Source organism: Paraburkholderia fungorum (assembly GCF_046026025.1).
Lineage (GTDB): Bacteria > Pseudomonadota > Gammaproteobacteria > Burkholderiales > Burkholderiaceae > Paraburkholderia > Paraburkholderia fungorum_E.
In genome coordinates this window covers 1-57,671 of the sequence record NZ_JAQQFL010000019.1, presented here as the reverse complement: position 1 = coordinate 57,671, position 57,671 = coordinate 1, and the positions used below count along the sequence as shown (strand labels likewise).

Annotated in this window: 44 protein-coding genes; 15 read left to right on the top strand and 29 right to left on the bottom strand. The window is 60.9% G+C overall.

Translation table 11 applies throughout. The features are described from left to right. The first annotated feature begins 9 nt into the window (after positions 1-9). Positions 10-930, top strand: coding sequence for a helix-turn-helix domain-containing protein (locus tag PQR67_RS21085; RefSeq protein WP_408463418.1), 921 nt, complete (start codon positions 10-12; stop codon positions 928-930). A 13-nt stretch (positions 931-943) separates the two neighbouring features. On the opposite strand, the gene PQR67_RS21080 is transcribed toward PQR67_RS21085, so the two are convergent. The 4 genes from PQR67_RS21080 to PQR67_RS21065 form a co-directional block, all read right to left on the bottom strand. After that, positions 944-3,964 (bottom strand): FAD-binding and (Fe-S)-binding domain-containing protein, encoded by a 3,021-nt coding sequence (locus PQR67_RS21080; protein ID WP_408463415.1) that lies wholly within the window; start codon positions 3,962-3,964, stop codon positions 944-946. A 24-nt stretch (positions 3,965-3,988) separates the two neighbouring features. Then, complete coding sequence (locus tag PQR67_RS21075) at positions 3,989-4,738, bottom strand: 2-keto-4-pentenoate hydratase (protein ID WP_408463412.1); 750 nt, start codon at positions 4,736-4,738, stop codon at positions 3,989-3,991. 37 nt (positions 4,739-4,775) lie between these two features. Continuing rightward, positions 4,776-6,062, bottom strand: coding sequence for an MFS transporter (locus tag PQR67_RS21070; RefSeq protein WP_408463409.1), 1,287 nt, complete (start codon positions 6,060-6,062; stop codon positions 4,776-4,778). A gap of 207 nt (positions 6,063-6,269) precedes the next feature. Beyond that, on the bottom strand, positions 6,270-7,490 hold the full coding sequence (locus PQR67_RS21065) for a pyridoxal-phosphate-dependent aminotransferase family protein (RefSeq protein WP_408463406.1): 1,221 nt from the start codon (positions 7,488-7,490) through the stop codon (positions 6,270-6,272). Between the two features lie 161 nt (positions 7,491-7,651). On the opposite strand from PQR67_RS21065, the gene PQR67_RS21060 reads away from it, so the two are divergent. From PQR67_RS21060 to PQR67_RS21030, 7 genes are all read left to right on the top strand, one after another. Then, positions 7,652-8,377: a GntR family transcriptional regulator gene (locus tag PQR67_RS21060; protein WP_408463403.1), complete on the top strand. Its 726-nt coding sequence runs from the start codon at positions 7,652-7,654 to the stop codon at positions 8,375-8,377. Between the two features lie 724 nt (positions 8,378-9,101). Next, positions 9,102-9,791 (top strand): hypothetical protein, encoded by a 690-nt coding sequence (locus PQR67_RS21055; RefSeq protein WP_408463400.1) that lies wholly within the window; start codon positions 9,102-9,104, stop codon positions 9,789-9,791. A gap of 224 nt (positions 9,792-10,015) precedes the next feature. Continuing rightward, on the top strand, positions 10,016-13,480 hold the full coding sequence (locus PQR67_RS21050; protein ID WP_408463397.1) for an SPM autocatalytic domain-containing protein: 3,465 nt from the start codon (positions 10,016-10,018) through the stop codon (positions 13,478-13,480). A gap of 151 nt (positions 13,481-13,631) precedes the next feature. Next, positions 13,632-15,782 carry a type I secretion system permease/ATPase gene (locus PQR67_RS21045; RefSeq protein ID WP_408463655.1) on the top strand — a complete coding sequence of 717 codons (2,151 nt, stop codon included), beginning with the start codon at positions 13,632-13,634 and terminating at the stop codon, positions 15,780-15,782. Continuing rightward, positions 15,782-17,209: an HlyD family type I secretion periplasmic adaptor subunit gene (locus PQR67_RS21040; RefSeq protein ID WP_408463394.1), complete on the top strand. Its 1,428-nt coding sequence runs from the start codon at positions 15,782-15,784 to the stop codon at positions 17,207-17,209. Before PQR67_RS21045 ends, PQR67_RS21040 begins: the two co-directional genes overlap by 1 nt. Before the next feature lie 46 nt (positions 17,210-17,255). After that, positions 17,256-18,701, top strand: a complete 1,446-nt coding sequence (locus tag PQR67_RS21035; protein WP_408463653.1) for a TolC family protein — start codon at positions 17,256-17,258, stop codon at positions 18,699-18,701. Between the two features lie 181 nt (positions 18,702-18,882). Beyond that, complete coding sequence (locus PQR67_RS21030) at positions 18,883-20,469, top strand: Na+/H+ antiporter (protein WP_408463392.1); 1,587 nt, start codon at positions 18,883-18,885, stop codon at positions 20,467-20,469. Positions 20,470-20,523: 54 nt separating this feature from the next. Here PQR67_RS21030 and PQR67_RS21025 read toward each other — a convergent pair whose 3' ends face one another. Both PQR67_RS21025 and PQR67_RS21020 read right to left on the bottom strand, forming a co-directional pair. Further along, the gene (locus PQR67_RS21025; RefSeq protein ID WP_408463390.1) at positions 20,524-20,817 is read right to left on the bottom strand and encodes a hypothetical protein; all 294 of its coding nucleotides are present in this window, start codon (positions 20,815-20,817) and stop codon (positions 20,524-20,526) included. Positions 20,818-21,083: 266 nt separating this feature from the next. Next, complete coding sequence (locus PQR67_RS21020; protein WP_408463387.1) at positions 21,084-21,722, bottom strand: HD domain-containing protein; 639 nt, start codon at positions 21,720-21,722, stop codon at positions 21,084-21,086. A gap of 240 nt (positions 21,723-21,962) precedes the next feature. On the opposite strand from PQR67_RS21020, the gene PQR67_RS21015 reads away from it, so the two are divergent. Together PQR67_RS21015 and PQR67_RS21010 are read left to right on the top strand one after the other, a co-directional pair. Beyond that, positions 21,963-22,925 (top strand): GlxA family transcriptional regulator, encoded by a 963-nt coding sequence (locus tag PQR67_RS21015; RefSeq protein WP_408463384.1) that lies wholly within the window; start codon positions 21,963-21,965, stop codon positions 22,923-22,925. Positions 22,926-23,104: 179 nt separating this feature from the next. After that, positions 23,105-23,863 (top strand): SDR family oxidoreductase, encoded by a 759-nt coding sequence (locus PQR67_RS21010; protein WP_408463381.1) that lies wholly within the window; start codon positions 23,105-23,107, stop codon positions 23,861-23,863. Positions 23,864-23,950: 87 nt separating this feature from the next. Here the strand turns inward: PQR67_RS21010 and PQR67_RS21005 are convergent, their stop codons facing one another. The 6 genes from PQR67_RS21005 to PQR67_RS20980 all read right to left on the bottom strand — a co-directional run bounded on the left by PQR67_RS21005 (position 23,951) and on the right by PQR67_RS20980 (position 31,392). Continuing rightward, a complete protein-coding gene (locus PQR67_RS21005; RefSeq protein WP_408463378.1) occupies positions 23,951-24,697 on the bottom strand; it encodes a winged helix-turn-helix domain-containing protein in 747 nt (248 codons plus the stop codon). A 536-nt stretch (positions 24,698-25,233) separates the two neighbouring features. Continuing rightward, a complete protein-coding gene (locus tag PQR67_RS21000; protein ID WP_408463375.1) occupies positions 25,234-26,547 on the bottom strand; it encodes an MFS transporter in 1,314 nt (437 codons plus the stop codon). A gap of 13 nt (positions 26,548-26,560) precedes the next feature. Beyond that, positions 26,561-27,490: an NAD(P)-dependent oxidoreductase gene (locus tag PQR67_RS20995; RefSeq protein ID WP_408463373.1), complete on the bottom strand. Its 930-nt coding sequence runs from the start codon at positions 27,488-27,490 to the stop codon at positions 26,561-26,563. Then, positions 27,487-29,214 carry a dihydroxy-acid dehydratase gene (gene ilvD / locus PQR67_RS20990; RefSeq protein ID WP_408463370.1) on the bottom strand — a complete coding sequence of 576 codons (1,728 nt, stop codon included), beginning with the start codon at positions 29,212-29,214 and terminating at the stop codon, positions 27,487-27,489. Before ilvD ends, PQR67_RS20995 begins: the two co-directional genes overlap by 4 nt. Before the next feature lie 48 nt (positions 29,215-29,262). Beyond that, on the bottom strand, positions 29,263-30,042 hold the full coding sequence (locus tag PQR67_RS20985; RefSeq protein ID WP_408463367.1) for an SDR family NAD(P)-dependent oxidoreductase: 780 nt from the start codon (positions 30,040-30,042) through the stop codon (positions 29,263-29,265). A gap of 12 nt (positions 30,043-30,054) precedes the next feature. Further along, the gene (locus PQR67_RS20980) at positions 30,055-31,392 is read right to left on the bottom strand and encodes an MFS transporter (RefSeq protein WP_408463364.1); all 1,338 of its coding nucleotides are present in this window, start codon (positions 31,390-31,392) and stop codon (positions 30,055-30,057) included. A 237-nt stretch (positions 31,393-31,629) separates the two neighbouring features. Here PQR67_RS20980 and PQR67_RS20975 point away from each other — a divergent pair, with 237 nt between their 5' ends. Then, positions 31,630-32,595, top strand: a complete 966-nt coding sequence (locus PQR67_RS20975; RefSeq protein ID WP_408463361.1) for a LysR family transcriptional regulator — start codon at positions 31,630-31,632, stop codon at positions 32,593-32,595. A gap of 121 nt (positions 32,596-32,716) precedes the next feature. Here the strand turns inward: PQR67_RS20975 and PQR67_RS20970 are convergent, their stop codons facing one another. From PQR67_RS20970 to PQR67_RS20930, 9 genes are all read right to left on the bottom strand, one after another. Then, a complete protein-coding gene (locus PQR67_RS20970) occupies positions 32,717-33,883 on the bottom strand; it encodes a porin (RefSeq protein ID WP_408463358.1) in 1,167 nt (388 codons plus the stop codon). A gap of 183 nt (positions 33,884-34,066) precedes the next feature. Continuing rightward, positions 34,067-34,927, bottom strand: a complete 861-nt coding sequence (locus tag PQR67_RS20965; protein WP_408463355.1) for a class II glutamine amidotransferase — start codon at positions 34,925-34,927, stop codon at positions 34,067-34,069. Between the two features lie 117 nt (positions 34,928-35,044). Next, positions 35,045-35,410 (bottom strand): response regulator, encoded by a 366-nt coding sequence (locus PQR67_RS20960; RefSeq protein ID WP_028196001.1) that lies wholly within the window; start codon positions 35,408-35,410, stop codon positions 35,045-35,047. Positions 35,411-35,430: 20 nt separating this feature from the next. Next, positions 35,431-36,402: a chemotaxis protein CheX gene (locus tag PQR67_RS20955; RefSeq protein WP_408463353.1), complete on the bottom strand. Its 972-nt coding sequence runs from the start codon at positions 36,400-36,402 to the stop codon at positions 35,431-35,433. A gap of 44 nt (positions 36,403-36,446) precedes the next feature. Further along, positions 36,447-36,986: a hypothetical protein gene (locus tag PQR67_RS20950; protein WP_408463350.1), complete on the bottom strand. Its 540-nt coding sequence runs from the start codon at positions 36,984-36,986 to the stop codon at positions 36,447-36,449. Continuing rightward, entirely contained in the window at positions 36,983-37,717 is a 735-nt protein-coding gene (locus tag PQR67_RS20945; RefSeq protein ID WP_408463347.1) for a methyl-accepting chemotaxis protein, read from the bottom strand. The genes PQR67_RS20950 and PQR67_RS20945 overlap by 4 nt, the downstream gene beginning before the upstream one ends. A gap of 72 nt (positions 37,718-37,789) precedes the next feature. Continuing rightward, positions 37,790-40,180 carry a HAMP domain-containing protein gene (locus PQR67_RS20940; RefSeq protein WP_408463345.1) on the bottom strand — a complete coding sequence of 797 codons (2,391 nt, stop codon included), beginning with the start codon at positions 40,178-40,180 and terminating at the stop codon, positions 37,790-37,792. A 248-nt stretch (positions 40,181-40,428) separates the two neighbouring features. Next, positions 40,429-41,130, bottom strand: coding sequence for a DNA alkylation repair protein (locus tag PQR67_RS20935; RefSeq protein ID WP_408463343.1), 702 nt, complete (start codon positions 41,128-41,130; stop codon positions 40,429-40,431). 954 nt (positions 41,131-42,084) lie between these two features. Continuing rightward, positions 42,085-42,642 carry a restriction endonuclease gene (locus PQR67_RS20930; protein WP_408463341.1) on the bottom strand — a complete coding sequence of 186 codons (558 nt, stop codon included), beginning with the start codon at positions 42,640-42,642 and terminating at the stop codon, positions 42,085-42,087. Positions 42,643-43,145: 503 nt separating this feature from the next. On the opposite strand from PQR67_RS20930, the gene PQR67_RS20925 reads away from it, so the two are divergent. Next, entirely contained in the window at positions 43,146-43,580 is a 435-nt protein-coding gene (locus tag PQR67_RS20925; RefSeq protein WP_408463338.1) for a hypothetical protein, read from the top strand. A 170-nt stretch (positions 43,581-43,750) separates the two neighbouring features. Here the strand turns inward: PQR67_RS20925 and PQR67_RS20920 are convergent, their stop codons facing one another. The 5 genes from PQR67_RS20920 to PQR67_RS20900 form a co-directional block, all read right to left on the bottom strand. Beyond that, positions 43,751-44,956, bottom strand: coding sequence for a TnsD family Tn7-like transposition protein (locus PQR67_RS20920; protein WP_408463335.1), 1,206 nt, complete (start codon positions 44,954-44,956; stop codon positions 43,751-43,753). 114 nt (positions 44,957-45,070) lie between these two features. Beyond that, complete coding sequence (locus PQR67_RS20915; protein ID WP_408463332.1) at positions 45,071-46,492, bottom strand: TnsD family Tn7-like transposition protein; 1,422 nt, start codon at positions 46,490-46,492, stop codon at positions 45,071-45,073. A gap of 86 nt (positions 46,493-46,578) precedes the next feature. Then, the gene (locus tag PQR67_RS20910) at positions 46,579-48,153 is read right to left on the bottom strand and encodes an AAA family ATPase (RefSeq protein ID WP_408463329.1); all 1,575 of its coding nucleotides are present in this window, start codon (positions 48,151-48,153) and stop codon (positions 46,579-46,581) included. Then, positions 48,150-50,591 (bottom strand): integrase catalytic domain-containing protein, encoded by a 2,442-nt coding sequence (locus tag PQR67_RS20905; protein ID WP_408463328.1) that lies wholly within the window; start codon positions 50,589-50,591, stop codon positions 48,150-48,152. Before PQR67_RS20905 ends, PQR67_RS20910 begins: the two co-directional genes overlap by 4 nt. A gap of 19 nt (positions 50,592-50,610) precedes the next feature. After that, on the bottom strand, positions 50,611-51,567 hold the full coding sequence (locus PQR67_RS20900) for a TnsA endonuclease C-terminal domain-containing protein (protein WP_408463325.1): 957 nt from the start codon (positions 51,565-51,567) through the stop codon (positions 50,611-50,613). 1,577 nt (positions 51,568-53,144) lie between these two features. Between PQR67_RS20900 and PQR67_RS20895 the strand changes: the two genes are divergently transcribed. Then, positions 53,145-53,954 carry a DNA-binding protein gene (locus tag PQR67_RS20895; RefSeq protein ID WP_408463322.1) on the top strand — a complete coding sequence of 270 codons (810 nt, stop codon included), beginning with the start codon at positions 53,145-53,147 and terminating at the stop codon, positions 53,952-53,954. 30 nt (positions 53,955-53,984) lie between these two features. Beyond that, on the top strand, positions 53,985-55,496 hold the full coding sequence (locus PQR67_RS20890; protein ID WP_408463319.1) for a tyrosine-type recombinase/integrase: 1,512 nt from the start codon (positions 53,985-53,987) through the stop codon (positions 55,494-55,496). A gap of 82 nt (positions 55,497-55,578) precedes the next feature. On the opposite strand, the gene PQR67_RS20885 is transcribed toward PQR67_RS20890, so the two are convergent. Beyond that, positions 55,579-55,917 (bottom strand): helix-turn-helix domain-containing protein, encoded by a 339-nt coding sequence (locus PQR67_RS20885; protein ID WP_408463316.1) that lies wholly within the window; start codon positions 55,915-55,917, stop codon positions 55,579-55,581. Here PQR67_RS20885 and PQR67_RS20880 point away from each other — a divergent pair. Further along, complete coding sequence (locus PQR67_RS20880) at positions 55,903-56,349, top strand: hypothetical protein (protein ID WP_408463313.1); 447 nt, start codon at positions 55,903-55,905, stop codon at positions 56,347-56,349. The genes PQR67_RS20885 and PQR67_RS20880 overlap by 15 nt on opposite strands. 238 nt (positions 56,350-56,587) lie before the next feature. Here the strand turns inward: PQR67_RS20880 and PQR67_RS20875 are convergent, their stop codons facing one another. Next, positions 56,588-57,022, bottom strand: coding sequence for a hypothetical protein (locus PQR67_RS20875; RefSeq protein ID WP_408463310.1), 435 nt, complete (start codon positions 57,020-57,022; stop codon positions 56,588-56,590). 488 nt (positions 57,023-57,510) lie between these two features. Continuing rightward, positions 57,511-57,648 (bottom strand): type II toxin-antitoxin system ParD family antitoxin, encoded by a 138-nt coding sequence (locus tag PQR67_RS20870; protein WP_408463650.1) that lies wholly within the window; start codon positions 57,646-57,648, stop codon positions 57,511-57,513. Positions 57,649-57,671: the final 23 nt, after the last annotated feature.

The following is a 57,671-nucleotide window of genomic DNA, read 5'->3' as shown; positions in this document are numbered from 1 at the left end:
CTCGTTGCCGTGAACGCCAGTCCGCCCGCCCCTGTGATCGAATCCACCGAAACGCCGTTCGGCCTTCAGTCGGTCTGTCACACGCTGCAGAGCGCCAACGCGAATCTCGAGCGCTTCGCGTGGCTCGGCGACCGGCTCGCCATCGCCCTCTGGACCCGCGACACGGAGGAAGCCGAGACCATCTATGAACGGCCCGGCCATCACACGCTATCGTGCTATCTGGATGGCGGCTATCGCACCGAGCGTCAGAAGATGCCGGGGCGCTACGGCGCGCCGTCGCGGCTCTGCGCGTTGCCCGGCGAGCATGAATCGCGCTGGTGGGTGCGCGGCCACATGCATTTCATGCACCTTTATTTCCTGCCCGAACACTTCACACAGCGCGCCGTGCAGGAACTCGATCGCGAGCCGCGCGAACTGACGCTGGCCGATCGCACCTATTTCGAAGACGCCCGCATCGCGAGCCTGTGTCAATCGCTCGCCAACGAAGACTGGCAGGACCCCGATGGTCTGCTGCGGACCAATGAAACAGCGCATCAGGTATTGAGTCTGCTGCTGCGCGCCCAAGGCGTGCGCCGCACGGATGCGTCGCTCAAGGGCGGTCTCTCGGTCGCGACCCGGCGGCGTCTGCGTGACTACATCGAGAATCATCTCGCGCAAACGCTCACGCTCGGCGAGCTTGCCGGAGTCGCGGCGCTGTCGGAATTTCATCTGGCGCGCATGTTCCGCGCGTCGTTCGGACTACCGCCTGCGGCCTGGATCGCGCAGCAACGGCTCGAACGCGCCCGCACGCTGCTGCGCAGCACGAGATTGCCGCTCGCCCATGTCGCGGAACAATGCGGCTATGCGAACGCCAGCCATTTCAGCCATCGCTTTCGCGAAAGTGTCGGGGTGGCGCCGGCGGCGTATCGGCAGGCTGTCGGCGCCGCCTAGTGGCTGCGCGCCCTCACTGCAACGCCATCGCCAGCACCCGCGCCACGTGGATCGCGTCGACGCCCGCGCCGTCGTGGATCTGATGCCGGCAACTGGTGCCGTCCGCGACCATCACGGTGTTGGCGTCGATCTTGCGCACCGCCGGCAGTAGCGAGAGTTCCGCCATCGCCTGCGACGTGGCGTAATGCTCGGCTTCGTAGCCGAAGCTGCCCGCCATCCCACAGCACGACGACTCCACCGTCGACACCTTGAGATCGGGAATCCACTTCAGCACGGTTTGCACGGGCGTGAACGCGTCGAAGGCCTTTTGGTGGCAGTGGCCATGTACGAGCGCCTGTTCCTTTGCCAACGGCTTCAGTGCAAGCTGCAAGCGTCCGGCCTGTTCCTCGCGCACCAGAAACTCTTCGAACAGAAACGCCTGTTTCGAAAGCCGTTGTGCTTCTTCGCCGAAACCGTAGTGCAGAAACTCGTCGCGCAATGACAGCAAACACGACGGCTCCAATCCGACAATCGGCACACCGCGCTCGACAAACGGTTTGAACAGATCGAGCATGCGCCGCGCTTCCTGCTTCGCTTCATCCACCAGACCGGCCGCGAGGAACGTGCGGCCGCAACACACCGGTCGCTCGCCCTGGCGCGTATTGAAGTGCACCGTGTAGCCTGCCGCTTCCAACACCTGCTGCGCGGCGCGCGCGTTTTCAGGCTCCATGTTGTTGTTGAATGTATCGACGAACAACAGCACTTCTTTCAACGCGCCGCCTTGAGCTCTTTTTCCCGGCACCGCGTCGGATAGAAACGATTTCGTGAAACGCGGTAACGTGCGTTCGGGTGCGAAGCCCACCATTCGCTTGAACCACGCCGACAACACCGGCACGTTGTCAGCCAGCGCCATCAAGCCCGGCACGCGGCTCGCCGCTGCGGCATAGCGCGGCATGAAAGCCACCAGCCTGTCGCGCAGACGCAGCCCATGCCGTTTGACGCGCGCCGCCCGCGCCTCGATCTTGAACTTCGCCATGTCGACGCCCGTCGGGCAATCGCGTTTGCAGCCTTTGCATGACACGCACAGATCGAGCGTGTCCTTGACGTCGTCGCTGGCGAGTCCCGCTTCGCCGAGTTGCCCGGAGATGGCCAGACGCAGCGTGTTCGCGCGTCCTCGCGTCACATGTTGCTCATCCTTCGTGACGCGATAACTCGGACACATGGTGCCCGCGTCGAACTTGCGGCAATGGCCGTTGTTGTTGCACATCTCGACGGCCTTCGCGAGACCGCCCGCCAGATCGTTGCCGCTGCCCGGCGGCGTCTGCTGCCCCGTGAGCGGATCGCGTTCGACGTTCCATGCGGACCAGTCGAGCGCGGTCTCGATCGCACGCGCCGCGTAGCCCGGGGCAAAGCGGAAATTGCGCGCGTCGTCCATCTTCGGCGGACGCACGATCTTGTCCGGATTGAAGCGGTTGTCCGGATCGAACAGCGCCTTGATCTCAGTGAACGCCTGGTTCAGACGCGGTCCGTATTGCCACGCGACCCATTCGCCACGGCACAAGCCATCGCCGTGTTCGCCGGAATACGCGCCCTTGTATTCGCGCACCAGGGCAGCGGCTTCCTCGGCGATCGCGCGCATCTTGAGCGCGCCGTCGCGCCGCATATCCAGAATCGGCCGCACGTGCAGCGTACCGACGCTCGCGTGGGCATACCAGGTGCCTTCGGTGCCGTGCCGGTGGAACACTTCGGTCAGGCGGCTCGTGTATTCCGCCAGATGTTCGAGCGGCACCGCGCAATCTTCGATGAAGGAGACCGGCTTGCCGTCGCCCTTCATGCTCATCATGATGTTGAGCCCGGCTTTGCGGACTTCCCACAGCGCTTTCTGTTCGTTCGCGCCAGGCATCTCGACGACCGAATCGGGCAAGCCCAGATCGGCCATCAGTTCGGTAAGTTGTTTGAGCGATGCAAGCTGCTGGCCAGCGTTCTCGCCTGCGAATTCCACCAGCAGGATCGCTTGCGGCTCGCCGACCAGCGCCTTCTCGATCACCGGACGGAACGCGGGATTGCTCATGGCCAGATCGATCATGGTGCGGTCGACCAGTTCCACGGCCACCGGCTTCAGCTTGACGATGTGCTGCGTCAGATCCATCGCTTGCCAGAAGGTCGGGAAATTCACCACGCCCAGCGTTTTATGCGTGGGCAGCGGCGCGAGCTTCAGCGTCAATTGGCGGCTGAACGCAAGCGTGCCTTCCGAGCCGATCAGCAGATGCGCGAGATTGGCGATGCCGTCATCGGTATAGGCTCGCGGGTTCTGACAATCGAACAGGTCGATGTTGTAGCCCGCTACGCGCCGCAGCACCTTCGGTATGCGTTCGACGATTTCATCGTGCTCCCGCTCGGCAATCCGCTTCACGCCTTCCACGATCTGCTGCAGGCGCGCACCTTGCGGCGCATCGCGCAACGAGGCGAACCGTGCTTCGCTGCCGTCGGCGAGAATGGCGTCGATTGCCTCGACGTTATGCACCATGTTGCCGTATTCGATCGAGCGCGAGCCGCACGAGTTGTTGCCGGCCATGCCGCCGATCGTGCATTGCGCCGCTGTCGAGACGTCGACGGGAAACCATAGGCCATGCGGCTTCAGCCATGCGTTCAGATGGTCCAGCACAACGCCTGGCTCGACCGTCACTGTGCGCGCGTCGGCATCGAACGCGACGATGTTGTTCAACCATTTGCTGGTGTCGATAACCAGCGCTTCACCGACGGTCTGGCCGCATTGGCTGGTACCCGCGCCACGTGCGAGCAGCGGCACTTTCTCGCTACGCGCAATGTCCAGCGCGATGCGCAGATCATCCTGATCGCGCGGCACCACCACACCGATCGGCGTAATCTGATAGATCGACGCGTCGGTGGAATAACGGCCGCGGCTCGCCGCATCGAATAAAACATCGCCGCGCAAGGATTTACGCAAATGCTGCGCGAGCGGCGTGGTCAGGCCCGCGGCGGACGGCACCAGATGAATCGGCTTGACGAGTAAAGCGGAGGTGGGGTTCGTCATATCGTCGGTCTATGAGAAAACGGGCTAGTACAGCGTCAGGCTGATCGGCGCGAGCCCTTCAATACGCCCGTTAGCCGTGCCCGCGCTCTGCGGACAAAACATTCCGGTGTACGAACCGGTGGTGACGACCATCTCCGGCGTGATCGCGATGCCGCGCGATGTGGCGTGATTGACGAGCCACGTCAGCAGACGCCGCGGATCGCCGGCCGGATTGGCGGGCGTTGTCTCGACCACATCATGCCCTTCAAAGCTGAACCGCAACGACGGCGCCACAAACGGAAAGTCCTCTCGATACGGCGTGAATTCGCCGACGATCAACGCGCCGTGATTCTGCAAATCCGCGAGTTGGGCGAGTTTGTCGACATTGGGCCAGCCGGCATAACGGCTCGCCACGATCTCAATGGTCGCGCCGAACGAGCCAATGCCTGCGTGTACTTCGGCTTCGCTGTACGGTGTCGTGGAAGGCTCGAAACGGCGGCCGAAACGGAATGCGATCTCCAGTTCGAGTCCAAGCGGCGCGAAGGCTTCTCGTGGCAAGCGCGCGCCATCGGCATGCAGATCGTTCGCAGGCAACGGTGCGCCCTGGATCGGGCCGCTATCCGACTTCGCGCCGATCTTCCAGCCACCGATCGGCGCATCCAGCACACGCAGGATGTCGTGCTGGATCGCGTAGGCGGCAGCGCCGTCCGCGGGTGTTTGCTCGGGCGGCAACGCATCGAGCGTCAGGTGATGGCGGCGCGCGTCGGCGAGACGTTGACTCAGTGATGTTGTCATTGCTTTGAAGGCGAAGAAAGGGAACGGCGCGGTCTGCTTATGCACCCGCGCCCGTGGTGGCGTGTGCCTGGTCGGCCGCATTGAGCTCGAATTTGCTTTCCGGCTGCATGCGGAACGCGAGCACCACGCCGATCGCCATCAACAGCATGCTGCCGACGAACGGCAACTCCCAACTGCCGAAGTAGTCGATCAGAAACCCGCCGACCACCGGCGAAATGATCGCGGCCAATGCCGAGCCGGTGTTCATCATGCCGCTCGCGGTGCCGGAGTATTCCGGCGCAATGTCCATCGGAATCGCCCACATCGGGCCGATCGTCATTTCGGCGAAGAAGAAACCTGACGCGAGACACGCCATCGACAGATACAGGTCGTGCGTGAACATCAGCGGAATGAGCGAGAGCAGACAGAACAGCATGCACACCGACACCATCCAGCTCCGGGCACGCTTCAGGCTGCGGGTACGTGTGAAGATCCAGTCGGTCACAATGCCGCCGAGCGTATCGCCGAGCACGCCGGCAAAGAACACGACCGAGGCGAAGATCGCCGACTTTTGCAGTTGCAGGTGATAGCTGTGCAGGAAGTACTGTGGAATCCAGCTAAGGAACAGCCACAACGTCCAGCCATAACAGAAGTACACGATCGTGACCGGCCACATGCGGCGAAACAGTTTTCCCCACGGCACGCTGGCGGCCTTCGGCTTCGGCGCGGGCAAGATTTCGAGTTCCTCGTTCGTGATACGCGGATGATCTTTCGGATGTTCGGTGAACGTGAACGACCACACCGCTACCCACAGCAAGCTGAACACGCCGCAGATATAGAACGATTCGCGCCAGCCCCAGGTTGCCATCACCAGCACGATCAAACCGGGTGCCACGGCATTGCCGATACGCGACGCTGCGTGTGTGATGCCCTGCGCAAAGCCGCGTTTTTCTTTCGCGACCCAGCGCGCCATCGCGGAAGTCGCGGCGGGAAACGTGGCGCCTTCACCGAAACCGAGCAACACGCGTGCGGCCAGCAACGAGACTAGGCCACCGGCGAGGCCGGTCAGCAAAGTCGCAACGCCCCAGATCGCACCGCAGAAAATCAGCGTGCGTTTCGCGCCGAAGCGGTCGCTAACCCAGCCGCCGATGATCTGAAAAATCAGATACGGATAAGCGAAGGCCGAAAACACCAGGCCCACTTCCGTGTGCGAGAGTCCGAACTCTTTGCCGAAACCTGCAGCCGCGGTGCTGACGTTGACGCGGTCCAGGTAAGTGATGAAGTACATGATGCAGAGCATCACTAGAACGATACTGGTCGCACTGCTCACACGAAACCGCTTCATTGTCTCTCTCCATTGCAGTCTATCGACGGCGCGCCTGAATGGCGCGCCGCATCGCCGCCCGTCAGCGACCTGCGCCGCGGGAACATCGCTTGTTGTCCATGGGCCGCGTTCTATGCGCGGTTTCGTGGAGGAAGTGCTCCCCGCCTTCCTTTGCTGCGAGATGCGCCGAGGCGCTCAGGTGCTTGAAGTGTTCAAGCGCTAAAGTGCCTAAGCCGCCGCTTTCAGCCCCGAAGCCTGGGTCGGCTGGCTCAACCACTCCATAGCGGCAGGCAAGCCACTTTCCTTGAGCGGCACGCCCGCGAGCCGCAGGCCCATTTCGCAACCGGCCAGCGTTGCCAGCAGCATCAGGTCGTTGCAGTCGCCGAGGTGGCCGATGCGGAACATGCGGCCTTTCATCTTGCCGAGGCCGGTACCGAGCGACATGTCGAAGCGTTCGTAGATGACTTTGCGCACCGCGTCGGCGTCGATGCCTTCGGGCATCATCACGCCGGTCAGTACCGGGCTATAGACAGCGGGATCGGCGCACTGAATCTCCAGGCCCCATGCACGCACCGCACGACGGGTGGCTTCAGCGAGACGCTCGTGACGCGCGAACACGTTGTCGAGCCCTTCGCCGAGAATCATCTCCAGCGCCTCGTTGAGCCCGTACAGCAGGTTCGTATTCGGCGTGTACGGCCAATAGCCGGTCTTGTTCATTTCGACGATGTCGGTCCAGTCCCAGAAGCTGCGCGGCAGTTTGGCCTGCTTGCTGGCGGCGAACGCCTTCGGCGAGATCGCGTTGAAGCTGATGCCAGGGGGCAGCATCAAGCCCTTTTGCGAGCCCGACACGGTGACGTCGACGCCCCATTCGTCATGGCGATAGTCGGCGCAGGCGAGGCCCGAGATCGTGTCGACCAGCAGCAGTGCAGGGTGCCCGGCCGCGTCGATCGCGCGGCGCACGGCGGCGATATCCGACGTGACGCCCGTGGAGGTCTCGTTATGGACCACACACACCGCCTTGATCGCGTGCTGCGTGTCGGCGCGCAAACGCGTTTCGATCATGTCCGGCTGAACCCCGCGCCGCCAGCCTTCAATGCCCGGCAGGCCGAGAAACTCCGGCCTCAGTCCGAGGCTTTCCGCCATCTTTTTCCACAGCGTCGCGAAGTGGCCGGTTTCGAACATCAAGACGTTGTCGCCAGGGCTCAGCGTGTTCGACAGCGCCGCTTCCCACGCGCCAGTGCCGGAGGCCGGATAGATCACGACCGGTTGCTGTGTCTTGAAGATTTTCTTGATGCCTTCGAGCACCTTCAGGCCGAGTTCGCCGAACTCAGGGCCGCGGTGATCGATGGTCGGGTAGCTCATCGCCCGGAGAATGCGATCGGGCACCGGGCTCGGACCCGGAATCTGCAGGAAGTGACGGCCAGCGGGGTGAAAGTCTAGCTTGAGCATTGGGCTCCTCCGATTGAATTTTGCATGCAAAAAACTATATCAGACGATCCGCTGTGATCCCAAGATGAAAATTGCTTGCTGGGACCGGTGTTTACCCGTGCTCTTACCTAATCTTCGAGCTTCCGATAAAATCGCACTAATACGATGTTGAGGGTTTTTGTATGCAAAATTCGGATTTCGATGCAGGTGCGGCCGCTTCCCCGCTGATGCCGAAGGTTGAGCGTCAGCGCTTGCACGACACGGTGGTGGAGCACATTCGCCGCTTTATCGTCGAGGGGGTGCTTGAACCGGGCAAGAAACTGAACGAGCGCGAGTTGTGCGAGACGCTGGGGATTTCGCGCACGCCGTTGCGGGAGGCACTGAAGGTGCTGGCCGCCGAAGGGCTGATCGAGATTTGGCCGAACCGGGGCGCGTCGGTATCGAAGATGTCGGAAGCGGAGTTGCGCGAGACCTTCGAATTGATGAGCGGTCTTGAAGCGTTTTCTGGTGAGCTAGCGGCGGAGCGGATGACGGCTGCCGAGCTTGCCGAGATCAAGGCGCTGCATTACGCGATGCTGGCTTGTCGTACGCAGAACGATCTGGCCGGGTATTACAGCCGCAACCAGGCGATTCACGACAAGATCAATGAGGCGGCAAGGAATTCAGCACTCCGGCAGACTTATGTTGCTGTGAACCGGCGCCTGCAGGCGTTGCGGTTTCGGTCGAATTTTCAGATCCCCAAGTGGGATAGCGCGATTCATGATCACGATGAAATGTTGAAGGCGCTTGAGGCGAGGGATGGGAAGAAGTTGAGCACGATTTTGCGGCAGCATTTGCTGGACAAGCGGGATGCGGTTTTGCAAGTGCAGTCGCGGGAAGAGGTGGCGGGGTCGGTGTTGAAGGCTTGAGGGGTTCGTTGCCCAAACTTGTCCCCACAAAATGTTGGCAAGCCTGTGGACAACCTTCGCACATCCCGGCCAAGTCGTTGACGCAGCAGAAGTATCCGGTCGCGGGTGATGAGTAAGCATCACTCATCAAGCCGCTACCGGCCGCGCAGAAAAACCAGAATGGCGAACCTGTCGCCGTAGCTGCGACACCCCATCTCCTGGTTGTCCACATAATTTGTGGTCAACGCTGTGGATAACTTGCGCACAGGAGTGCCAAGGCATTGATGCAGATGCCTTTTGCTGGGTCGATGCATCCGTCAGCCTGCCTGGCAATTAGCTGAAGCCACCTTCTATCTGGCGTGAACCGGATGCTGCCGAACCAACGGCACGCCATCATCACGCACTGGCATTGCGTCGCGGTCCCCCATTCATCACCAACGACAGTCCGCGTGTCTGCCACGGGAAACACAAGTAATCAATCGACAACTGCTTCGCTAAATGCATCTGACCATTCCAGGCACCGCTGCAGAAGTTTCTGGCACACCGCTACGCAACTTTTCTTGAATATTGCGAAGCACGCTAAACAGCGTCCGAACGGTGGAAGCTTGCGCCGCCAGCGCTTTTTCGCTGTTCCGAAATGTGGTTAAGACAAGACTGGACGAAATAGATGAGTTATACAAGGTACCGGCGCGCTGCGACTTTAATTATTACTTTCTCGGTGGCATTCTCCCTCGGATGCCTTTTTATGAAAAACCAAGAAACGGGAAAAAGTGTAGCGAGAGCGATTAATCCCATGAATGGGGATATCGGCGATAGGGATACCAAGGCTGACAATACCAATTCAAAAGATCCTGCAGCCTCGTTCAATCCCTTTCCGGTTTCATCACCGATGCACCGCGAATTCGATGAGTATCGAACATGGGTGCTGGATAACAGGAAACTGGCGGCGCTCAGCGGCTCGGCAGGTCCAGGTCATCTGTTGAGGCTATCCGGCCAGCTGGCAGTAAAGGGATTGCCCCGACTACCCACCGATCTGCTTGAGCAGCGACTGTCCGCTGTCAGCAGGATATTGCCGTCGCTGGACACCCATATGTGCAGCATGTTTCTAAAAGGTGGAATCAACGCCACGGAGTTCATAGTCCAGGCTTCTCCAGTCATGGAATCGTTTAGCGACGACGAAGCGAAAGCATGGTTCGCTGTCAACAAAGCTGCCATTGAGGCACAACTGGATGGGTCGCCGCTCATCGTGCTGTCAACTGAAGACGCAACGCGGGGCGTTCTAAAAATCACAAGATCGATGTATGAGCCGGAATCCACGGCATTTATTTCCGGGTTGACTGGCTTGAAGACAGCGAACGATGAGGATGCGTGCGCGACAGTTCGAATTCTTTACTCCAAAGGGAATACTCTGTCTGAACCTTACGCGGATACATGACGAGGATGCTTCTCACAGGGCAAGAGGGCAACGAAAAATTTTAGCAGGGGTCGGATTTTTTTAATATAAATACGATCCAATAACAGCGCTTTGATCCTATTTGCAATAACCTTCAACGAGATCACCATATAATGATAACTTACTCATTACCTGATTATCTTGGTCCCTATTTCGATATCACTGCGTCGCTTGCTAGCATCGCTGAGACAGCGCTTGGGGGTGACATGACAGGGACAGCCGTGGGCATTGGCACCGCAATTGCCGGTGCCAAAGCAACTCTCACTGACAGCGCAACTCTAGGGACGCTTAGCTCGATAGTCGGCGCCGGTTATGGGATTGTGACGGCGATCGACAAACTCGGGAAGCAGATCGACACAATGTCCGGTTCGCTGACTACCTACAACGATGCAGTGGCATCTGGCAATCAGGGTTCAATAAGCGCTGCGGGACTCGACGTGACAAGTTCCGTCGCGACGGTAGTCAATACCATTGGGTCCGTGATCGCGGGTGTTGCTGGTGCGATAGCAGCGGCTGGAATGGCCGGCTCGGCAGCGATGGCCCCAATTGCCAGTCTCGGCCTGGCAATTTCGGCTGCGGCGGGCTTGTTGGCGTTGACCGCAACCAACGCGGTTACGGACGCAGTAAAAGCCGCCGCAGCCGAAATCGGTAATCTGCTCAACGACATCGAGTCCCAGTTAGGTACTGGCTCGCCAGATTCCGGTCAGCCGGGAGCGCCAGGCGCTGGCGGAAAAGGACCCGAATCCGGCGCCGGGGGCGCCGCGATGGGCAAATACCCAGGTGATGACGCACTTATCAGCCCGCTTGTCCTCGACCTGACCGGCTCGGGAATCAACCTGACACCGCTAAACACAAGTTCCCCCTACTTCGACCTGGCCAACGATGGCTTTGCCAGACAAACGGGCTGGGTCGGTGCCGGCATGGGATTGCTCTGTTTCGATCCGGACGACCGGAGCATCACGAATATTACCCAGCTATTCGGCAACGAAACGACCGACGGATTTGACATCCTGCGCAAGCTCGACGCCAATCACGACAACGTCATCGACGCATCTGATCCCGCATTCGCAAGCCTGCGGGTATGGGTCGATGCCAACGGGAACGGCGCCTCTGATTCAGGTGAACTTTACACACTCAGTCAGCTGGGCATTGTTTCAATCAACCTTAATGCCACTGCGGTAACTGAGACCATCGCAGGCAACAAGATAAGTTCGATTAGCAGCTATACGTTGGCGGACGGCACCACCCGCGAAATTGTTGATGCGTGGTTCGCCAACAGCACGATGAACACCAAACCGGTTACCCCGGTAGAAGTAACGGCGACTGCAGCGGCGCTCCCTCAATTGGCAGGCGCAGGGACATTGCGAGACCTGCGCTCGGCCATGTCGCTCGACCAGGGTTTGCAGAATCTGGTGCAGGCCTTTGTTGCCCAGCCGGCCGGTACAAGTCCCTCCAGTGTCGAATCGGCCGCCCAGGCAATTCTCTTCCAGTGGGCTGGTGTGACCTCCCTCGACCCCAGTTCGCATGGCCCCTCGATTGACGCACGGCAGCTCAGCTTCGTGGACCGGTACCTGGGCAAGACCTTCAATTCGACCGGTGACGGTGTCAACCCTGGAATCAGGGCGGCAGCCTACTTGCAACAAAGCTGGAATGATCTCTATGACGCAGCGTTGGCACGCCTTGTTTTGCAATCGCCGTTGGCTGCCAGCGTAGCGCCCGAATTCACGTACGACGCCGCCACCGATACGATCCAGGCGACGGCGACATTCGCACCAGCGCTAGCTGCAGCCTTCCAACGTCTCGGCACAATCACAGCCGCGAACCTTGCCTCCTGGGATCTGCTGTTACGCGTCGCGGACGCAGCGCGTTTTGACATGGGCATGTCGGACTCTCTGTTTGAGAAATACGTTGCCGCTGCGACGAACGACACCATCGCATCGGTTGCAAACGCCATCGCTTCGGGCCTTCAAATCAGCTTCGACGGATCGGGGCGTATTCAGGAAACCGGCAGCACGATCTATCACGATTTCTATGCTGGTCCGGGAGTCAGTGTGCTGATCGGTGAACGCGCTGGTAACGACCCAAGCGCGCAGTTGCCGGGCAACGACGTATTCCACTACTCTGCCGGTGATGGCGTCGTGGAGATTCGTGAAAGCGACCCAAACTCCAGCGCGCCTGCCAATACACTCAGCTTCGGCCTGGGGATCGACCCGTCATCGATCAAGGCCAAGGTCCTGAGCAACGGCGACATGGTGCTCACAGACGGCGTCACAGGCGACCAGATTACGCTGGTGGGGGAATTGCGCGACAGTGGCGGGGGCGTCCAGCTTGTGCAATTTGCCGATGGCACGACATGGACGAGGTATCAGTTGATCCAGGTTGCCGCACTCTGCGGAACAACGGGTAATGACTCGCTCTATGGGACCGCCAACGCGGAAGTATTTGACGGCAAGGGCGGCAACGACTATGTCCAGGGCGGCGGCGGTGGCGATACGTTCCTCTTCAATGCGGGCTACGGGAAACTGGAAATTTACGAGTCGGACAAGAGCAGCGCCCCCTACAACGTTCTCCAACTCGGCCCTGGAATCAGCAAATCGTCAGTCACGGTGCGCGGGACGGCCAGCGGAAATCTGGTGCTGACGGATGGCATCGCGGGGGATCAGATCACCCTGGACTCGGCAATGCTCTTTGGCTCGATGGGAGTGCAGGCGGTAAGGTTTTCTGACAACACAGTCTGGACGCGTCAGCAGCTGATTCAAATGGCCACGACGGGGACGACGGGTAATGACACGCTCTATGGGACTTCCAACGCGGAAGTGTTCGACGGCAAGGGTGGCAACGACTATATCCAAAGCCAGGGCGGCGGCGATACGTTCATTTTCAATGCGGGCTACGGAAAACTGGAAATTGCGGAAACGGACTCAGGCTCGACGCCGCATAACGTGCTGCAACTAGGCGAAGGGATTAATGCTTCGTCGTTCACGGTGCGGGGGACAAATGGCGGCAATCTGGTGTTAACAGACGGTATCGCGGGCGACCAGATCACGCTGGATTCGTTTTTAAGCGGCAGCTCCTGGGGAGTGCAAGAGGTGCACTTTGCCGATGGCACGACATGGAACAGGCAGCAACTGCTCCAGATGGCGACAACTGGCACCCCGGGCGACGACAAACTGTACGGGACCAGCGGCGCGGACGTATTCGATGGCAAAGGCGGCAACGATTATGTTCGGGGCGGTGGCGGCGGCGATACGTTCATCTTCAATGCGGGCTACGGGAAACTCGAGATTGATGAATACGATTCCGGTAGTGCGCCCCATAACGTGCTGCAACTGGGCGCGGGAATCAGCGCGTCATCAGTCTCGGTGAAGAGCTCAAGCAATTCCGGCATTGTGCTGACGGACGGTATCGCGGGCGACCAGATCACGCTGGATTCGTTTATGGCTGGCAGCGGCTTCGGCGTTCAGACAGTGCAGTTTGCCGATGGCACAACATGGAACAGGCAGCAACTGCTCCAGATGGCGACCACCCGCACTGCAAGTCTGGCCGATACGCAAGTCAACAACCTGATCGCGGGCATGGCATCTTACGGCGTGCAATCTGCAGCCACTTCACAGACGCCGCCCGCGGTTCAGCAGTCGCCGCAAGCGCTGCTCGCGGCCAATCTGTACTAACGCCCCTTTCATTCGCTGTCCAGGCATCCACGGCTTTTTTCGTCACGGATGCCCATGTATCAATCGGCGGTGTTTTCCGTGCTGTACCGGGCACACGGTCGCCGTACCCAAAAGTCGATAATCCTTGAACGCTCCCGAACTCAACCCGTCGGTGCCTCCCGCATCCGGCCCAGCTTCTGATACTGTTTCCCCCGATAACCCCGGTCACGATCCGGCGCTTGCATGCCTCGTCGTCATCGCGCGGTTCCATGGCATCGCCGCAGACGCCGCACAGTTACGTCATGCCGCCGCGCGTAACAATGAGCGCTTCGACAGTGACGTACTGATTTTGAGCGCTCGCTCGATCGGTCTGAAGGCGACGCAGGCACCGCTGCGAATCGACCGGCTTGATCGCACGCCTTTGCCCGCGCTTGCATTTGACAAGGACGGCAAACATTTCATTATCGCGCGCTGCGACGGCAAGACGGCCTTTGTTCTCGAAGCGGAGGCTGCCGCTCCGACCGTGATGCCGCTCGACGCGCTGGCGGTCCGTACTGCCGGCCGCATGCTGCTATTCACATCGCGTGCCTCGCTTGCCGGTGAGCTCGCGCGTTTCGATTTTTCGTGGTTCATCCCGGCGATCATCAAATACCGGCGGCTATTGCTGGAAGTGCTCGGCGTCTCGCTGATCCTGCAGATTTTCGGGCTCGTCTCGCCACTGATGTTTCAGGTGGTGATGGACAAGGTGCTCGTGAACCGCGCCTACAACACACTCGCCGTTGTCGGCATTGCACTCTTCGTCAGCTCCACCTTCGAGGTGCTGCTCTCGGGTCTGCGCAATTTCACTTTCTCCCACACCACCAACCGAATCGACGTGGAACTGGGCGCTCGCCTGTTCCGCCATCTGGTCGCCCTGCCATTGCCTTACTTTGCGGCCCGGCGCGTGGGCGATACCGTAGCGCGCGTGCGAGAACTGGAGAACATCCGCAATTTCTTGACGGGCCAGGCGCTGACCGCAGTCATCGACCTGGTTTTCTCGATCGTGTTCATCGGGGTAATGTGCCTCTACAGTGTGTGGCTAACGCTGATAGTTGTGGCTTCGCTGCCGCTCTATGCCGCCGTTTCCGCCATGCTCGTGCCCGCTCTGCGCCGGCGTCTGAATGAAAAATTCGCACGCGGCGCGGACAACCAGTCCTTTCTGGTCGAAACCATTTCCAGCATCGAAACGGTCAAGGCAATGGCCGTCGAGCCACAGTTCATCAAAAGATGGGAAACGCAACTCGCAGCCTACGTCGCATCGGGCTTCCGTGTGACGGCGCTGGGCAATGTGGGCCAGCAGCTTATTCAGTACATCGGCAAGCTGGTCACGCTCGCGACGCTGTTGCTGGGCGCGAAGCTTGTCATTGATGGCAGGCTGACGGTGGGCCAACTGGTGGCGTTCAACATGATGTCGCAGCACGTCGCATCGCCGGTCCTGCGTCTCGCGCAACTGTGGCAGGACTTCCAGCAGATCGGTATCTCGATGGGACGTCTCGGAGACATCCTCAACACGCGCAACGAATTGCCGCAAAGCCGCCAGGCGCTACCTGCAGTGAACGGCAACATCCGGTTCGAGAACATCCGCTTCCGGTACCGGGCCGATGGTCCACCTATCCTCAACGACATATCTCTCGACGTGCGCGCCGGCGAGGTAATCGGCATTGTCGGCCGCTCGGGTTCTGGCAAGAGCACACTCACGAAGCTGTTGCAGCGACTCTACCTGCCCGAGCAGGGCACCGTGCGCATCGACGGCATCGACCTCGCGCTCGCCGATCCGGCGTGGCTGCGCCGGCAGGTGGGTGTTGTACTGCAGGAGAACACCCTCTTTAACCGTTCGATCCGCGAGAACATTGCGCTGACCGATCCGGGCGCGCCACTTGAACTTGTGATGCAGGTCGCAAAACTGGCCGGCGCGCATGATTTCATCTGCGAACTGCCTCAGGCTTATGACACGCCGGTCGAGGAGCACGGCGGCAATCTGTCGGGTGGCCAACGCCAGCGGCTGGCAATTGCGCGGGCGCTGCTCACCAATCCGCGCATCCTGATTTTTGATGAAGCGACCAGCGCGCTCGACTTCGAAACCGAGCGCATTATCCAGAACAACATGCGCGCCATCTGCGCGGGACGAACTGTAGTCATCATCGCCCATCGCCTGAGTGCCGTGCGGCATGCGACGCAGATCATCGCGATGGACAAGGGGCGGATTGTAGAGCGCGGTACGCACGACGCACTGCTCGCGCATGGCGGCTATTACGCCCACCTCATTTCGCTGCAGAATAGTTGATGATGCGACTCCATCTTCAGGCTTTTGCCGATCTGATGCGTCGATACACGGCTGTGTGGCGAGCCGGGTGGTCGATCCGCGACCAGCTCGATGCACCAGAGAAACTCAGTTACGAGCTGGCTTTCCAGCCCGCCCAGCTTGAACTGGTCGAAACACCTCTTCACCCAGCACCCCGTTGGGCAATGCGCATTCTGGTGATCCTGTCAGTACTGATCCTGCTGATCGCCGTCATTGGTCGGCTTGATATCGTCGTCACAGCAAAGGGCAAGTTTGTTCCCAACGAGCGCGTAAAAGTTATCCAGCCTGCGATCACCGGTGTGGTGCGGCAGATTCTGGTCCATGATGGTCAACGCGTTAGTGCCGGACAGGCGTTGCTGGTTCTGGACGCAACACAGGCAGCAGCTGACGCGGACAAGGCACGCTCATCCAGGATCGACGCAGCACTCGCCTCCGTCAGGGCAACCGCATTGCTGGAAGCGATTAAAACCGGGCACGTCCCCGCACTGCTCGCCGTGGATGGCGCATCGTCAGAGCAACAGGCTCAGGCGCAGCATTTCGCCGAAGGGCTATACAGGGAATACGCGGACAAACTCGCCGCGTCGCAGGCCGAACTTTTCAAGCGCGAAGCCGAACTATCGACGACCCGAGAGGAAGTGGCCAAACTGCGTGCGACCGCGCCACTGGCGCGTAGCGCAGCGGAGGATTACCGGGCGTTGGCGCGTGACCAGTACGTTGCGCAGCACGACTATCTCGGCAAGGAGCAGACCGCGCTCGAACAGGAGCACGAACTTGCCGCACAGCAGAGCCACGCTCGTGAACTTGCCGCCTCCATAGTCGAACAGCAGGCGGTGATCCAGGCCACAACCTCGCAATTCTCCCGGGAACAGCTGGACGCTCTGGACAAGGCAAAGCAACAGTTTGCACAGAACAGCGCTGACGAAACCAAGGCCGTGACGCGCCAGGGACTGATGACACTTTACGCACCGGTTTCGGGAACGGTCGAGCAACTGGCCACACATACGCTCGGCGGAGTCGTCACGACGGCACAGTCGATCATGGAGATCGTGCCGGACGACGCAGTAGAAGTCGAAGCAAACATTGAGAACAAGGACGTGGGCTTCGTCAATGTCGGGCAGGACGCCATCGTCAAGATTGAAGCTTTCCCCTATACCCGATATGGCTACCTGACCGGCAAGGTCACGTCCGTATCGAACGATGCGGCTCAGAACAGGGACCAGAGGCTGGGCCTGACATTTACGGCGCACATTCGCCTGCCGACCAACCAGATGGAGATCAATCACAAACCGATCAATCTGACTCCGGGCATGCAGGTGACGGTTGAAATAAGGACCGGACGGCGCAGCGTTGCCGGATATTTTCTCGACCCGCTGATGCAGACAACCGGGGAGAGCCTGCGTGAACGTTGAACGGTTCAATAGCACAAGGCCCGGTCTCGTTAGTTATGTTTGCATGATGCTGGCAGTGTTAGGGCTATCGGTATTGGGTGGCACTCCAGGTATAGCGAGGGCAATCGATGTGTTCCACACTGACACCTCCGTCCCGTATACACCTGCAAACGCATTTGCGAATATCGACGCGGCGCATCCCTGCCAGTTCGGTACGCTGGAGGTGCCACTTCATCTGCCCGAGGCCGTGAATCGCGCCTTGTGCGAGAACCCCAAAACGCGAAAAGCCTGGGCGAATGTGAAGGTGCAGGCGGCTGCAGTTGGCGTGGCAAAGTCAGCATATCTGCCGACCCTGAGCGCCAATCTGCAGGACGTGCGCGATGACGCGGCAACAGACGTGACGGGCTATCCCCGCCTGAGTTCGGCCAACCGCTCGACGGTCTACTCTGGCTCTGTCTCGGCGAACTGGGTGCTGTACGACTTTGGCGGCAGGAAGGCGGCGCTCGCCAACGCACAGGCGCTGCTCGCCGCCGCGCGGGCCAACCAGGATGCAACCTTGCAGACGGTCTTTTTCACCGTGGCAACAGACTACTACGCAGCACAGGCAGTCGCGGGCAAGCTGGCCTCGGCGAAGGAAGCGGAAAGCATCGCGCACGACAGTTTTATCGCAGCGTCGGCACGCGTGACCCACGGCGTCGCTGCGATTTCCGATCAGTTGCAGGCCCAGACTTCATACGCGCAGGCTACGTTCAACCGGGCGAGGGCCGAAGGTGACCTGCAGGTCGCCCTCGGCACCCTCGCCGCCGATATGAGCCTACGCCCGGATCAGCCCGTTACGATGCCCGGTGTTGACGACGGCGTGGCGCCAGACCAGGATTTCGCGGCGTCGGTCGCCGCGATGATCGACGAAGCGCAAAGCGCCCACCCGGCGGTCGCCGCCGCCAGGGCGAAGCTCGACGCGGCAATCGCCAGTGAGCAGCAGACACGCGCCGAAGGATTGCCCAACTTGAGTCTGGTCGCGAAGTACAGCCAGAACAACCAGCCCGCAAGTCTTGGGCTAGGCGAGCCTCAATTCCCCGCGACCGGGCGCGACCGGTATGTTGGCGTGCAGGTGCAGATCCCGTTGTTTGAAGGGTTCGGCCGGGGTTACAGGGTACGCGGGGCACGCGCCCAAGCGGAAGTCCTGCAGGACACGCTCGACGAAGCCCGCCAGCAGGTTGGACTCGATGTTTGGAAAAGCTACCAGGCACTCCAGACGAACATACAGAATGTCGGGAACACAGATACGTTAGGGCAGATTGCGCAACGTTCTTTTGATGTTGCAAAGCATCGGTATGCAGCGGGCGTGGGAAACATTCTGGAACTGCTGGCCGCACAGAAGGCACTTTCGGAGGCCAAACAACAACGTATCCAGGCAATCACCGACTGGCGCACGGCGCGGCTTCAACTGGCCGCCAAGATGGGTCATCTGGATGCTGGGGACCTGCGTAGGGAACAGCTGCCGCAGCAATAGTCAAATTCGCATCGCCGTTGCAAGGTCCGGTACGAAATCATCGTCCATATAGATCAAAAAAGCCCCCACAAGCCAAGCACTTGATCCCACAGGCGTATCCCCCTCCGGCTCAACCACAGGCAGAAGCCCCGCCCTGTGATAAAAAGTAACTCCCACCCCTTGCCACTCGCCGAGACCCCGCATGTCCTCCGTCATGGCTTTCAAACTCGTCCTGCTGTCGCTCGCCGCGATGATCGGCCTCCAGCTCCTCGCCAAGCGACTGCAACTCCCGCCGGCCGCGGCGCTTCTGGTCGGCGGCGCCGCGATGGCCTTCGTGCCTGGGCTGCCGCCCATCAATCTCGATCCCGAACTGGTCCTGATCGTGTTCCTGCCGCCACTCCTCATGGACGGTGCGTACTTCTCGGTGTGGGACGAGTTCAAGCGCAATGTCGGCGGCATCCTGCTGCTCGCGATCGGCGCCGTCGCCTTTACCACCTTTGCGGTCGGCGTGGTCGCGCATTGGGTCGTGCCGGCCTTACCGTGGAGCGCGTGCTTCGCGCTGGGTGCGATCGTCTCGCCGCCCGACGCCATCGCCGCAAAAGCCGTGCTGGAACGCGTCGCGCTGCCGCGCCGGTTGATGGTGCTCCTCGAAGGCGAAAGTCTGCTCAACGATGCCGCCGGCATCGTCCTGGTTCGCTTCGCCGTCGCCGCCGCGCTGACCGGCACGTTCAGCGCCCAACATGCGCTCGGGCAGTTTGCGATGCTCGGTCTGGGCGGTGTGGCAGTGGGCATCGCGATTGGCTTCGTGGTCGTCAAACTGCTGCGCAGCCTCGACAACACCTACCTCATCATCACCGCATCCGCACTCTCCCCGTGGATCAGCTACATCGCAGGTGACATGCTGGACGTTTCAGGCGTCATCGCGACCGTCAGTTGCGGGATGGTGCTCGGCTGGCATCAGCATGAAGTCTTCTCAGCCTCGGTGCGCATGCGCGGCACGGCATTCTGGCAGGTCCTGATCTTCCTGATGGAAGCGCTGGTGTTCATTCTGATCGGGCTGTCGCTGCGCGGCGTGATCGTGCGGCTGGGCGGCGTCGGCGAGACGTTGAATGCGTTTGCACCCGCCGTCGGCGCAGTGATCGCAGCCGTCGTGCTGTCGCGCTTCGTGTGGGTGTTCGCCGTCGAATGGTTGAAGGGACTGGTGTGCAAGGTCATGCGGCGCGCAAACGTTGCGCTCGACTGGCGCTCGTCGACGGTGACGAGCTGGGCCGGCATGCGTGGCGTGGTGACGCTGGCGATCGCGCTCTCGTTACCCGAGGCGATGCCGGGCCGCGATCTGATTCTGGTCGCGTCATTCGCGGTGATTCTCGTGACCGTGCTTGGTCAGGGGACCACGATCGGCGCGCTGATTCGTTGGGTCAAACCGGATAGCGTAGAGGAGCGCAACGAGCGGCATTTGACCGAGCCTCAGGCGTGGGCGAGGGTCGAAGCGTCGCAGTTCGCCGCGATCCAGCCGCTCGTGCACGATGCACAGGGCCAGGTGATTCATCCGCGCTTGCTGGAACAATACAGCTATCGGGCGCGGATGACCGAAACCCACCAGGACCTGACGGAATATCCCACCGATGTTCGCACCGCGCATTACGACGTTGTGCTCGCCGCCATTGCGGCCGGTCGCGGCGAGTTGTTGCGAATGCACCGGTCAGGCTTGATTCATGATGAACTGCTAACCGAGTTGGAGCGGGATCTCGATTTGCAGGAAATCGCCGCGTTGCACGGGAAGGGATGACCCGGTCGCGTCTGACGCCAGTCGAGACGCGACCCGGTCGAGACGCGACGAGATTCAATGGCCTTTGAAAATGTCCAGCAGTTGATTTTGCATCTGCATCATTTCATGCGCGTGCTTCATCTCCATCTGCGCCATTGTGTCCTGATACTCCATGTCCATCTGCATCATTTTCTGCTGGATGCCGATGGCCTGAGTACGCTGTTCAGGTGTCAGCTTGTCCATCATCATGCTGTATTCAGCCGGCATCAGATAGGTGCCGGCGCGCCCTATTCCCTGGGCTTGCACAGAACCCGCTGCAAGCGCGAGCGGCAGCAGTCCGCACATCAGTACGGTTCGGATCGATTTCATTTCATCTCCAGTCTTACGTGAGCAGCCCGGTCTGAACAAGGGCTGCATAAGCGACATTCAGGTACTCAGACTGGCTTGCCGCGGTCGATCCGTTGCACATGCCGGGTCTGAGAATGCAACACCCGGGGCTGGCCGCCATGCACGATCGTCCGGGTGTTTCAGTGGCTTAGTCGTTAGCGCTTACTGGAAATGACACGTTAAATGAATTCGGTGCGGATAATATTTCTTCTGTGCGGCTGTCACTTTCGCCGCGGCAAGCCGACTAATTAATCCCTCCACGCCGACCCCAAGATCATCGTGCAAAAATTCTCACGATGGTAGTGCGGGTCTTTCAGCGCCAGCACGTCCGCCTTCACATTGCCAAAAGTGGTCTCCGGTTTGTGGATCGTGCCCTGCGCGAACGCATCGATGATGCCTTCCTTGAAATGGGCGCCGCGCGGATGGGCATGCGTCACCTCATGGCGCTGCTGTTCGCTGAACTCGTCGTAAGCGAGACCGAGCACGTCCATTTCAACGCCCGCCGTCACCAGCGCCACCACCGGCTTCATATATTGCGGAATCCCAGGCGTGGTATGCAGCGCAATCGAATTCCACACCTGCTCGATATCCGCTTCGCCGATGCCATGGCGCTGCAGAAAATCGCGCGCCGCGTTCGCGCCGTCCACCTCGAAACGATCATGCTCGCTGCTATACGGCGCGACGAGCCCCATGTCGTGAAACATCGCGCCGATGTACAGCAACTCAGCGTCGTACTTAAGCTGCTTGCGCGCGCCCGCCAGCGAGCCGAACAGGAACACGCGGCGGGAATGGTGATACAAAAGTTCGGTTTCGGTATCGCGCACGAGTTGCGTGGCTTCGCGCGCCATCATGCTGTCGGGGATCTGGATGCCTGCGATCGTGGTCATGTGAAGTGCTCCATGAAAGACTTGAATGAACCGGGCGCGCGGTCTTTGTGAGTGGATAGCGCGTTTGGTATGCTGGTTCGCGATGCTTTTTCTGACCGTTCAGGCAGCGCGTCCGATAGGCTTCAGTATTGGTCGGCGCGCTGCCGCGGACAATCGCCACAAACCGTTGAACCCTGCCAAACGCACCGCGTTGACTGCCGCGGGTTGCGGATTCCGTTCATCGTCAAAGGAAATCATTCGATGCCTACCGTTGCGATCGCAATCTTTCCTGGCGTGCAGGCGCTCGACGTCGCCGGTCCAGTCGATGTGTTCTCCGAAGCCAACCGGTTCATCGCGCCGCAGGATCGCTACGAGGTCACGCTGCTCAGCGCGCAGCCGGGTCCGCTGCGTGCGTCCAACGGCATGACGCTGATCGCCGATGCCACATTCGAGCAGGCACGTCGCCCGTTTGGTCTTGCGCTAGTCGCGGGCGGCCCCGCGCTGCCTGAAGATGCCGCGCCCGATACCCGTTTGCTGGAATGGTTGTCGCGAGTCGCCACGCAATGCGAGCGTTATGGCTCGATTTGCACCGGCGCGTTCGCGCTCGGCCATGCCGGACTGCTCGACGCGCGCAAGGTCACCACGCATTGGCAGCACGCGGCGCAACTCGCGGAGCAGTTTCCGCGCGCACATGTCGATTTCGACCGGATCTATCTGCGCGACGGCAACCTGGTCACGTCGGCCGGCGTGACGGCAGGCATCGATCTATCGCTTGCACTGGTCGCCGAGGACCACGGGCCGCATACGGCGCTCGCCGTCGCCAAACGGCTGGTGGTGTTTGCCCAGCGGCAAGGCGGCCAATCGCAGTTCAGCCCCTACCTGACCGCGCCCGCTGACAACACCTCGCCGGTCGCCAAAGTGCAGGCGCACGTGATGGAGCAGATCGGCGATAGTTTTACGGTCAAACAACTGGCGGACGTCGCCGGCATGAGCGCACGGAATTTCGCCCGTGTGTTCGTGCAGGAGACCAAGGTGACGCCGCACGAATTTGTCGAGCGCGCACGCGTGGACGCGGCGCGCAAGTTGCTCGAAAGCAGCGGCTCGGCGCTCAAGACAATCGCTTACGACTGCGGCTTCGGCACGGCGGACCGGATGCGCATTGTCTTCACGAAGCGGATCGGCGTCACGCCGATGCAGTATCGCGAGCGCTTTCGCTCTGCGTGAACGAGACGTGAAGAGGATATGCAGGAGGCGTGACGACGGTATAGGCGCAGGGCATGCCAGCGGCTCAAGGGCGGCCAGGACGCCGCCGGAATACGGCTCGAAGAACGGCGCCGCTGCAAGCCTGAAACGTTGCGTGCGAAAATAGCGGTCTTCCCAAGCCAACGATCACAAGGAACGACATGTCCACCTCTTCTCCCATCCGCGCGATCGTTACCGGCCACACTCGCGGCCTCGGCGCATCTCTTGCCGAACAACTGCTGGCGCGCGGCGTCGCGGTACTGGGTTTGTCCCGCTCGCGTCACGCCACGCTTAAGGAGCGTTTTCCGGCGCTGCTCGAAGAAATCGAACTCGAACTTGCCAACCCCACACACGTCGCGCAATGGGTCGCAACCGATGCACTGCGCAGTTTCGTCAGCGGCGCGCAGAGCGTCCTGCTGATCAACAACGCGGGCATGGTTCAGCCGATCGGTCCGATCGAAGGCCAGGACGCCGCGGATATCGCCACTGCCGTGAGCCTGAACGTGGCTACGCCGCTCATGCTGGCAAGCGCGCTCGCCGCAGCCAGCGTCGACGCAACCGATCGGCGCATCGTGCATATTTCCAGCGGCGCGGCACGCAATGCGTATCCGGGCTGGAGCATCTACTGCGCGACCAAAGCCGCGCTCGATCATCACGCGCGCGCCGTTGCACTCGACGCGAATCGTGCGCTGCGTATTTGCAGCCTGGCGCCGGGTGTCATCGATACGAATATGCAGGCGGAAATTCGCGGCAGCGGCACCGAGCAGTTCCCAATGCGCGAAAAATTCGAAGACCTCAAGCGCAACGGACAACTTTCGACGCCTGAGCAATGCGCGACCCAGTTGCTTGACTACGCCTTCAGCGACGCATTCGGACAAACGCCGGTAGCCGACATTCGTGAAGTTGCGAAGCAAGGCTGACACGCGCGCCACGCTCCCGTAAAACCTCACCTTTCGGCAGATACACCAATACGCCGACACCCACCGTGATCACCGTGATCACACCGATCACACGCCGGGCGCAACCATCGCGTCGCGCTCGGCCGCCCCAATCTCGCCGTGCGGCACGAACACATAGCCGCGCCCCCACACCGTCTGCACATAGCGCGGCTCGGAAGGATCGATCTCGATCAGCCGCCGCAACCGCCAGATCGATACATCGAGGCTGCGCCCTTGATGCAGCACGCTATTGCCGCGTAGTTTCTCGTTGAGTTGCATGCGTGTGAGTACGGTCATCGCGTGATTGACGAAGATTTTCAGCAACGCGAACTCGGAGCTGCGCAGCGCAAAATGCTCGTTATCGCGGCGCAATTCGCGCGCGGAAAAGTTCAGCTCGCAACGTCCGAAGCGATAGGGCGGCCGCGTTTCCGGCGCGCCTGGCGCGAGTGCGCCGCGCCGGCGCAGCAACACGCGAATGCGGGCGAGCAGTTCGGCAGGGTCGGCGGGCTTGCTCATGAAATCGTCGGCGCCGAGCTCAAGACCAATCACGCGATCAATCGCCTTGCTGCTCGCCGACAGCAAAATCACCGGCATATCGTTGCCGCTCATGCGCAAGTCGCGCAACACCGCAAGACCGTCGCCGTGCGGCGCCGAGATGTCGAGCACCAGCAACGCCGGCCGCTCTGTCTCGACCACGTGCTTCAGCCCGGCACAATGCGGACGAGCGGACACGCCGCAGCCCTGCCCGCGTAAAGATTCGCCCACCACGGCCGTTAAGCCGGCGTCGGCGCCAACAAAAAGAATGTGCTGACTCATCCAACTGATTCCAGGAGACGATCGGTTTTCAGAGACAGGCGATGGCTTGCGGGAATAGCAAATCCGCTGACCGCTTGTCGTCCGCGTCGCCATCTTCCCTGTAGGCAGGTCATCTCAAAACGCGGAACAGCCCCCAAGGTTGGCAATTTCTTCCCAACTCTTTCAACGCGGAACGTGGTATGGGATCGCTCGCAACGCCACCGCACGATGTGCGCGCTCGCTCCCGAAAAGTCTCACCTTTGGCACGGAGTGGTTGGGGCTCGACGCAAAGGGCACTTCCGGCTGCTCCCGAAAACGCTCACCTTTCGAGCAGAATGGTACGCCGCAAAGGCATGCTGGGCGGGGCACCGATAGGTTCGAACAGGCTACTCCCGCAAACCCTCACCTTTAGAGGAGGTCGGGTATTCTGCATACCCAGGTAAGAGGCGCGTTCCTGGCCGGCGTTGCTCACGGCAATGAGCGAGATGATTTCGGGCTTTGCCCGAATCGGCACATGAACGATGGTGCCGTTCAACGGCACCATCCGTTGAGCGGTATCAGCCGCCCGAGCGCGAATCGATTTTCCCGCTCACCGCTTTCAATCCAAAGCTCGCGACCAGCGAGAGCGCCGCGCACGCCGCCATGAAATACGCAGGCGCGGCGACATTCCCCGTCGACGAAATCAGCCACGTGGCAATCAACGGCGCCGTGCCGCTGAACACGGTAAAGCTGACATTGAACGTCAGCGCGACGCCGCTGAAACGCACCCGCGTCGGAAACATGTCGGCGATGATGCAGGCGAACGTGCCGTTGGCAAGACACGCGGCCACACCCGCGAGCGCGAGCAGCAGTACGACATCGGTCGTATGGCGGCTCGCCGCCAGGTAGAACGGATAGCTCAGCGCCATCAGGAGCAGCGAGCCGAAGCGCAGCACAAAGCGCCTCGGCAGCTTGTCGCCGAGCCAGCCGGACAGCAGAATGCCCGTCGACACCACCGCGAGACCGACGTTCTGCCCGATCGCCACGCGACGCGGATCGTAGTGCAACACGCGATCGAGATAAGCCGGCATGTGCGCGAACAGCAGGCCGTTAAATGCGGCGACCACCGCTGTCGTGCCGATGCCGAGCAACACGGGCCGCCAGTGCTCGCGCAACAGTTCTGCCAGCGGATGCCTGGCGGCGAGATGTTTCATCTCGGCAAATGCGGGCGTTTCCTCGAGCTTGCGACGCAGCCAGAAACTCAGCAAACCGATTGCGCCACCGAACAGAAATGCGATGCGCCAGCCGTAAGCGGCGACATCGTCGCCGCTCAGAAAGCTATGCACCGAGAGATTGACGGCCGCCGCCAGCAGCACGCCGGAGTTCACGCAGAAAAACACGATGCCGCACACGAGTCCCGCACGCCGCGGCACCGTTTCGACCACGTAGGTAATCGAACCAGGCAACTCGCCGCCGAGGCAGAAGCCTTGTACGAGACGCAGCAGGATCATCAACAGCGTCGCGCAGATGCCCCACGTCGCGTAGGTCGGCACGATACCCATGCCGATCGTGCACATCGACACGACGATCACCGACACGATGAACACGCGCCGGCGTCCGTACCTGTCGCCGAAATAGCTGAGCACGACACCGCCGACCGGCCGCGAGAGATAACCGACCGCAAACACGGCGAACGACAGCATCAGGCCGACAATCGGATCGTGCGTCGGAAAGAACGCGCGGCCGATGAACTGCGCGAAGATGCCGTAGACCACGAAATCGTAAAACTCGAGCGCGCCGCCCAGGCTCGCGAGAATGATCATGCGCCACTGCGAGCGCGTAAGCCGCGCCGGGGTTTCTTGCGTAAGACTGGCGGATTCAAGACTGGACATAGTGGTCTCCTGCTCAATCCTCGTTGTTGATTTCCGGCTCATGCGGCATACGCTGATCGCGCAGGACCCGGACGATCTGCGAGATGTCTTCGTCGCCGAGTCCTCGATCAACAGCATCCCGCAACAGCTCGCGCACCACGCCGACGGCACGCAGCGGCGCGCTGGCCCCGCGCGCCAACTCCGCCACCGCGTCGATATCCTTCAGCATCGTGCGGATCGTGCCCGATGGACTCGACGGCGGTGTCAGCATCCGCGGCATCAAGGTTTGCAACAGCACTGAATCGGCCCAGCCGCCTCGCAAGGCGGCCGGCATCGCGGCGACGTCGATGCCTGCGCGCTGCGCTAGAACGGAGGCTTCCGCAATGCCCGCGATGGTCGTCACGACAATCGCCTGGTTCGCGAGTTTGGTCGCTTGTCCCGCGCCGGTGGTGCCCATACGCGTGACACGCGAGGCATAGGCGCGCAACAGCGGTTCGACTGCGGCGATATCGCTCGTGTCGCCGCCGCACATGATCGCGAGCGTGCCAGTCACCGCGCCTGCCGTGCCACCGGACACGGGCGCGTCGATCCACACGCCGCCGGTCAGTTCTTGCCAACGCCGGGCGAGGCGTCGTGTCCCGGTGGGCGCGATGGTCGAATGGTCGATCAGAAAGCGCGGTGGAGTCGATGCGTGCGCGAGTCCTTGTGCGCCGAAGACGACCTCTTCAACCGCATGGGCATCGCCGAGACACAGCATCACGACATCGCTTGCCTCGGCCAACTGCCGGGGCGAGTCGCTGACGATGCAGCCCTCCGCGGCCAGCGCCGCCAGCTTCGCCGGCGATCGGTTCCACGCCCGCAACGCGTGCCCGGCCGCGAGCAGGCGCCAGGCCATCGGTTCGCCCATCTTGCCGATGCCGCAAAACCCGACGCGCAGCGCATCCGGTGCGACGGCGGCGCTCATGCCTCCTCCTCGCCGATCGACGCCTCATACGGCCACTCCACCGCGCCCGAATGCGTCACCGCGCCGAGATTCGCCGGCCGCACCAGCGCTTCATATTTCTCCAGTACGCCGCCGAGGCGACCTCGTGTGAACGGCACCAGCTCCTTGCTACGCCGCGCAAGTTCCTCGTCGCTCAATTCGACGTCGAGCGTGCCTTTGTGCGCGTCGATGTGAATCCGGTCACCGTCTCTGAGCAGACGAATCGGGCCGCCCGCCGCCGCTTCCGGTCCGACGTAGCCGATACACATGCCGCGCGTCGCACCGGAGAAACGCCCGTCGGTGAGCAGCGCGACTTTTTCGCCCATGCCCTGGCCGTAGATTGCCGCCGTCACGCTGAGCATCTCGCGCATGCCGGGGCCGCCTTTCGGCCCTTCGTTGCGGATCACCAGCACGTCCCCTTCCCGGTAGGTGCGCTTCGACACCACCGACATACACGCCTCTTCGGTTTCGAACACGCGCGCGGTGCCGCTAAAGGCCAGCGATTTCAGGCCCGCGGTTTTCAGACACGCACCGTCCGGTGCAAGATTGCCGCGCAACACCACCAGCCCGGCGTTCTCACTCAACGGCTCGTTATGCGGACGAACCACGCGGCCGTCCGGACCGGCAAAGGCCTTCAGCGCGGTTTCGAGCGTTTCGCCCGTTTGCGTCAACGTATCGCCATGCAGAAAGCCGCCCGCGAGCAACGCATTCAGCACCGCAGGCACGCCGCCGACGTGATACAGATCCAGCGCGAGATACTTGCCGCCCGGCTGCAGATCGCCGATCAACGGCGTACGGGCGAGTACCTCGGACACATCGTCCAACGTAAAGCGGATGCCCGCCTCGTGCGCGATCGCCGGGATGTGCAGCGCCGCGTTGGTCGAACCGCCCGTGGCGGCCACCGCGGCGCAGGCATTTTCCAGGCTCTTACGCGTGACCAGATCGCGCGGCAGCGGACCGCCGTTTTTCAGCGTGGTCATCACCGTTTCGCCCGCCCAGCGCGCAATTGCAATGCGCTCGCTGTACACCGCGGGCACCATCGCCGAACCGAGCGGCGCGAGACCGAGCGTTTCGGCGACCATCGCCATCGTGTTCGCGGTGAATTGGCCGGGGCACGATCCAGCACCCGGTGTGCAACGCTTCTCGATGCCACGCAAGGTTTCGCGCGACATGTCGCCGCGTTGCGCCGCGCCGACCGCTTCGATCGCGGTCAGAATCGTCGCCTGCGTGCCGTCCGGTGCGATGCCCGGCAACATCGCGCCGCCGAACAGAAACACTCCCGGCACGTTCACCCGCACCATGCCCATCAGAATGCCCGGCAGCGTCTTGTCGCAACCGGCCACGCCGACGAACGCGTCGTAGCAATGCGCGCGCACGAACACCTCGACGCTGTCCGCGATGATCTCGCGCGACACGAGACTGAAACGCATGCCCGAATGATTCATCGAGGTGCCGTCCGACACCGAGATCGCCGAGCCGCGAATCGGCACGCCGCCGCCCGCCGCGACGCCGAGGCGCACGTTGTCGGACACGGCTGCAAGCGACATCGAGCACGGCGTGTTCTCACCGAACGTATCGACAATCGCGACGAAGGGTTTTTCGATCGCGGCGTCGTCCATGCCGGTCGCTCGCAGGAAGGCGCGATGCGGCGTGCGCGTGATGCCTTCTGTGACGGTGCGCGAGCGGTGTTTGTGGAGATTGCTCATGATTTTTCCTGTCCGTGTGCTGTGTCCGTGTGCCGTGCGTTCAGCCGTTCAGCCGTTCAGCAACATGCCGTTCTCGGCGGCGATCACCTGGCCGGTCATCGAAGGCGCGTGCGCGACGATGAACCAGGCAAGGTCGGCGATCTCGCCGGGCTGCGATACGCGCTTGAGCGGTGCCACACTCGTCATGCTGTCGATGATCTTCGCGTAGGCCTCTTCACCCAGCACGCGACGCGGCAAACCGTCGTCCACCATGCCGGGCGCCAGCGCATTCACGCGGATACGCGGCGCGAGACTGCGGGCAAGCGAGAGCGTCAGCGTATTGACCGCGCCCTTCGACGCGGCATAGGCAATGGAAGAACCCGTGCCGTCGAGTGCGGCCAGCGACGAGATATTGATCACCGCCGTGCTATGCGTAGCGGTCGACGAATCGCGCAGCACGGGCACCGCCGCGCGCGTCATCTGAAACATGCCGATCAGGTTCACGCGATATACACGCTCGAACTCCATGTCGTCGACGGCGGCCAGATCGCCATGGGCAATGAAGCGCGTCGTGCCGGCGCAGTTGATCAGCGCGTCGATGCGCCGCCACTTCGAGGCCACCGCGTCGACCGCTTTCACACAGGCCGCGTCGGAACCCACGTCGACGTCGAACACCATCGTCTCGGCGCCGAGTCGCCTGCATTGCGCTTCGACGGCTAACGCCGCTTCGCGCGTGCTGTCGTCGAAGTTACCGATCGCCACTGCCCAACCGGCGCCCGCAAAGCGCAACGCGGTAGCCGCACCAATGCCGGTAGCCGCGCCGGTGACCATACAAACCTGCTGCGTCATGCCTCTTTCTCCTCATGCTGTTTTACGCGTGACCGGCATCGTCAGCACGATCACGGCGGCCAGCACCAGCGCGCAGGCAAGCACGATCATGCCGGGCAGCAAGGTGCCGGTCGTGTCCTTCAGAAAACCGATCACATACGGGCTCACGAAGCCCGCCAGATTGCCGGTGCAATTGATCACCGCAATGGCCGCCGCCGCGCCCACGCCGCCCATCAGCGCCGTCGGAATGCCCCAGAACACCGGTGCAATCGAATTGATGCCGATCGCCGCGACCACCAGCGCCGCCATCGAGAGCCACACGTGCTGGCCGAGCAGCACCGACGCCAGCATGCCGGCGGCACCCAGCACCGCGCACACGGCCACGTGCTTGCGGCGCTCGTCGTGCTTGTCGGCGTGACGGGCGATCAGGATCATCGCGACCGCACTGATCAGCGACGGCACCGCCGACAGCAAGCCGATATTCGCCACACTCACCACGCCGCTCGCGCGGATCATGGTTGGTAGCCAGAAGACGAGTCCGTAGTTGCCCATCGCGATGCAGAAATACAGCAGACCGAGCAGCCACACCTTTGGATTGGCAAACGCGCCCCGTACCGTTTGATGCGCACGAGTCAGCGCGTCGGTTTCGAGGTCGCGCGCAAGTAATGCTTTTTCTTCCTTGTTCAGCCAGCTCACCGACTCGATGCGGTCGTGCAGAACAAAGAACGCCACGATGCCCACCAGCAACGAGGCGAGCCCTTCGATCAGAAACAGCCACTTCCAGCCGGCGAGCCCATGCACGCCGGCCAGTTGCTGCATGATCCAGCCCGACACCGGACCGCCGATCGCACCGGACACCGGAATCGCCGCCATGAACAGTGCGATGATCTGCGAGCGCCGGTTCGACGGAAACCACGTCGACAGATACAGCACGATGCCGGGAAAGAAACCCGCCTCGGCAACACCGAGCAGAAAACGCAGCACGTAGAACGAGGTCGCGCCGCTCGCGAACATCGTCAGACACGAGACGATCGACCACGTGACCATGATCCGCGCGATCCAGATGCGTGCGCCGACGCGATGCAAGATGAGGTTGCTCGGCACCTCGAAGATGAAATAGCCGAGAAAGAAGATACCGGCGCCCGCGCCGTACACGGTCTCGCTCAACGAGAGATCGGTGAGCATCTGCAACTTGGCGAAGCTCACGTTCACGCGATCGATATACGCGACGATGAACGCGAGAAACAGAAACGGCACGATGCGCCAGGCGAGCTTGCGATACAGCGCCATGCGTTCTGGGGATTCCGCGGGTTCCGCGGGCTGATCAGGCACAGCGGGCTGCCCGGCGCCGCCATACAGTGGGGTGCTCATGCTTGTCTCCTTCCGCGCGCTTGGATGCGCGCTGTGGTCGCGGCGATGCGGCGCGTGGAGCGGCTCCGGTTATACCCTGAGTCATACGGCCGGTGCGTAGCTGCTATGCTCGACCCACCCGCTTCCCGCTCTACCGTCCTGCCGATGCAGAAGATTAGCCGGGTTGAGCGCCGCACCGCAAATCACTGTTTCGGCGCAGGTCATTACCATTCAGTTATGTTCACCGAGTCCGCACGAATGGCAACCACCGAAAACGACGCAATCGACCGCTTCTTCCGCAGTGGCTTGAAGCTGCCGCACCTGCGTATCCTGGTGAGCCTCGCGGAGCTCGGGCAGGTGACGCGGGTGGCGGCCGCCTTCCACGTCACGCAGCCGGCCATTTCGAAGCAGATTGGTGAAATTGAGGAAGCACTCGGCGTACCGGTCGCGCGACGGGTCGGCAACGCGGTCGAGTTGACCAGCATCGGCAAGGTGATGGCCGCACGTGGCCGGGAAATCCTGCGGCACATCGAACTGGCGCGCCGCGACGTCAGCGCGCTGACCACCGGCACGGCCGGTCACGTGCGCTTCGGCGCGGTCGTGACAATTCCGCAGCCGCTGATCGCGCATGCGGTCGAACTCTTCATGCGGCGTGCGCCGTCAGCCACGCTGTCGTTCGTGGAAGCGACGCTCGACAAGCTGATCAAGATGCTCGACGAGGGCGAGCTCGATCTCGCCCTGGGCCGCAATCGCATCGCCGACAACCAGGACTTGCTGCGCCAGCAGACCTTGCACCGCGAGCCGTTTGTGTTTGTCGTGGGCGCGAGCCATCCACTCGGCAAGGTAGACCTGCCGGTGAACTGGAACGATCTGCGCACGGCGCGCTGGATTACGCCGCTGCGCGGTTCACCCGCGTTCGCGACGCTGGCCGAGACACTCGCCGGACAAGGCATTCCGTTCGATCGCGGCGCGGTCGAATCGAGTTCGTTGACATTGAATCTGTCGCTGCTGATTGGCGGCGACTTCGTGTCGATCCTGCCGCTGTCGATCGCGCGGCATCATGTGAGCCGTGGACGCATGCGCGTACTGCCGCTCGCGCCGCTTGAACCGTTGGGTGAAGTGGTGCTGGTGTGGCGCGCCGATACCTCCGCGCCGGCGGCGGATCTGTTCAGCGAATGCTTGCGGGAGTCGTCGTCGGAATTGCTGGACGGTGAGACGGAATGAGTCGTGTGGGCTCACGTATCGCCGATTGCCGTCGACTCCCGAATGTTCTCACCTTTAGGCGTTTTGAAGGTATTCGGCGGACCGCCCGCCGTCAAGGCAGCCGGTCCGTTCAATCAGGCAATCAGAACTTGTGGCGGATGCCGACGATCGCCAATTCCTGGCTGTTCGTCCCTGAATTCACGCCGTAACTGCCGATCGAGGCTTGCGCGCTCACCACCTTGCCGCTCGCGTTCAACGTGTTGCCGCTCGCCTTCTGGTAGCCCGCCAGCGCGTACAGTTCGGTGCGTTTCGACAGCGCGTAATCCGCACCGAGGTTGACCTGGTTGTAGTGCGCCGAGCTCGGACCCGTCAACGACGTGTAGTTATAGCCCACGCCCGTGCGCAAGGCCGGGGTGATCTGATAGTTGAAGAACACCGAACCGGTGTTGAACTTGGCCGTGTCGTGGAATGCGGAGAACGCGTCGTTCGCGTACTGCGTGTTCGAGTAAGCCGCGCCGATGGTTGCCGCGCCGATTACGTACTGTCCGCCCACACGCACAATCTGAATCGACTTCGCACTCGCAAAGCCCGCGTTGATCACCGTGTTGAAAAGCGAATCGGAACTGCTGGTCCACGTGCGCACGTTCGCGGTGGTGGTGTTGCCGCCATTCGCGTAGAAGTAACCTGCGCCGAGCGACAGCGGTCCATTCGCATAGGCCGCACCGAAGCTGTACGTCTGACCGTTGCCGGTTGCACCGGCAACACCGCCCACGCCGTACAACGCTTCCACCTGGAAGCCGGCGAACAGCGGGCTCACATACTTGATCGAGTTGCTTACGCGCAGACTGTTGTCGTAGTTGTCGAGGTCGCCGGGCGTGGCGAACACGCCGCCGAAGTAGTTGTCTTCCGTGAGACCTTGAACCAGATCCACGACCGGATCGTATTGACGTCCCGCCGTGACCGTACCCCACGTACCGCTCGATAAACCGACCACCGCCTTGCGGCCGAATTCGCGGCCACCTTGGCCGAGCGCGCCCGTACCGAGGTTGAAGCCGTTCTCGATCTGGAACACCGCAGCGAGGCCGCCGCCCAGGTCTTCCGTACCCTTGAGGCCCCAGCGGCTGCCGGACAGATTGCCGCTGCTGAACTTCACGAGCGAGGATTGATTCTGGCCGTTCGCGCCTTGTGCGTTGTGCACGTAAGCGATACCGGCATCGACGATGCCATACAGCGTGACACTGCTTTGTGCCTGAGCGCCGGCGGCAAACAGAAGACCGGCAGGCACAGCGAGGAGAGAAAGTCGTTTCATTTTTCGAGTTCCCGTATCAATGTTGTATTTGTTTAAATCTGGCGCAACGATACGAGATGAGTTTGCGTCGGCAAACTAACTAATTCTTGGATGGATATGAAAACGACAGTCGCGTGACCGCTTCTAAGGCCACGCATCGATGTGACTATCGACGTGACTATTTGTGTGACAATCGGCGCGATGTCACGCCGGGACGGCGGACAATTCGGAGGGCGCGTATTTCGAGGTCGCGAGGACCTCGGCGGGAACGGGTACATGCGCGCGCCGCAACAATGCGCCGCGGCGGAACATCAGGAGGTCGCCGGGTTGGCAGGCGGTCCATATTTCATCGGTGAGCGGCGTGGTGGCAATCACCGCCGTACGATCCGCCGGCGTGCCACGCTCGGCGAAATCCACCGAGAGATCGCCGTCGACGAGACGCGCGCTCGAAAACGGCCAGTGACGTATCACGTACGACAGACGCGTCGAGCAATACGCGAATTGTGCCGTGCCGTTCGACAGCACGAAGTTGAAAATGCCATACGGGTTCAGTGTGCGGGTCGCCTGCTCGATAACGCCGAACACGGTGTCGGCGTCGTCCGCGTCCGCATCGGCATCCGCTTGAGCGGCGAAATGGGCGTAGAGGCGGTTCATGATGAAGCAGAACGCCGCTTCGCTATCGGTCGTGCCGACCGGCGTGTACGGCCCATGCTCTGCTTCATCGAGCGGTTGAAGATCGCCGTTATGCGCGAACACCCATTGCTGACCGCGCAATTCACGCATGAACGGGTGGCAATTCTCCACCCGTGCGCCGCCTTGCGTCGCCTTGCGAATATGCGCGACGACATTGCGCGACTTGATCGGATAACTCTTCAGAAACTCGGCCACCGGCGACCGATACGCCGGTTTTTCATCGACGAACACGCGACAGGCGCGATCCTCGTAGAACGCCACGCCCCATCCGTCGACATGATGGTCGGTGAGGCCGCCGCGAGCAGCAAAACCCGTCAGCGAGAAACTGACGTCAGTAGGTTCCGCGCAACTGAGGGCGAGCAATTGGCACATGCTCGCAGACTAACGTGTTTCAACCGCTACCGTTATAGCGAATCATGCTTTGTAAATCACCGGCGCACGGGCTCCCGAAAACCCTCACCTTTGCCGGGTTCCCGGCGCGTACAGCGCCTAGCTCGCCAGCTTGCGGAACGTTTCCAGCACCGCGTCGCCCTTGAACGGCTTGACGATCCAGCCTTTCACGCCCGCCGCCTTGCCGCGCTCTTTCATGGCCGGGCTGCTTTCGGTCGTCAGCATGATGACGTTGACAGTTGTGTTCGCGAGTTCACCGCGAATCTTCTCGACCATCGTCAGGCCGTCCATGTTCGGCATGTTGACGTCGCTGATCACCAGCTTGATGCCGGGGCTGGCCTTCAGTTTGGCGAGACCGTCCTTGCCGTCCACCGCCGTGTCGACATCCAGACCGTTCTTCTTCAGAAAGCCGGCCACTTCGTCGCGCACCGTGCTTGAGTCATCCACCACCAGAATTTTCGACATGTTTTTTCCTATGACAACATTCAGAACAGATCCAGTTCGCCCGCTTCGACCATCGCGCCGACGTCGTTCGTGACTTCCCTGAAGTCCTCGGGCGACCAGCTCAGGCTGAACACAAAACGTTGATGCAGCTTGACCGAGCGGCCCGAGCGCGGGTCCGTCAGCGAGTACATGAAACACAGTTGCGGATTGCCGGTGCCGAACGAGATGTACTTGTGCTTGTGATTCACCAGCAACGGCACCTGCACCTGGCTGCGCAGCCATGCGTCCGCGTCGCCGACATAGCGGTTCTTGAACGAACCCCAGATCAGATTCGTCACTTCGCCGAGCACGCCATTCAGATCGCGGAAATTGGCTTCGCCGTCTTCCGCGCTCTCGCTTGTCCGATAGCGATCGAGCAGTTCGAGAATCGGCGTCTCTTCCGCCTGCATCATCATGTAGCCGCGGCACCACGCGCTTTCCAGCGGGATCAGGCTGAACACCTCGCCGAAGATGATCCGGTCGCGCACGATATAGGGCGTATCGCACGCGATGCTCAGATCCTTGAACACGTCGCCGAGAATCGCCTGGGTCATGTCGGCGATGCCGCGCACCAGCGCATTCGGATAGTCCAGGCTGAAGATGTACTCGTCGATCACCTTGCGTAAAGGCGCCATATCGTGCGCGACATAGGCCGCGCAGACCACGCGGCGCAAGCTCTCCGGCAAACCCTCGAGGCTCGGATCGTCAGCGCGACGCACGATGATGGGCAACTCGGGGCGCACCGCGTTGATCCTGATCGCGATCTCGGCGCTCGCTTCGGCCGAGCCGCCGTAGCTTTCGGCGAACAGCACCGCGCCGAGATCGATGTTCGAGCGCAGCACCGATTGCAGGCGATTCTTGCCGACTTTCACGCCGACCAGATTGTGCTCGTCGCAGAAACGCTTCAGCGCCTCTTTGTGCACGGGGCAGTCGTCCAGCACCAACACCTTGCTGACCGGTTTGTTCATGTTCATTTCGGGCTCCTGCCCACCGCGGATATCGACATCATGGTCAACACTCAGAACAACTCCAGCTCACCGCTGGTTTCCTCGACCGAGCTCGTGTCCGCTACAAAGTCGATCGGCGCATGCGCGCACACACATACCGTCGCGGCAAGCTGCACGGAACCGTTCAGCGTGATCGAATACGACGACAGCAAACCCGGTTTCAACTCCTCGAGATGCCCCAGACAACGCGCGCTCAATACGTAAGGCGTCGACATGCCGAGATCCGGAAAGTAATTCAGCAATTCCTGATTCATCGCGCCGCAGCACAGATTGCAGATTTCCAGAAACACTTCCTGGAACGGGCGCTCGTCAGCCTCGTTCAGGTAGTAGTGACGGGTGCTGTCGTTCTCGTCGAAATGAAGGATCAGCAGCAATCTGAACATGATCGACGAAATGGTCAGCACGACCACCTGCGTGTCCTTCGTCGCGCCCGTGCCAGCCTCGGCGAGTGGCACGATCTCGCACGTATCGCCGGAGTCCCGCGGCAGGCGCGCCTGCGCCGCCTTGCGGAAAATGCGTTGAAAGCTGTCCTTGGCGTTGGCCGTAATCACATCGGCACCTGGTGCAGCTTCGAGCGGAACTGGTTGGCGAGCGATTCGACGCTGGAGAGCGACGCCGCGATCATCTTGCCGCCCGCCTGGATGTCCTGGAACGTCGAGGTCGTGGTCAGATCGTTGCGATGCAGGCTGTCGCGATAGCTCTTCGACAATTCCTCGGAACGCGCGGCCAGCGCCCGGACCTCGCTCGCCACCACGGCGAAGCCGCGTCCGGCCGGACCCGCGCGCGCAGCTTCGATCGACGCGTTCAGCGACACGATCACGACATGCCGGACAATCGACGACAGCTCCTGATTCTTCGCGTGCATGTCGTGGTTCTGCGTCATCAGCGAGATCATCTGCTCGTGCCAACGCTCGAAAGTCGCGCCGAGGCTCTTCAGACGCGCGGCTTCGCCGGCGATCTGTTGCGCCTGTTGCGCCCACTGGTCCTTGTCGTCGGCCGCGGCTTTCAGCGTTGCGCGCAGCTCGTCGACACTGGCTGATTGCTGCCGCAGTTCTTCGCTCAACTGGGCGGCCAGCGCTTCCATCTCCTGCGCGGCCTGCTCGCGTTCGCGGATCGCGTCACCGTGGTCCGCGTGTTGCGCCGCCAGCGCCTTGAGCCGGACATCGGCTTCGGCGGAGAGCCGGGCCGTCAGCTTCGCGCTATGCAATTTGTGCACGACAAATGCCAGCAGCGCGGTCACCGCGCTGCCTGCCACCGCCGCCAATACGTACTGTTGAATCACAACCTATCCTTCCGAAGTCCGTCGCGAACGCGCGTCAATCCATCGATCCGTCTATCCGCGTTCGCTCAACGTTCAATCCACCATCGCACCGACTTGCAGTTCACCGGCGTCGCCGCGCGCCTGCACACCCAGCGTATCGACGGCGACGCTATCCGGCAGACAGACGATGGTCTGGAACTGACGGAACGATGCGCCCTTGTGATCGTCGGTGAAGCGCAGTTCGATGCGCCCGTTCTCGCGCTTGAGGAAGTCGCGCACGGCGTCCATACCCACGCCGCGGCCCGACACTTCCGTGACCGTTGCGGCGGTCGAAAAGCCCGGCCGGAAAATGAATTCGGCGATGGCTTCGTCGCTCAGTTGTTCGTCGCGGCCGATCCAGCCGCGCTCCGCCGCAATGCCGCGAATCCGTTCGAGCGCGAGGCCGCGGCCGTCGTCGCTGAGCGTGATCTGCAGCGCGCCGCTATCCACGCCCACTTCGATATCGATCGTGCCGGCCGGTGTCTTGCCGTGTGCGCCGCGCGCCTCGGCCGTTTCGATACCGTGGTCCATCGAATTGCGCAGCAGATGCATGAATACGTTGCCCAGCGTGCCGCCCGCGTGGCCACGCAGACGGTAGCCGTTGTCGTCAATACGCACGGTCGGCGCCGGTTTGCCCAGTTCCCGCGCGAGCGAAGGCAGCGAGTCCAGCACGCCGGACAGCGCGTCGCGCACGCTTTCGCTGCCGAGCGCGCGCAAGGCCTGGCGCAGCGCATTGCGCATCGACTGCAATTCGTGGAGTTCGCCGGCGTTGGTCTTGTCCAGCATGCTCAGGGTCTGCTGAATCTGGTCCTTCTCGACCATCACGTAGCGGCCCGCATTGCCGGCGTTGTTCACGCCGGCTTTGGCCTTGCGGCCGAGACTCTGTTCGTTGATGTGGGCGTAGCTCTCGATCGCCTCGCGCACACGCGTCAACTCCTGCATCAGGAGGTCCTGGTCCCAGGAGCGGTCCGCGTCGGGCTGGCGCAGTTCGTGATAGCTCTGCTCGGTTTCGTGCACAACGTTCGTCAGATGCGCCAGGTTATAGGTCCGCGCATTACCCTTGATGGTGTGCATGTTGCGGAACAGCTCGGCGATCGCCGCATGGTCCGCTTCCGAATGCTTGCGGATAATGCGCTCGTTCTCGCTGACGAAACCGGCGGAGCTTTCGATGAAGTGATGGAACTTCTCTTCGCTCACCGCGAGAATCTCGCCGATCATGTCGAGACGGCGACGCTGTTCGCTGGCTTCCGCGGCGAGCTTGCGCAGTTCGGTCACGTCGCGCACGCACAGCATCAAACGCACGATGACGTCGTTTTCGTCGGTGATCGCCGACCAGCTGAGGTCGAGAATCTTCACGCGGCCATCGGCCATGCGCTTCGAAATTTCGCCGACCAGCAGATGCTGATTGAACGCGAAGTTGATGCAGTCTTCGCCGAGGCACGCATGCGCCGCCGCGTCGACCTGCGAGAGCACGTCCGAGCCGAGTTCGGTATCCGAGAACACCAGATCCATCAGACCGCGCCCGGCGATGTCCTTCGTTTCGAAGATGTCTTCCAGATACGCCGAATACTCCGAGTGAATTACGGCGCCGTCGACCACCGTCAAGATGCCTTGCTGCATGTTCTGCAACATCGCCTGAATGTCGGCCGTCTTCTGCTTGAGTTGCGCCGAGCTTTCCTGGATCTTTTCGATCATGCCGTTGAAAGCGACGATCGAATGGCCGATCTCATCCAACCGGCCAACCGGCACACGGCGCGTGAAATCCTGGCTCGACGCGATCTCGCTCATCATGGCTTGCATACGGCTGAGCGGGCGGGTGATCTGACGGTAGAGCAGTGTGCCGATGAAAGTCAGCAGAATGATCGCAATACCGGTGACAGCGGCGATGGCTGTCGTCGTGGTGGAAAGCGTGGCGTTCAGTGTGGTGATCGCCTCGTCTTTCTGACGGTTCTTTTCGACGCGCAGGGTTTCGACAATGCCTTCGAGTTCGTCGCGATACTGCGCCACGTTCGCGAACAGATACGCTTGCGCGAGTTCGTTCTTGCCGTCGGTTTTCATTTTCGCCGTCTCGGCGATCGCGGAGAAGTAGTTCTCCAGGCTGTCCTTGGCCTGGGAGACGAGACCTTGCTGGGCATGGCTCGCTGCGTCTTTGGCTTGCAGCGCGAGGGCCTGTTGCAACGAGGTCTTTTTCTTCTTCAGTTCGTCTTGTGCCTGGGTGACCATGTTGGCGTCCGGCGCGTAGACCAGGGTCATGGTGGCAAGCTGGACGTCTTTCACTTGCGAGACGAGGTCGGCGGAAGCGAGTGCGCTGGGAACGACGCCTTCCGTCACCTTGCGCACTTCGGCTGCGCTGCCGCGCGTCTGATACACCGCGTAGCCGCCGATCGCCGACAACGCGACGAACATCAAGATAACCAATAGCGTGATGCGATGACGGATAGTCATGTGAAGCCCCCGAGCGTATGGCCTTCGCGTCAGCTCTCGATCGGAGCAGCGCGTTTTTTTGCGAATTTGAGTGAAGATTGCAGCGCTGCCGAGTATTGCTCGCGCATGTTACTAAGCGATGACTACACGGTTTTTGAGCGCGCTCGGGGGGGTAAATATTTTTCTAAAGTTTTTGGTTTTGGTGCCGTTAATTGATGCCTGCTTATATCCCGTTTATATCTAGATTATTTTCACGATTACTTTTGCGATTACTTTTGCGTTGCGTTTGGCAGATGCTTTGACGCCTCACGCAGCGTAAGCGGCGACATGATGTCGAGCGAAGCGGAAAGAAAGGCGCTCACCGCATGCGGTGCATGCCACGCGTAATCGCGCAACGCCCAGCCGATGGCCTTACGGATAAAGAAGTCGTTTTCGGCGGCCAGCGAACGTGCGTAGCTGAAAAGACGCTCTTCGTCGGTCTGCTCGCGCCAGCCGAGTTGGTGAATCATCGCAATGCGCCGAACCCACAGCGATTCGTGCTGGAGCGCCGCATCCATCGCGGCCTGTATCCCCGGCGTATAGGTTCGCGCCGCTTTCAGAACATCGCCGACGACACCCGCCAGCGGATCGATCGAATCCCACCAGGTGCGCCGCTGAGCGAGCTCTAATAGATGTGCGATGTTTTCCGGTTCAAGCGTCTTCCATTTGCGCGCCAACAGGTCAGTCGCGACGTACTGGAATTCGCGTTCCGGCATCGACCATAAGACATCCGCGCACGCCAGCAAATGATCGGCATTCTCCACGGGTAGCCGCTTGAACACCGGCAATACCGCTTGCCGCCGCAGAGGTGTCGGCACACCAATGAACTCGAACTGGTGACGCATATAGGCGCGCATCGCGAGCGCGCGTTCAGCGTCAGCGTGTGGCAGAAGTGCCGCCTTGATTTCTTTGCCAAAGGCGCGGGGCGTCATCGAGGAAGGGGCTCCATGTGAATGGAATGCGGTTCGCGGGTAACTGCGCGCGGCGCAGGCCTCCCGAATCTTCTCACCTTTGAATCGAAGGTACGTTGACAGGTCGTAACATTATCACCGCGCACGCTCCCGAATCCTCTCACCTTTGGGTTTTTAACAAGGCACCCAAGCGCGACCTGACACGTTGTACAAGGGCACAAGATTGTGCCTGCCGGCGGCGATTACGCGTTGAGGCCCACGCTTCTCGCGTAGTCGCAGGCTTCGTTCTGAATGCTCCGTGCAGCGCGGTGAACGGCCATGAGGGGACTCCCTGGAAATCCTCACCTTATTTCGGATGCGTGCTCAACACGGGGATTGCCCACCTCCTGGAATCGCTCACCTTTCGCGAGCGATCTCCTGGAACTCCTCACCTTGCCCGTGTTTTGCGGTGAACAAGGTGCAGTTTGACTCCTGGGACAGCTCACCTTTCGCTGAGTTGGCGACACCTCCTGGAACGTCTCACCTCTCGCCGACGTGAAGTCATACACCATGGAACGCCTCACCTTTCGTCGAAATAGTGGTGTCTCCTGGAACACCTCACCTTTGGCTACAGTGACGGCATTTCCTGGCGATCCTCACCATTGATCGCGATGAGGCCATCTCCTGGAATTCCTCACCATCCTGGAATCGCTCACCTTCGCGGTATCACGAGACAATAAAGTTCCGATGTTGACACCCAGACATTGCAAGGGATTGGAGCCAGCAGAGGCTCCCGTCTGTATATTAAAGTACTGAGCGTTTGCAGAATCATACGCATTTACGCCGGAAATCGAGACAAAAAGTGGCGACCTTCCATGCTGCATAACGGTTTGCGCGGCACGGCTCAAATGGGGCCATATTGTGCACGGAGGTGGTCCGCAAGGATGCTTGGATTCGCCCGGCTTAGCTAGGTAAGGCGGGAGACTGTTCTCTTCCTTAGGCGGACGTGGCGTCGGCTTCAGGCTCGGCATCTGCCTCGGCTTCCGTCTCAGAATCATCGACCTCGAATACGCCCTCCAAGTAAGCTGCGTAGCGTTGTTGCAGGTATTTGAGCGAAGCGTCGCGATCGACCTGAACGTCCAGGTGGTCCTGGAAGAACTTCAACCGGGCACGATTTTCGTCGAGAACCTGCCCCCAGTCAGCGCCCAAGATGTCGCCATTGACGAGTACGGCACCGAACAGCGCCTGAATGTCCGCCTTGTTAGGCGGTGACAATCCAACCGAAGTCACCAAGATGTAGCGAGCGGGCGTCAGCTTAGATACTTTGACCGCCTCCTTCTTGAGTTCGCTCATGAGACCGGCGAGCCCAGTTCCAGCATAGTGTTTGCATTGAACGATGATGTCGCCCGCCGCACCCGCGCGACGAAAATCGATTCCAAGATCACGGCCCGTCTTGAATGACTCGAGGACAAATCCATCGCGCGCCTGAATCAAGTCGCGGGAGAGCACCTCGAAATCGTGGGGCGACAGTTGTTTAAAGTCGTAACTTGGCATCAAAGGACCTAGATGAGAACTGAATCGCCTCGACTGCGGACCTGTCCGATCACGCTTCCGCCGTACACTGCGAATCCAGTCATCCGAAGCTACCAACTCGTCAGGGCGAACTCGGATTGTACCGCTCCACTACAGCCCGACCCCGCGCTGATGACGTTCGCACAGGGAATCGATAAGTCGTCCCGCGGATGTTGAAAAATTCGCGTGCCGGTCCGCTGGCCAGTACACTGGCAGCATATTTCCCGGTGGAACCATGACCGTGCGGCTCATCGAGAACTAGGAGGAATATCGCGAAGTGCGCAGGACCGTCTCGACGCTGGTTGACCGCGATCCGGCGCCCGGTTCGCCGGACAGCAACCGGGTAGAGGCACTTGTGAGCCTGACGGGGCAGTATGAGGCGCCGTTCATGCAGGGCCTCGCCCAGCGAAGCGGCTGGGCGATCTGCCAAGGTGACACGATATGATCGGAAACAGCATCCGACTTTTGCCTCGTGGAGTTCATTCATGACACAGCATCCTGACTCCAGGTCGACAGCAGCGATCATGTTTCGCGACGAGTTACTTGACAAGGGATGGCCTGACGATTCTGAGGTCGCCATGCTGGCCGGCAAGGCGCCCGGTCCGGAAGCGGCAACGTACGCGATCGAAGAGCGAGCGGGAGGTGCTCTGCTGGGTGTGTGGTCAGAGCCCCGGCATTGCTTCGTCTATCCGGACTTCCAGTTCCGCCAGTCTGGCGCAATCAGGAAGGAAATTGCAGCACTCCTGGCCGTGCTCCCACGCGACGACGATCTTGATGGCTGGAGACGCGCATTCTGGCTTTATTCGCCGCACGCACTACTCGATGAACGGACGCCGGCAGACGTTTTTCCAGACGCACCTATGCGCGTGATAAAGGTCGCTCAGGTCGAATTCCAAGGCGACTCCGATGCGACCTGGTAGGGCCGCAGCTTGCGCAGGTGCACGCAAGACATCTCTAGTATCGATCGGGTAGCTTATGAACAAGAATCACTTCATAGGCCTCCAGATTCCGCGACAACACGACCGGCAGCAGCAAACCAGTCAGCGTAGCCGTCCAACAATTTAACTTCGGACTATAACTGGCATCCGGACTAAAACCCGCGCACAGGTGAGCGTTTCCTCAAAAGTCGGGACACGACTCGTGGCGAAGCTCCTATCACGTCAGCTATGTGTGCCAAGGTCGCACCCGTGTTTTCAAGACTTCGGGCGAGTTCTGCATGGCTATGTCCGTAGACCGTGGGACGGACATCTTGGGGAATCCCTGCCTCTGTGCAACTATAGGTAAAACGGAATCCGCAACTGCATTTTCCGGAGAACCGCCCCGCTTTTTTGTGGTACTGGCGACGCTCGACAACATGCCCCGGCCCGTGGTAAGCCAATTCGTTCGGACATACGGGCCACGCTAACCCGCTATCTCGCTCATGGAGGGAGGCCATGAATATCACCACCAACACCGCCCGGATTGTAAATCTCGGCGGCAAACGACCATTGACAGCTTTCGCCAGCCAATTATTGTTTCCGAGTACAGGCAGCGATCCTATATGGTACAGATACGGTTCACCATAAAACTCTATGAAATGCCTGGTCAATCTTCGACAGTCGACATCATGAGGACCAAACGTGAAACCGGCGGTCCAGGCCGTCGCCTTGAATTGCGCCAGCGCGGCCCCAACGTCCGTCGACACGTGATTGTGGAGCAGCCAGACTGACGCACGCGTCACACGCTGGCAGGCGTCGAGCTGTGCGGCATTGAGGTCAAGTGCGATTGGAAGGACATCCTTCGCGGGCAGAAGTTGGAGCGTCGGCCAAGACGTCAGAAAGTGGAGATCATTGCTTGAAATTTCGGTCAGCCAGCGACCGTGCTCAGGGCAGAGTACGATGCCCGGCAACAGATGAGACCGACGCCAATATTCCGGTCGTCCAGACGCGCGGTCGGCTGCACGACAGCCTTCGCAAAAGCGCAACGTCGAGTGCACGACGAGTGGGGACGGCTTCTGTTGTTTTTGTCGCATGGCGACCAGCAGAGCGTCACGAAATGGCATGGGAAGCAACGCTGCATAATACGGATACAAGGTACGCTGCTCGGCCAGCTCATCGCTACTTAACGCCCACACATGACGGGTTTCCTCTGCGACTCGCTCGAGTCCATAGGCTAAGGTAACCGACAGGCGTTGCTGGTATCCGAACAGATTCTTCAGAAATCGCACCTTATCTCCGACTTTGACGTCCACCATGTAGCGTGCGACGACGCTAAACAGCGGCTCGTCTGGATATGGAGGATCAAGATCAACCGACATCGTTTCGCCTGTCTGTCCGTGCCAAGCCAAATTTTTTATTGGACATACCAACCACAGTCGTCACCCGAGGCAGCTTTTCCGTGTGTGACGGCTGTGCGACAGCAAATTAGCCCGTCATTGGCCCGTTCGGCTCGGTCTATTCCGTACGTATTCACGTTTCGCGCTCCCGCCTCGCGTCCGCCACCGATGCTCCTGCAGTACCTCAGGAGAATACCGCCGTACCGCTTTCCATAGTCCAGGCTCGGCGACTGCCGCCAGCCGGACAGTGCCATATTGCTTTACGACCCGGCGCCACCTCGCACGAAGCTGCGCGACCGAATCTGTCCGGTTCGGCAACGCATCGACTACCCGGCGCCTGACCATCCTTCGGGTTGTGGTTTCCGATATCTGAAGGTCGCGCGCAATCTGGGCAACGGATAGACCAGTGCGGAACAATAAGCTCGCGCGTTCAGCATAGGCTCGTCCGTATACCGTGACTTCCACACCAAGTGGCTCCCCTCCGGCGACCGAGCGATAGGCAAACGAGTGGCCGCATCGGCAATGCGCATAGTACCTGCCGTTGTGCACTTCCCGGCCCTCGACCTTGTGTCCCGGGCCATGAGCAGCGAGATGATTCGGACAGGACGGCCACCCGTCGACTGACAACTGGCTCGCGTGGCTACCGCAGAAAACTGCCAGTAGAAGATTCGGCAACGCACAGCACGCGCGCTGCCGCCCGGCGAGTCGCGCGACGACCCAGTTCTGGCGGGTGGCAGGGCATAGGTCGACCATTTCCAGATAGCGCTCGCCGTAAAACGTAACGAATGCCTGGAGTACCCGACTACTCGACAGCGCCTCCCGACCATGAGCAAAGCCGGCATTATGGAGTGCCTCCCAGCATGACTGGCGCAACTGCTCTCCGTCGACCGCGACCCTGGACTCCAGCAGATACTGCGCCGCCAGGGCAACCCGCCTGAGATTGCCTATTTGCTCTGGCGTCGCTGTGAGCGAAGCGATCTGACCATGCGCAAGTGCCTCCTGGACGGAAGGCCATGGCGTCCGAGCACTGGAGCCATAGTCAAGATTGCGCAACCACATCCCGTGTCGTGGGCACACAACGACACCTGGCAATTGATGAACGCGCCTGAAGTGCATTGCATCGCCTTTGCACCCGTCCTCAGCAACGCAGGCGTCACAAATCCGGACGACCCGCTGCTGGTGGATCAGCTTGGGCATGAACGTGGCCAATGCACGTGACCGCCGCACGACGACCAGGTCTAGCATGGTTTGCGATTGCGTTCGCGTCACAAACGCCGCGTAGAAGGGGAATAGCGTGCGCTGCTCCGCGATCTGTTCGGGCGACACGCCCCACGTCTGGGCCGTATTCTCGGCTACGCGCGAAAGATTGTACGCAAGAGCCGGAGAAAAGTGCGCACGAAAACCGAAGAGGTTCACAAGAAAACGCTTCCAGTCCCGTACGCCTACTTCGATTGCGTACCTCGAAATCATTCCGAACAGCGGTTCGTCGGACTCGGGCGGAAAGAGATCGGTCGCCATGATTCATTGCAGGAGGCTTTCCAGCGCAGTGCGATTCTTGCTCCGCCAGTTCAGGGGTTTAATCATGGCTTGTAGACCTCAATAGGTCACACGGCTTTCGGCGGCCGGGTGGGGGACTGAGACTTTTCCCTCCTCCGGAGTAATTCCAGTACCACGCCATACGACGTCAAGGCGGGCCTTTCGCGAAGCACCTGGTTGACCCACTGATCGGCATCACTCTGCGTGACGCCAAGCGCCAGAAGCGAAGAGACAGCCGACGCAAAGGTCTGGTCACGAACCTGATCATGGAAGTCCTTGGCGCCGGCGCCGGCCGCCCCACTCAACGCACGTTGATGCGCCAGGATCGCCTCTCCGCTTAGTACGTCAACGTAACGGGCCAGTTCAATGGAGTCCCGCGTGCGCAACGCCTTGACGATACCCGATAGCGGTCCGAGCAATTCGTGCTGTACCTGTCCCAGCAGCCTTGGTGTGATCTGTTCGCTCTCGGTCTCAATTGCCATAATCTGGGCGAGCTTGACCAGCAGCTTGATGAGAGCCGGCAATCCCGCGCTGAGGCCAAGAACGATGGATCTCACACGCCGAAGATCCTTGATCGGTTTCTCCAGGAAATTCAGCGCCAGGACTTTGCCGACGAACATTTCATATGCCCTTCCGTCGCTGAATGGTTCCAGTATCTCGTAGCCATCGTTCGACACTCGTCGGGCCAGACGCAACCGCGTTTTGATGATTAACTGGATTTCGGGGGTACCCATGACCATCATGGCGCAGCATCCGCTGTTCAGCAGATTAACCACGGTATCCAGCAGTTCGGTGTTTGCAGCCGCTCTCAGGAGATTCTGGAATTCATCAATGACGAGCACACCTGTGAAGTGCTTGCGCAGGACATCGACAACCTTTGCCCCGTAGTCGCCGCTGTTATCGCGTGTTCGCATCTCTTCCCGATAGTGAGTGTCCAGATGATGATCGACCCACCGCAGTATGCTTTTGAGAAAGGATAAAACACTGCCATTCGCCGGACATACCTGATAGATCCACACGAGCTGCCTGAACCGGCACCCGGGATTACGGAAGTCCGGATGACGGATTACAGGCGGGAAGAGGCTCAATACCAGCTTCATCGCGGTGGATTTGCCCGTGCCCGACATGCCGATCAGCGCACGACACGCCGCATGGCCCTCAACGAGATCGGCGATTACGCCCGGTGTACCACTCTGAACATGTTCATAGGATTCCTGCATAATTTTATGAAGATCAACACCAGGCCTGTATCGCTCAAGGTGATTACGCAGCGCTGTATGGAGCCACGTCAGCAGCGTAACGTGAACAGGCAGAATAACCAGCAGACGATCGATGCGACCGATCGCCATGAGGCGGCGCTCCCTTGACCAGGCGCCACATCCATTCGGGCAAGAAACTGCGAAGCGTAGCGCCAGTTCGGCGAGCGTCGGGTCGAGGTCCACGAAAGGCGGGAGCGCGAGAATCAGCGGATTATCGGCGTACTCGGGCAATTCGAGGGCCCTGTCGTGATAGACAGCGTCTACATATCGCTGAGTTAGCGCAAAAATTGGATCATTGAAAATGTCGCACGGCGCCTGAACCTCGGCAGGCGTGTCTGCAGTATTCCCTGATTCGGCCATGCGGTGGTCGTTGTGGCGTTTCATTGCGAGACTCCTTCGGTATCGATGTCCTGCCGGATTTCCGGCACCGCGCCCAAACGTTTGAGGCTGGCGGCGTCCCTCTCCTCGCGCAGTGAGCCGACTGATTCCTGCTGCGGCTGCGCGGAAGTGGAACCTTTAGTACGGGTGGAGCTATGAGCCATCGAAGGACTGGTTTGTGATGGCGAACGCGCTTCCACCATCCGGTTCAGCGCGTTTTCCTGCTGCCGTGCGTCGCTCATGCCCGTTGAGGTTGGATGCGACTTGCCCGCGTCCCTGAGCGCGGCGCGCGTCCGCCTTTTCGCGATTTCCGTGTCGACGCGGGCGTCATTCATCTGCCTGATCCGCTCTGCCTGCTGCACGAAGTCTTCCTCGCGGTTGTTCTCGTGAAGTTGATCCACGTACTGCTGATGCTCGGCCCATGAGATGCCCTGCATCGCGACGCCAGTATCCACAGCCGGGCAAAAAATGGGAAAGCCATTCAGTTCGATCCATATTCCGCCAAGCTCATCGGGATCGCTCTGGACACGCACATGCCGGTCCTTGCCGCCGAGACGGCCCAGATAGGCGTCTTCCGTTTCCTTCGACGCATAGCATCTGCCGTGGACCCTGACGCCGCGCTCGGTAAGGAGTCCCGTGTCGCCGTACCAGGTTGCCAGTTGAATGTTCCTGACGGAATGCTCATGGAGCGCGCCGGAAAGGTTCTCGATGCCCCACCGCCAGCGGTTCAGCGGCGTGTTCGCCTCCCGCGCGAACACCAGCTCGGGGTGTGCGAATTCTCCGGACAGGGGTGTCCTGTGATAAACATGAATGGCACGCAGGACGTGCGTCATGAAATCGCTCAATGTGTAGATGGCGTCCCACGGATAGCGCCGCGGCCGTCCATGCTCATGCCAATCGCACTCGACGACCCCGACGAGCTGACGTTGCCAGATCAGCGGCACACTTCCCCAGCGCCGCTCGGCAACCGCGCGCCACCACGGCGTATACGGCCGGCAGTTGCTGATCGAGATGCCCAGCGTCGCAAGGCGCTGCCAGGGCTCGGTGGCCGTGAACTCACTTCCGCGGTCGGCAACAATTGACCCGGACAGGAAATGGCACGGCCAGTCCTCTAACCGGATGAGAAAGCCGTAACGCGCACAGAATTCATCTTTTCGCGTAACCGCCGCCTCGATCACCGACGCCGCCGCCGCGTAGCTTGGGCGCTCGAAGCTCACACGCAGTGCGACGATCATCTGGCTGAACCAGTCAATGAGAAAATAAAGCGTGGGTCGCCCCACCACCACCGTCCGGTCCAGCCGCGAGAGCAGGTAAATATCAGATACCGTCGCATCGAGCAGGAATTTATCGCCCGGCCCCTTCGTCCGCCGGTCAGCGCACCCGTGCAGCAGCAACGGTCCGGGATGTAAATGCCGGCGCGCGATAATCACCGCACGAACATCCGGCTCTGACTGGCAGAAGTACGCGACCTGTCTGGGCGTAATGATGCCGACCTCCCCCAGTTCCAGTTCCTTCAGGTGGCCCTGCTCATCCCTCACTTCGCGCTGCGTGCGCGTCAGCCCGTTGAGTGTGTCGGCGACATTTTTATAGGTTGGCCGCGACCTCCCCTTGCGTCTTGATCGTCTTGTGTGCCCATGACGTTTCGCCTGTGCGAGCTCATGTCCCACCCGTCTTGCAATCGCGTCGGCCTTATCATCTTCACTGTTGCCGGTTCCTTTTTTGGCGCCGAGCGCCTCAAGCCACGGGGCTTCGCTTTCGGTCAGCAGCAGATCGACCGCCTGCCACAGCAGACAGGTCAGTTGCTTGCCGGGGAGCATGTATTGCCGCTCCGGATGCAGACGCTGCGATTTCGCGCGACGGCCTGGCCGGCACGTGTAGTTCCGCCTGATGCGCTTCCCACCTGGCTCGCTGCGATAGGCCCCACCGCCTCGTGGCCGTCCGCAGTTGGGCAGATCGCTGCGCACTGCCCGTTCCGTCATGCCTCGCTGGAAGTATCTGAGCAGGTCTCCATGAATGGTTTTTACCTGGACGCTCTCGCGTTCCGCCGCCTCGCGGATAAGCCGGCCGCGCGTCGCCCGGTCAAGCAGTGGCCGGATCGCCGATGGATCGAACGATTCTCCGGGCTGGACCAGAACACGGATTCGCTTCCAGACTTCGGACGATTTGCTGTCGTGCCCGCCGAGCGCTTTGCGCGTCCTCTTCTCGTCAGCGAACGGGTCCTCCAGAACCGGAAGCATCCGCTCTGCGCCGCGATAACAGTCTTCTGTAAAGACCCGCAGATCCGCTGTCCTGTATCGGGAAAATCGGAGGTGCCTTCCCGTGATGGGGCAAAGCTCGGTGCGCTCGGTGTCGGAATACACCACCCGGTAAATGAGTCCGGAGTCCGCGGCGCGCCAGAGACTGCGTACGGCAAATGGAATCCTGCATTGAATCCGCACCGGCATGTCGCGCTCCGCGAAAGAATCAGTCCTGCGTGCGCGCCGCGGTTACCGTGAAGGCAGCGGGTGGCAGACAAAAGAGGTCGGACGCGGACAGGTCCACCACCAGTGCCTGCACGGCGAGCAGTTGCCGGAACGCACAGACCGATGCGCCCACAGGCAGAGATCCCCGCCGGGTGGCCGCGCGACAGGCCTCGCGGACGGTCACGTGATCGTGGTGAGCCAGCTCGTCAAGCAGCACCGCATGAGCCAGATGCTGGGCATCCGTCACGCCTGTGCGGAGGATCTGCTCGGCAACCGGAAAGAGCCAGCAGAGATTGGCTGCGAGGGGGGCGTTGACGCCATCACGGCGACAAACGGAAAATTCGGTGCCGCACTCCCTCCAGTAAAGCCCAAGCAGCCTGCACTCGGTCTCGAGGGCTGGCGTCGATGCGCCATCTGAATGACGCGTCAGAATGGCTTCTTCCCATACTGCGCTCTCTTCCTGCAGGGTCACGACCAGGTCGGTCAGCAGCACTTCCGGGTTGCTCGTCCCACCTGGATGATGCAAACCATTACGGAGAGCAATCGCCCTCGTGTGCGACGTGACCGACGGGACGTGTTCACGAATATCGATGACATGAGGACGGAAATACTGCTCCATGAACACCGCGAGCTCGGTGTCGGACCGCAGCTCAACAGTCCTGTTGCCAAACTTTGCGCACGCGAAACGGTGGATCAGCCCGGAGCGGGGCAGCTCTAGTCCCCTGAGGGGGGACACGTAACGATCGCCATGCACCATCCCCTCGTGCTGCCGCGTCAGCAGACGACGGCGCGTGGAACGCGAAAGACCAATCACGATGTTCGTACTCCAAATCAATGACGATGCATCGGGCCTGTCGTTATGCCGTGCAATGGGGGCAAGCCGCGCCGAGGTTTCACAAAACACAAGGCATTGCCCGACCACACACCGCCGCCGGGAACGGCGGCATGCCAATGTCATGGAACGCGGCCTTTTCTCCGGCTAAGACAGCTGGACCCTGCCCTCACCCCATGGTCTGCGCCGCTGGCAAATGACGAGCATCACACCGTGGGCGAAGGCCCACTGCTCGACCACGGCAAGCATGTCCGGCTGATAGTCCATGACCAGTGCATGAGGCATTCCCTTCCGCCTTGAAAGGCGCTCAATGCATGCTACCGCACTATCCTGCCTGTACGGATCCAGATCTGCGGACGTTAGAAACCGCTGGGTGTGCCAGTCCCGTACGGTAACGCGACATGTGTTCAGAACGGCTGATAGTCCGGTTGTCCATCTGACATTGATCTGCCAGGTTTCATGGCCAGGACGTGTCCAGAGCCCCTGCTCCGCCGAGACCGAGCGGCGGCTCCCAAAGGGACGCGCGCTGTCGTCAGGATGTGGCCACCGAATGGGCTGCATGAGCTGGTTGTCGACCAGACCGGTTCGCGACGACGAGGGCGGAACGCGGGACACATCCCGGCCACCGTCCAGCAGTTTGGCTCGCCGCTTTCCGACACCCGACAGCGGTGCCCCCACAACGTGGAACCTCTGCTCAGGCCACCGCAGTGAGGGCAGCAAGGCGTCGTTAGTCTGCGAACTACCCAGACTGCGCCGGATCTGCTCGAACGCCAGCGAGGCGCCGTTCTCGCCCCGGTCTCGCGCGTCATGCTTATGGTGCTTCTCATACTTGTGGGGCTTTTCGGGTTTATGGCGCCTGGCATCCCTGTGCAATCTCTGATGCTTTCCCTTGGCAGCAATACCTGCGGTTGGCTTCATGAGCCCTCCTGACTGGTGAAAGTGCGACGCCTGATTGGTGGCGTGCTGCAGGCACCGGCGATGCGTCTCTGCCTGTTGAAATGGAACGGCCAGACACACGCCGGCTCTGGTCCCCATGGAGGCGGTGCAATCCTCATCCCGCACCGCCCCTGTCTGAATCCTCGTCAGCACTCCATATTGACAGCTATGGATACCTCGAGGCACGTTGTGCCTGAGGCGGAGTACTTGACCGCTTTTTGAGCTAACTTTAGTTCATGCCGCTTCCGGGTCCAAGCTGCCCGTCAGGGAATCGCCTTCCCTGTGCCGACCGCGATCGGACGGTAACTAACAGGGACTTATAATTTTTTGTGGCAATTCTCGGCACCAGGCAAAGAGAGCCGTTCACGGTCCAGCCAGGTCATCCCCTCACAGCACTTCGCGCCACACGACAATACTTTCTATTCCTAATCATCTCGATTCCGATACTGGCAGAATCGCGCGAGTCATCAGTCAACTACTCTAATGCTCAGACCATTCCGGCCGAGGCGGCCTAAATTTTTTTTATATGACTTCTTTGTCTATGTGGCCGCTTAGTGACCGGTGGCCGGCGGACTATTCCACCCCGAGGCAGATGCGACGGCAAGCCCCTTGCGCGGAGATGCACTGCGGGGCCCCGATTCGCACGATAACGAAACTTATCCTCCGTCGCGATGAGTTTCCCCGACGCTTTTCCCTGAAATTCAGTAAATTTAGTCATGAAATAAGGGAACCCTGCCAACCCGGTGATTTCTCGCCATAATGAAGGCATGGGCCGCACACCCCTCAACTCTCCGCAGTCCGTACGCGAAACCGTCCGGCGCATGCTGGACGCCGCAGGGGTGGGTACGCCCATCACGCCTGCGCTGTTCCGCCGTATCGTGACCACCCGTCGCGTTCGTGAGGAACTCGGAGGTGGCGATCCCTCCTGGGTTGGCCGGCAGGTTCGCATGATCGAGGCTGAGCTGATAAGCCAGTCGACAGCGCGCTACACCGCAAGCGGCCTCCCCGATCAGGTCGCCGATTCCATGCGCTCGCTCTGGTTGATGGCGCTGGAAGCCGCGCGCCGCGAATTTGCCGACGCACAGGCCAGCGCAGCTGAGGCGGTGGCCCGCGCAGCGGCCGAACGTGATAACGCCAACGCCCTAACCTCGATGCTCCGCACTGAGCTCGACGACTGGCAAAAACAGGCGCGCGAGCGGGACGTACAGATCGGGCAGCGGGAAGCAGAACTCGCCGAGGTGCGCAGGCGCCTCGCCGAACAAACAGACAGGGCGCGTCTCGCCGAGGCCAGACTTGCCGAATCGTCCCGGGCCAGCGAAGAAGCACGGCGCCAGCACGACGAGCAACTGGCGGCTGTCAGACGCGACTATGCCGGACTTTCCCGCCAGTTGCTAACCACGACCGACGAGTTTCGCCAGTCGCTGGCAGCCAGGCAGGCTGCCGTGCAGCCCGAAGTGCAATCGTTACGCCGACGCCTTGCGGAGGTCACCGAGAACTACGAGAAGCTGGTACGGACCGGCGCCGCTGCCGGCGGCGGCAGCCCGTCCGCAGGCACGCAGAATCCTCCCGCCGGCTAGCCCGTCAGGCAGCCAAATGGATGGCCCACCGTGATACGTCCTTCGGACTACCTCGACGTTTCGGTGAACCCGCCGCAACCGCTACCTGGCGACCTCGGCGGTGCCATCACGTACCTGTCCGCTGTATTGAACCTGCCAGTCTACGAGACATGGACACCCGCTGCGCTTCTGGAAAGGTACGGCTCCATGCCAGCAGCAAAAGCTGCCCAGCCGGAAGTCTTCGCGCTGCTGCTGGGCGGCGGCGCAGCGGTCCGGTTCTGGGACCTGGGTCAAATCCGTGCAGTGGGCGCGGCGCAGGCGCCCAGTGCCGAAGCCGTCGTCGGGCGGCTGCTGCGCACACTCAGGGTCCGCTTTCGTCCGGCGCGTCCCCCGGCGCCCACGGAGCGCGGTCCGAAGCCGGCTGGAGCGGCCACCATCCGCCCTGACCTGCATCCGCCGCGACGACCGGTTAGCGACGACCCCTGGCTGTCCGGTACCGGCCGGTTTTACAACCGCGATCTGTCGAGCAATACCCTGGACGTCTCCAATGACGGGGCCGCGGTCCACCGATTCCTCCAGGAGCGGGCCGGGGGGTCGCCCCATACCCTTCGCGCCTATACGTCTGAAATACGTGGGCTGATCCGGTGGTGCAAAGCGAACGGCGTGGTTGGTCCGCTGTCGGCGCTGACACGGCGTACTTTGCTGGATTACCGGGACGCGCTCCGGAGGCCAAGCGAACCGCAAGCAGAACACGAGGGAGGCAAACGCAGTGAAGCGGGCCAGCAGCGCGCAATGGCGGTCCTGCGAAGTCTGTTTGGTTTTCTGGCACTCACGGGCTATCTGACGTCGAACCCGTGCACCAGGCTGGGCAGCACCGCCGCCGCCCGGGCAGGATTCCGTCCCGAACGCATCCTGCCGGCTGTCGCGGTAGACGCCATCGACCGCTGGCTATGCGACCGGGCCGGCGGCAGCGGCCGCCAGCCGGACCTCGCGCGTCGCGTCGCAATCCTGGCGACCTACCGCTTTACCGGCGTCCGGCTGGATGAACTGGCGACGAGGGATGGCTATCCGCGCCTGAGCGTAGAACTTGGTGGCTGGACGCTCACGGTCATGGGCAAGGGACGGAAGAAACGATCCATTCCGCTCCCGGACAGCTGCACGCTTTTCCTGAAGCAGTATCGCGTCGCATGCGGACTGCCGCCCACACCATCGCCGGGCGAGGTCGCGCCTCTGTTCCGCGCAAAGCGTGGCGCCGGTCTCGGTATATCCGGGCTCTACCGGCAGGTCAAGGGCGCATTCCGGGAAATGGCTTCTACGATGCCTGCGAGCGACACGGCGGCCCGGCTCATTCTCGAAAGCGCGTCGCCCCACTGGCTCAGACATCTCGTGGGCAAAACACTGGTGATCGATAAAAAGGTTCCGCTGCCGATGGCGGCGACCCTGCTCGGCCACGAGTCCGTGGTGACGACCGCTGGCTATTCCCAGGCCGACCTCACCGAGTTGCGTGCAGTCATGCAGGTCAGCTTTCCATTGCGATTCCCAGACGATGCGCCGCAGCCATAGCAGCCACTCACATGTTTGCGGAGGCAAGTTCCGGCCGGGCGTATTTCACGGTGAAAAGCGGGCATGGACACGGGCATGCCGCTCACTTTCCGCGTGGTCGTGGTGACGGTGGAGACAGCAGCTCGCCGACGTCTCTCCCGAGAGCACTGGCAAGTGCGGCAAGAATCAGCAGCGAGGGATTGCCAAGCGACCGCTCGATCTGACTCACGTAGGTGCGATCCACGTCAGCCTCAAGGCTCAGACCTTCCTGGGAGAGCTCATGCTCTCGCCGGAACGCTTTAATGTTGATCGCGAGATGCCGTCGTAGCGTCTCATAGTCGCGTTGCTTCATATGGCGAAGCGTGACTATGCCGAGACTCTTGGTCCACGGGATATAATCTACAAATTGAAATTTCGTGAGCTTAAGATGTTGTTGACCCATGCCCAATGGGCGGAATCCAACCCGGCGCGACAGAAACTTTCCGCACCTCACCGCGCGTGGCGGTGCGTTGGCCTTTCCGCCGAATCACCGATCTTTTTCGTTGACCTGTTCTGGGGACCCGACAATCTGGATCAGGCCATTCGAAGTGTGCTGGTATCGTCGCCCGAAGAACTAATTGAAATTGTGACGGGAATCGGTCTGGATCGCTGCCGCGTGTTTCATCTCGGCCTTGCCAATGGCTGTCGTGACGGGCAGCCTGCGCTGACTGAAGTCATGGCATTGAGGAGCCACCGGAAGCCTGGCAGCCCGATGAAATCGTACGTCTATGCAGATGCACAAGGCGGCCAGCACGCGTGTTTTCCGTGGTCGCCTCGCGCGGATGAGACCTCGGTGTGGGAGGATGAACTGATGCTTGACGCCCGTACGTCGTGATGCCTAACCAGCCTGTTATCGCGGAAGCAGGCCTGGCATGAGACATTAAATACATGGAAAGCCCCTAGATCTCAACAGCCGGCGGCCCGTATAGGCGCAACACATGTCACATAGTCGTGCGCAAACCAGGCGCGAATGATCATGGGCCAGATATGTGCCCTCCGCTGCCCGTTCGACGGGCTGCCGCCATCGCCTGGCACCCGCAGTTTTTGCGTTAGCCTGACACAAGGTCCGTCCTTTACCAGCACTCGTTGGACTCGCTGAACTCACGCCTTGCGGCGTCCAGGACTCGCTGCGGATCACTCATAAAAATGTGGGCGGGGGTTTCGCCGTCGAGCAGTGCATGTGGCGAGTAGAGCCAGAATACACGTCGCCATCCGCCACGATCCTCCTCGTCACCGGGCAGCAGCTTCAACAGGTCCAAGACTTCGGGGCGTAAAGCGCCATCGGAATCGAACTGAAAGTCTGGATAGCGGTGAGTGCGCTGCGGCGCTGACCACACACCCAACATTGCTCCGGATGAGCGTAGCTGCGCGGCGTACCGATCCGGGTTACTGCTGGGCTGGATACCCGCGATTTCAGCAACGCGCTTGCCATCCGGCCAGTCCCTCGCGAGAAGTTCGTCACGGAAGTCTATTGATACCCGGCGGCTTTCATCTCTGTTTGATTCCATCTCTTCGTCAGTCCTAGGCTAAGGGCGCGTCCTGAGTATTGATTTCATGGGGCGAGGCCTAACAAAAGACCCTAATTATTCTGAACTGCATAAACGGTTTTGAGCCTCATCCATCTACTCGCAAACAACGCCATGTCGACCATCACAGAAGAACCTCATATCCTTGACGGTGCACCATGCTTTACCGGTACCCACGTATCGATCGGGGCGTAACCGCTTCAAGATGAGCCGACATGCCGTTTGGCGAGTTGAAGAGAGATTACGCTTTTCTGACTGGACAGCTACTCGATGGAGTGGAAGCCTACGTTCTGGTCAGGGACAGTTCCGTCCGCGTGAGAAGCTAACGGGACCGTCCATGCTTTGCCTCGAAACTCAACGTTCGCTGTCCTAGTCATCAGCGGATGCCATCGCACTCGCCGCGATGGCGTCAAAGTGCTGGCCCAGTTCCTCTGCAAAGCCAAAAACTCTGGATTCTTCCTGCCATTCCATCAGCGATGCCCACTTGTGCGGCATCGTGCTTCGATCTTTGCGCGACTCTCAGTATCCGCAAGCTCCATCAACCGCAAATCTTCACGCAACACTTCCCTTGCATTCTGGTAGCGGCCTGATTTGACGAGCGGGTCCACCTGGGCGGCGACAATTATGTTGG

Coding starts and splice junctions, on each gene's coding strand:
- PQR67_RS21080 (WP_408463415.1), bottom strand. CDS start 3,964: ATGACGAACCCCACCTCCGCTTTACTCGTCAAGCCGATTCATCTGGTG.
- PQR67_RS21075 (WP_408463412.1), bottom strand. CDS start 4,738: ATGACAACATCACTGAGTCAACGTCTCGCCGACGCGCGCCGCCATCAC.
- PQR67_RS21070 (WP_408463409.1), bottom strand. CDS start 6,062: ATGAAGCGGTTTCGTGTGAGCAGTGCGACCAGTATCGTTCTAGTGATG.
- PQR67_RS21065 (WP_408463406.1), bottom strand. CDS start 7,490: ATGCTCAAGCTAGACTTTCACCCCGCTGGCCGTCACTTCCTGCAGATT.
- PQR67_RS21060 (WP_408463403.1), top strand. CDS start 7,652: ATGCAAAATTCGGATTTCGATGCAGGTGCGGCCGCTTCCCCGCTGATG.
- PQR67_RS21055 (WP_408463400.1), top strand. CDS start 9,102: ATGAAAAACCAAGAAACGGGAAAAAGTGTAGCGAGAGCGATTAATCCC.
- PQR67_RS21050 (WP_408463397.1), top strand. CDS start 10,016: ATGACAGGGACAGCCGTGGGCATTGGCACCGCAATTGCCGGTGCCAAA.
- PQR67_RS21040 (WP_408463394.1), top strand. CDS start 15,782: ATGATGCGACTCCATCTTCAGGCTTTTGCCGATCTGATGCGTCGATAC.
- PQR67_RS21035 (WP_408463653.1), top strand. CDS start 17,256: ATGCTGGCAGTGTTAGGGCTATCGGTATTGGGTGGCACTCCAGGTATA.
- PQR67_RS21030 (WP_408463392.1), top strand. CDS start 18,883: ATGTCCTCCGTCATGGCTTTCAAACTCGTCCTGCTGTCGCTCGCCGCG.
- PQR67_RS21025 (WP_408463390.1), bottom strand. CDS start 20,817: ATGAAATCGATCCGAACCGTACTGATGTGCGGACTGCTGCCGCTCGCG.
- PQR67_RS21020 (WP_408463387.1), bottom strand. CDS start 21,722: ATGACCACGATCGCAGGCATCCAGATCCCCGACAGCATGATGGCGCGC.
- PQR67_RS21015 (WP_408463384.1), top strand. CDS start 21,963: ATGCCTACCGTTGCGATCGCAATCTTTCCTGGCGTGCAGGCGCTCGAC.
- PQR67_RS21010 (WP_408463381.1), top strand. CDS start 23,105: ATGTCCACCTCTTCTCCCATCCGCGCGATCGTTACCGGCCACACTCGC.
- PQR67_RS21005 (WP_408463378.1), bottom strand. CDS start 24,697: ATGAGTCAGCACATTCTTTTTGTTGGCGCCGACGCCGGCTTAACGGCC.
- PQR67_RS21000 (WP_408463375.1), bottom strand. CDS start 26,547: ATGTCCAGTCTTGAATCCGCCAGTCTTACGCAAGAAACCCCGGCGCGG.
- PQR67_RS20995 (WP_408463373.1), bottom strand. CDS start 27,490: ATGAGCGCCGCCGTCGCACCGGATGCGCTGCGCGTCGGGTTTTGCGGC.
- ilvD (WP_408463370.1), bottom strand. CDS start 29,214: ATGAGCAATCTCCACAAACACCGCTCGCGCACCGTCACAGAAGGCATC.
- PQR67_RS20985 (WP_408463367.1), bottom strand. CDS start 30,042: ATGACGCAGCAGGTTTGTATGGTCACCGGCGCGGCTACCGGCATTGGT.
- PQR67_RS20980 (WP_408463364.1), bottom strand. CDS start 31,392: ATGAGCACCCCACTGTATGGCGGCGCCGGGCAGCCCGCTGTGCCTGAT.
- PQR67_RS20975 (WP_408463361.1), top strand. CDS start 31,630: ATGGCAACCACCGAAAACGACGCAATCGACCGCTTCTTCCGCAGTGGC.
- PQR67_RS20970 (WP_408463358.1), bottom strand. CDS start 33,883: ATGAAACGACTTTCTCTCCTCGCTGTGCCTGCCGGTCTTCTGTTTGCC.
- PQR67_RS20965 (WP_408463355.1), bottom strand. CDS start 34,927: ATGTGCCAATTGCTCGCCCTCAGTTGCGCGGAACCTACTGACGTCAGT.
- PQR67_RS20960 (WP_028196001.1), bottom strand. CDS start 35,410: ATGTCGAAAATTCTGGTGGTGGATGACTCAAGCACGGTGCGCGACGAA.
- PQR67_RS20955 (WP_408463353.1), bottom strand. CDS start 36,402: ATGAACATGAACAAACCGGTCAGCAAGGTGTTGGTGCTGGACGACTGC.
- PQR67_RS20940 (WP_408463345.1), bottom strand. CDS start 40,180: ATGACTATCCGTCATCGCATCACGCTATTGGTTATCTTGATGTTCGTC.
- PQR67_RS20935 (WP_408463343.1), bottom strand. CDS start 41,130: ATGACGCCCCGCGCCTTTGGCAAAGAAATCAAGGCGGCACTTCTGCCA.
- PQR67_RS20930 (WP_408463341.1), bottom strand. CDS start 42,642: ATGCCAAGTTACGACTTTAAACAACTGTCGCCCCACGATTTCGAGGTG.
- PQR67_RS20925 (WP_408463338.1), top strand. CDS start 43,146: ATGACACAGCATCCTGACTCCAGGTCGACAGCAGCGATCATGTTTCGC.
- PQR67_RS20920 (WP_408463335.1), bottom strand. CDS start 44,956: ATGTCGGTTGATCTTGATCCTCCATATCCAGACGAGCCGCTGTTTAGC.
- PQR67_RS20915 (WP_408463332.1), bottom strand. CDS start 46,492: ATGGCGACCGATCTCTTTCCGCCCGAGTCCGACGAACCGCTGTTCGGA.
- PQR67_RS20910 (WP_408463329.1), bottom strand. CDS start 48,153: ATGAAACGCCACAACGACCACCGCATGGCCGAATCAGGGAATACTGCA.
- PQR67_RS20905 (WP_408463328.1), bottom strand. CDS start 50,591: ATGCCGGTGCGGATTCAATGCAGGATTCCATTTGCCGTACGCAGTCTC.
- PQR67_RS20900 (WP_408463325.1), bottom strand. CDS start 51,567: ATGACATTGGCATGCCGCCGTTCCCGGCGGCGGTGTGTGGTCGGGCAA.
- PQR67_RS20895 (WP_408463322.1), top strand. CDS start 53,145: ATGGGCCGCACACCCCTCAACTCTCCGCAGTCCGTACGCGAAACCGTC.
- PQR67_RS20880 (WP_408463313.1), top strand. CDS start 55,903: ATGTTGTTGACCCATGCCCAATGGGCGGAATCCAACCCGGCGCGACAG.
- PQR67_RS20885 (WP_408463316.1), bottom strand. CDS start 55,917: ATGGGTCAACAACATCTTAAGCTCACGAAATTTCAATTTGTAGATTAT.
- PQR67_RS20875 (WP_408463310.1), bottom strand. CDS start 57,022: ATGGAATCAAACAGAGATGAAAGCCGCCGGGTATCAATAGACTTCCGT.